The organism is Phragmitibacter flavus (genome assembly GCF_005780165.1).
GTDB lineage: Bacteria > Verrucomicrobiota > Verrucomicrobiia > Verrucomicrobiales > Verrucomicrobiaceae > Phragmitibacter > Phragmitibacter flavus.
In genome coordinates, this window is record NZ_VAUV01000001.1 from 1 (window position 1) to 57,671 (window position 57,671).

Here is a 57,671-nt window from a genome sequence, read left to right on the forward strand (position 1 = left end):
ACGGGCTCCTTGCATTCCGAGCCCGCCGAAGCAATGATGACCCCCTAACCACGGTGTCACACCTAATGAGTCAACGACACCCTCTTTCCTACACCTCCCCGGTGTCATTTACTTTTGAGGCAACAAGAGGCGGAAGTCGGCTTTTGCGTGATGGCCCGACAAGCGAGATGCAACATGATAAACGCAACGCAGGCGGCGGCTGCGATCAGGAGTTCGTTTAGATTGAGCGGAAAGATCATGAAGAAATTTTTGCCCTTGATAAGCGCCGCATAACTGGAAACGCAGAATGGCATCAGGAACAGCCGAAACACCGTCCAACCATCTGGTTTTGCTGTCTTGGAACTGGTGCTCAACAACAGCGCGGTGCCGATGATGCCGCTCATGCCGACCGAGGAAATCCACAAGGCCGGCGAGGGATCAAAATGCAGGGTAACGATGGCCACATACCAGCATAGGTAGCACCACAGCACCAGTTTGCCGGTTGAGAGATTTCCTAGGTATCGAAGCATCATTCAACAAAGCCAACCCGGATCTGAAAACAACCGGGAAAGCCATTTTCACCTGGAGGTTTTGGCGTTAAGATCCGTCATGCTGACGTTGTTCCGGAGATTTGTCCGTCTTGCACTGGTGGCACTTTCGACGGTCGTGATTTTCCTGCTGCTGGTGCAATGCCGGTTGATGTATTACCCGCGTCCCTATGGCGATGCCGATTTGAAACGCATGCAAAATCTTGGAGGGGAACGGATCGAAGTCATCACCGCACAAGGCAGGCAAACCGCGCATTACCTGCCGGCGGAGGGTTCGAATCGCGATGCTCCTGAGTTCCTGTGGTGGGTGTTTGGCGGCAATGGATCGTTGGCGCTGGATTATCTTGATCATGTGCGTGGTTGGGATCCTCGATTCGCTTTTGTGTTTGTCGACTACCCTGGTTACGGACTCTGCGAGGGCAACCCCAGTCCCAGTCGCATTGCGGACAGCATTGAGCAATTCAGCAAGCAGTTAACCCAACGGTTTCGTTGGACCGGAGAGGAGCGGCGTCAGCGAAGCGGGGTTCTCGGGCATTCGCTGGGTTGCGCGGCAGCCTTGATCGCCGCAGAAAAACAAAAGATGGATCGAGTGGTTTTGTGCGCACCTTTCACCTCCATGACGGACATGGGACGACAGCTTCTCGGCTGGCCTCTGTGCCATCTCAACCTGCATCGATACGACAATGGGGCGCGGCTAAAAAACCTCCCCGCCGATGCCCGCGTCATCGTTTTTCACGGAGTTCAGGATGAAGTCATCCCGGTGAAAATGAGTCAGCAGCTTGCCGCACAATTTCCTGATCTCATTCAACTCCACGAGATTCCCGAGGCCAGACACAATGATGTGGTCTTGCTGGCCAACGACAGGATCGGCCTGGCGATGCGTGGGATGGCTGCCTCGAAGACCCCTCTCAATTCCGCCGACGTCGAAGAACGATAGCTCCGGCACAAAGGAACAGCAGCATCGCACGCGAAGGCTCGGGCACCGCCTGCAAAAACTGGCTCGGCAAAAGGACGGTATCGGAGAAGCGAACTTCGTCGATGAGCAGTCCGTAATCGGCAGAGCTGGTCTTGCCGAAGATGATGGAGGCAAGCGCCTCTTCGAAAGGGCCGGTCAAGGTGCGGGCGCTGCTCGCCACGCCATCCAGATAAACCCGCACTTGATTTCCTTCCTTGGTCAATGCGATGTGGTGCCAGGAGGTGTCGCTATTCACCCGGATGCCGCCGGCACCGCCGCCATCGGCGTCCTGATACAGGTAGCCAGTCGTCACAGTCGCCACCTGGTTTTGATTGGGGTTGGGTGTCGGAGGGTCGGTGACAGGCACGACGATCGGAAGATCAAATCGTGCGCGCAAACGACCGAATGCCGTGCTGCCTACCGCGGGGTTGCCATCAAAATCAATCTGATAACCGCGACCCAATCCGCTGACCGAATCCCGATTGGTGAGGAAGGCATCGTAACTGGCCGGCTGACCGGTCACCTTGATGAACATTTCCCAGGTGAAATTTTCCTGGGAGAACAGCGCATTGTCGGGCACCACGATGGTTTTGGCCCCTGATCCGCTGGCGTTGTATGCGTGCGTATTGGCGGTGAAGGTTCCCGCTACCGGGTCAAAAATGGTCGGACCGGGCGTGTCCAAAGTCGAAAAGACACCGCCGCTGGCCGTGCCGCCCAAGAGGTTGGAGGAGGAGTCCAATGCATTGTTTTCCAGGCGCCAGTATCCAACGGTGGCCGACCAACCGCTGGTGGCAGTTCCCAACAGCAGGGTCAAAAGGGCGGTGGTGGTCCAGGAAAGAAGGGGAGAGGTTTTCATGGTTCGAAGCTCACGGGTGAAGGGTTGGCTGGTCGACATCAACCGAGTCGTAAGTGTAACTGACTTCCTTCTTTCATCGCAACCTGTAAATACCCTGACCATGCATTTAATGTGCTGCCAGCGATGGGGACGACGCGTATGTTCTCCTGAACCATGGCCATCCACACCCTTTCCACCACTCAAACTGTCAAAGGCGATCTGGAAACGATCTGGTCGTTTTTTTCTGATCCCCGCAATCTCTCGCGCATCACGCCGAAGGAAATGGGGTTCGAAATTCTCTCCGAACTTCCAGAGCGGATGTTTCCCGGCATGATGATCGAGTATCGCGTTCGCCCGCTGTTGGGAATCCCCATGACGTGGCTGACGGAGATCACCCATGTCGAGGAAGGCCGGTTCTTCGTCGATGAACAACGCGTTGGCCCCTATGCCATCTGGCATCATGAGCATCATTTTCGCGATCTCGGAAATGGCTTGGTAGAGATGAAGGACCGCGTCACCTATGTGCCGCCATTTGGCATTCTGGGCGAAATGGTCCATCCGATTCTGATCCGTCCGCAGCTTGAGAAGATCTTCGCTCACCGCGAGAAGACGGTGAATGAGATGTTTGGGAGTGCGGGAGGGCGATAACGCTATTTTTTCTTCAGCTCAGCGGCAGTCCACGGAGCAGAACGGGATTTGTGCTTTTCGCGGACTTTCGCCACAAAGGATGTGTCAATGGGCGAGGCGGTGTGCTCCCACTCGCGACGGATGTAGGTCACCACGGCGGCGATGTCCTCATCGCTCAAATGCATCAAAGGCGGCATGGCGAGATCAAAGGTTTGAGGTCCAACTTTGATCGGACCCGCAACGCCCTGCATGATGATTCGCGCCGGAATGTCGGGATTGCCGAGCACCCATTCGCTGTCCACCAAGGTCGGAGCAAGTCCATCAAGCCCCATGCCGTGTGCCTGATGGCAGGCCGCACAGTTAATGGTGTAAAGCATTTTTCCTTTCTCAAACTGCTCCTGCTGGGCGGCGGTCAATGGCACGATCTTCGGCGGCGGCGGCGCTCCGGGTTTGCCAGGCCAGGCAATGCGCTGGTCGATCGACGACAAAAACTTCTTGCCGCTCTTCTGTTTGGCGAAGGCCGCGCTCATCGACTTGATGCTGGCCGGTTCACCCTCAAACCAGATCAGTTTGATGAGCTTTTTGTCTTTTGGCAGCTCGGCGAGACCTTTCAAAAGCGCGATTTGTGCGGCTCCGGCCACCGGTTGACTGGACGCCAGCGTCAACAGTTCCTCAAACGGACCCGCCTTGTTCGCACTGGCCACCAGCTTGGCGAGTTCCTCCAAAACCGGACTGAGATTGGCGGCATTTTGATCAGTCTTGCGTTCGGCCAGCAACAGGGCAAAGGCGGCTTCGCGACCGCGCAATCCGCTCAAAGCACCTTCCCGTGCCAGCGGTTGTTTGCCCGCAGGACCCGCCATCAGATCCGCCAATGCCGCCAGTGCGTCGGGAAGAGGAATGGAGGTGAATTTGATCGCGAGCTGTGCCACGACCAGGGGCTCGGAATCATTTTTCATCGCTCTCAGATCGGACAGCAAATCAAAGCCCGACAACCTCACCGCCGCACTGCGCACATGCACATCGGGGTCTTTCAATCCCCGACGGAGCACTTCGGCATTCAGACTACCCAATCCTTCCAGGGTCCACAAAGCATGCAGCCGGGTCAACGGACTGCTCGTTGCGTCATTCAATAGATCCACCAATGCAGGCACGGCCTTGGTGTCACCGGATTCGACCAACAAACGCTGGGCCGTGTCACGCACCCAGCCGTTGTCGTGTTTCAACGCCGCCACCCGACCAGCGCTGTCAGCAGGAAGTTTGACCGCAGGTTGGCGTTTTGCCTCCCTCTCTTTGCCGTTGTCCGGGACGATCCTCCAGATGCGGCCCATGTCGATGGGTTGGGCAAGTTTGCGATCTTCAATGTTGGCGATCAAATAATGCGTCAGGAAGCCCGCATGCTGAATGATGCCGCGATACATGTCGACGATGTAGAGCGCACCATCCGGACCATCGGTGGCCTGAACCGGACGGAAGCGTTCGTCAGTGGAGGTAAGGAATTCGCGATTCTTCAACACATTCTCGCCGGTCAGAACTCCGCCCTTTTCCGCAATCTTGAATCGTTTCACCAGGTTGCCCGCAGGCTCAGGAATGAACGCATTGCCTTTCGCATCCGCCGGCAGCGCGTTGCCGCGATAGATCAAGGCCCCGCAAGTCGCCGTGCTGCTGCTCATCGTTCCATCGGCGCGCAAGATCGTGCCATAACCGCGGTTCACTCCCGGGGTTGGATGCGACGGCCACACGGTCTGATCCTTCACTACTTTTGCGTTGATGCTGGTGGCAGTGCGCAGTTGAGGATTGCGTGAAAGCGCATCGCCCTGAAGAAAATCCGCGCGCAGAAAATCAGAGTTGTAGTTGTAAAACAAGCGGCCCACATCGTCCTGGCAAAGGCCATACTGACCACGCCCAAGCCCGGCACCTTTCTGCCAGATGCCTCCGGTCAGCCGGAACTTCGTGTTGTATTTGGCGCTCCAGATCCAGTTGTCCATCGCCCACACTGGCGTGTTGGCCATGTGTTCATGCTGACCGTTAAACGTGCCGTAATCGCTCGCCACAATTTCCTTGGTGTCCGCCTTGCCGTCGCCATCCGTGTCCTTGCAGAAGAACAGATTCGGCGGTTCCGCCACCAAGGCCCCGCCATTGACCGCCATCACGGATCGCGGCATGACCAGGTTATCAAGAAACACCGTCGACTTGTCCATTTGTCCGTCGCCATCCGTGTCTTCCAATAGGCTGATGCGTCCGGTGGGCTGCGTTTCCGTGGAGCCCTGGATGTCATGCATGTAACCGCGCATCTCCACCACATAAAGCCGTCCTTGATCATCAAAGCTGATCGCCACCGGCGCTTCGATAAGAGGTTCCGCTGCCACCAACTCAATCCGATAACCTTCCTGGATCGCAAAGGTCTTCAAGGCTTCATCAGCCGACAAAGCTTTTGGCGCAGGCAGTTTGAATTTGATCTCAAAATCTGCAGGACCCGGATTTTTCTTTTGCTGAGCCATCAGGCCGGGAGCGATGGAGAAGGCGAGAGCGAGAACGGATAAAAAAAGTTTGGATGACATGTTCAGGTGAGAAAAAAGGGGACGTCAGGCGGATGCCTTGGTCGGCAGATACAGATACGTCAGCTTCATCACAAAACATGCGAACGAGAGCTTTCTATCGATGAGTCCGATGCTGGTCACAAGCCGCTTCCAGCGTGCCACCATCAGATTTTGGGCGCTGTTAAGTTAGGCTGAACACCTTGCAAATCAAGGACAAACAAGGTTGCACGGCCAGGCTCACGTTTAAGTAGCTTGATGTCCAATGGCCGATGACCGATCCTGATTTCTCCTCCGCCCACCGGGCATCTCCACTTCTGCGACCATCGTTATTCATCGCAACGTCAATCACCAACCCCGACCTTTACCCCAACGCCACCACCGCCATGTCCACAAACACCACCATCAACGCCTACGCCGCCACCTCCGCCAAGGGATCCCTCGAACCCTACAGCTTCGATCCCGGCCCGCTTGGTCCTGAAGAAGTCGAAATCGCCGTCTCCCACTGTGGCATCTGTCACTCCGACCTCTCCATGCTCGACAACGATTGGGGCATGTCGAACTTTCCCTTCGTCCCCGGCCATGAAGCCGTCGGCACCATCACCGCCCTCGGCGAACAAGCCAAGGGACTTAAAATCGGCCAGCGCGTCGGAGTCGGCTGGACCGCCTTCAGCTGCCTCAGCTGTCCCCAATGTCTGTCCGGTCAACATAACCTCTGCGCCAAAGGCCAGGGCACCATCGTTGGTCGCCACGGCGGATTCGCCGACAAACTCCGCGCCCAATGGCCCTGGGTGCGCCCCCTCCCTGAAGCCCTTGACCCCGCCTCCACCGGCCCCCTCCTCTGCGGCGGCATCACTGTCTTCGCCCCGCTTCTCGTCCATGGCATTCTCCCCACCTCACGTGTCGGCGTCATCGGCATCGGCGGACTCGGTCACATGGCCCTGCAATTCGCCAATAAATGGGGCTGCGAAGTCCACGCCTTCACCACCAGCGACAGCAAGGAGGAGGAGGCCAAAAAACTCGGAGCGAACTTTGTTCACAACACCAAACGCGACGGCGCGCTCGATCAACTTGCCGGCAGTCTCGACCTGATCATCTCCACCATCAATGTCCCTCTCGACGTCCCCGGCCTGCTCGGCACCCTCGCTCCCAACGGACGACTCCACGTTGTCGGTGCCGTCCTGGAACCCCTGCCCGTGCCCGCCTTCGGCCTGATCACCGGCCAAAAATCCATCTCCGGCTCCCCCACCGGAAGTCCCTCCGCCATCGACCAGATGCTCACCTTCAGCGCCCGTCACAACATCGCCCCGGTGACCGAAAGCTTCCCCATGTCGAAAGTCAACGACGCCCTCGAACACCTCCGCTCCGGCAAAGCCCGTTACCGCATCGTCCTCGAAAATGACCTCGCGTGAGTTATTCCATATGCTGCACGGGAGAATGGTGCAGCCGGAGATCCGTCAGCTCTTTTGAACGCTCGAAAAACCATGACTAGCTTAGCTTAAATTGTCAGTCAGTCGCAATTGCGCCTTTGCTTTTGCCATCAAAAATGCCACAAAGGAGCATCATTCCCAGGATGTTCACTTTGCTTCAGCAGTTCTTTATCAGGACGCTTTGCCTCCTGGCATGCGGACTAGTGTTTGCGATGTCAGGATCAGCACAGGCACAGGAAGCCAGCGGAATTTTGGATCGGGTCTCCCCTTCCGTCGTGGTAATCGAGTCCGCCGATGTGACTGGTTCTGGGGTGGTGATCTCGGAACAGGGGTTGATCCTCACCAGTCTTCCATTGGTGGCCTCGCGTATTGATTTCAAAGCATACGCAAACATTCGTAGGAACGGTGTGCTGGAAAAAGTGGAGCTGACCGGACTTGAACTGGTGAAAATCCATCCCAAGCTCGATCTCGCCCTTCTTCAGGCCAGGGTGCCGCAGGGAGCCAGCATGGTGCCTGCCCGCCTGCTTCCCGCGAGAGACATCATTCAACCGGGCACGCGATGTTATGTTGTCGGAACAGCTCCGGGGCCGGGGACCGGCGTGGACTCTTTGACGATTGGCGAGGGACTGGTCAGCGCAGGCGTGCGGGAAATCGAGGGCAGGGAGTATTTGCAAGTATCCGCACCCATTCATGCAAACAGCAGCGGCGCTCCAATTTTCCTGTCCTCGGGACAGGTAATTGGTATTGCTGCATGGAAGATGCAGGACAGTGAGGGAATCGCATTTGCCACGCCCACCCAAACGATGGCGTTGCAGGATTTTATCCCGCTGGCAAACTCCACGGGAGACGCAGTTCTGGCCGATCAGGCCTCCGCCATGGCCGAGCGGTTCATGCGAGACGCCGATTCCGTGAATGGAGATCAGCGGGTGGAGTCACTCATTCAGGCTATCCGTTTCTATCGCGTCATGCTGTCCGCGATGCTGAACAATCCCACCCCACTTCACAACATCGGCGTTGCTTATCATCGTTTGGGAGACAAGAGAATGGCCAAAAAATACTTCGAAGCGGCGGTCAAAATTGCTCCCGAGCATGGTCTGTCTCTGCATCTGCTTGGCATTTACCTGATGCAGGAGCAGCCCCCCAAAGAAGCCGAAGCAATGGAGCTCTGGTTTCGCGCAGTCACCAAAGACGAAAACAAAATTGGCGCGCGCGCCTGCGCAGAGGATTTGGCGATTGCATTTTTCAACCAGGGACGTATCCGGGCCGCCTCCTACATGCTGCGCTGGGCGGATTCCTTGCATGTCTCAGGCGTTGCTGCAGAAACACCGATCTCCAATGGGTTATGGTCGGATCTGGAAAAACTGCTTCCTGCGGATCAGTTTTCAAAAATTAAAAGTTTCAAAGGCCCTTTTTCCAAAGAGCAGCTCGCTGCAATCAAAGAGACCCCTTCCAACCTGGCGGCTGGCAAAGCGTCATCCTCCGTCACTCCCATGACCACATCGGAGTCAACCATGTCTTCCGCGCGGGAGATGGCAGAGGCTGCGGCACGTGCAGCTCAGGATCTCGCCAACGCCGCAGCAAAACCAACCATGCCAAAGACCAGCTCGGATGTGGACACACTGCAGAAAAAAATGGAGGAAGAAGCGCGCGCCGCCATCGCAAAATCGGCCCGTGAGGAACAAGGTCACATGGTAACTCAAAAGGAGTATCAACCCGTGGTCAATGCCCGGGACCGACAGGCTCTGGCCGAAGCCTTGACCAAACCCTTTCGTGCACTTGCAACAAGGAAGCCTGTTCCAGAAGGAGGCGTGACCATTCCGTTGCCGGAGAAACCCGCAACAGTGATCACTGCGAGTGCTGGCTGGCAACTGGTCATGCATTTTCCCAAGCTGGCAAAGCTTGGCATTTTCAATCTCGCCTCCCAGGAGTTCGATGGCTTCGTGGATGTTGACGAGGAGAAGATTCAATTCGCATCCGGCGGCTCGCATCTCGTGGTCTACTCCCCGTCCAATCGACAGATGGCCGTCTATGATCTACGCAGCCTTTCTCTGATCGGCTCAAAAGTCATCGTGCTCGACAAAGGCATTTGTCATCTTGAAATGGGATTGTTCAACGAAAACGAGGTGTTCGTTCTTTACTCCGGCGATCTGCCGCAGCAGCAGTTTGCTGGTAGGATGGGCTTTGTTCTTCCGGCCCTGGTCCGCCTGCCGGATCTAGCGGTTTTGCGCCCTTCCATGCGACTAACCGGGCGAGCCACCGGCAAAGCGATGATCTGGACCGAAAACATGCAACTTAGCGGCCAATTGGACGAGAGCGGCACGTCTTTCGTCATCCAGCCCATCGGCCACACCGGCTCGTTCAAAAGCTTCACTCGAGTGACAGGAAATCAGGTGGAACAGGACAGCTCCCCTTTCGGCGAAAGCATTGGTCCCCATGCCCAACCGGTGCTGGAAGGACGCTTGATCATCAGCAAAACCGCTGTTCTGAACATGGAACAGCCGGAAGACCTTCACCACCGATTGCGCGGATACAGGACGGCTGCTGGCAAACCACTGGATAGTTATTCCCGTTTTTTCACGCCGATCATCGGCTTCCCTGGCATGCTTGAGGTAACGCCACTGGAACCAAAAGATCCCACCGGCCGTAGATTCCAGATCTTGGGACTTCCGCGCCTCCACCTGCTGAAAGACATCCCTCTGCAGGCGAACGAAAGCGGCAGGCTTGTCGCGCCAGACCGTGACGACTTTCTTTTTGCGTCCGCTTATTCTGATCTGATTGCGTGGGTCGCCCCGCGCAACAATCAACTCACCCTCTTTACCCTTGGTCTTGCAGACAAAGATGGTCGATTAAAACAACTAGGAACTCCTGGGACAATTTTTCAGCATCAGTTGACCCTGTCAGAGGGAGTAAAGACCAAATTGGAATTCGGACCACCTGGACTGACAGTAACTGAGAGCGGGAAGATCGAGTGGCCTGTGCCTTCGGAGCAGGAAACTGGTCAGGTGCTTCACGCGACGTTTCGTCTGCTGCATGAGGACGGCTCTTTTGAGTATCTAAGTCAGGAGGTGGTCTTCCCATGAGGTTGTATGTCTTGCAATTGTTGGCGATCATCCTCTCGAGCGCTTTGCATCAACCCGTCAGCGCTCAGGCGCCTGCCGAACCGCATCCTCTGGCCATTGAAGCTGCTGCTGCCTATCGTCCGCTGCAAAAGGAGCTGCCTGCCGACGGAATCGAGATCCCTTTGCCTGGACCCGTGCAACGCGTTTTATTGGCCGATTCGGGTTGGAAACTGGTGCTGCATTTCGCCACCTTGGGACAGTTCGGTGTTTTCAACCTCGCCACCAATCAGTTCGACGGCTACATCGCCTCTCCCGATCCATATGCCCTCGTTGCAACGGGGGGCAAGTCGCTGGTCATCTACCAACCGGAACGTTTGCTGTTGGAGCATTATTCACTGGAAACTTTGAAGCTGCAAAAGTCCTCTGCCATCCAGATCCGCGGAAGATTGCGCTACATTGGCATGGGCCTGTTCCGTCCTGACCGCGTCTTTGGTCTTTATGAAGAGACACGAAAACCTGGAGCCGTTTTCACCATGGGACCACTTAATCCGCTATTGATCAGCCTCCCCACCATGGAGATGACATTTCCGGAACTAAGGGAGCCCTCAGGACGGCAGGCGAGCCGAATCACCGAGAAAGATCTGTTGGCCATGCAGGGCGTAATGGATGAGGCAGGAACCATCGGCGCGGTCAGTCATCCTGGCGAGAACAGAATTAACAGTCATATCTATCGTTTGAAAGACGATTATGTGGAACTGAACTTCTCCGGCCTGAAATCAAGAAATCCAAGGGTTCACGCCGAAAGTGATCGGGTGATTTATCAAAACCAGGTGGCACCAATCGGCGGTGAAAAAGATTTACTCATTCAACATCACGCGCTTCAAGCGGAAAGACACTGGATATTGGCACCCATCGCTGGCTTCTCAGGCCTGGTAGCCAGACAGCCAAGCCTGGATGCAGGAGCGGAAAATCCGCGTCCTGGCAGGGACATCGGCGGTGGGTTTAAAGTGCTGAAGTTACCCTCTTTGGATCACGTGAAAGACCTTCCGGTATCTGCGGATGTGATGAAGACCCTTTCTGAATTTCCCTCTTACTTCAACAGTGAAATGCTGGCCTCCGCTTACAGCGACCGCTTGATCTACTTGCAGCTACAGGAGAAGCGGATGCTGATCTTTCCACTTGGCCTTAGAAACACGAACTCGAACCCGATTGCGGACGAATCAGGGAAGGAGGGCAAAACATCCGATGAGTAATTTTTCAAAACGATGGGCTCTTGCCCCCAAGGCTTTCCCCTTGGTGTGGGCGCTTCTTTTCTTCTCTCTGCTCCAATCCAATCTTCATGCCCTGGATGCCACGGGGGTTTTCAAAAAAGTCAAGTCTTCGACCGTGCTGGTCGAGACCGCTCTAGGTCATGGTTCAGGTGTCGTGTTGTCGGCACAGGGATTGATCGTCACCAACTTGCACGTTGTGTCCCCGGACATCGACCTGCGGATCCATGCCGACGTCAGCCGTCATGGCAAGATTGTAGCAACGGAGATTACAGAAGTCGTGGTCCTCAAAGTTCATCCACAGTATGACCTGGCCATCCTTCAGGCAAAAGCTCCACAGGGAGCCAGCTTCATTCCCGCGACGATGGCTCCACGCGATCAAGCCGTGTCCAGCGGAGCCAGATGTTATGTGATCGGCAACCCCGCCGGACCCGGCGGCAAGGTGCTTGATCTTAGCATCACAGAAGGGTTGGTCAGCGCCACCTCACGAGAGGTAGAGAAGCTGGATTACCTTCAGATCTCCGCCCAGATCAACCCTGGCAATTCAGGTGGGCCCGTCTGCAATGATCAGGGTCAGGTCATCGGCATTGCGACTTTCAAGGCAATCAGGCTTGAGGGCGTAGGTTTCGCCATACCGAGCCGCAATCTGGTCATGCAAGACTTTGTCGATCAGGCAAAACGGCCAGTCAAAGAGGCCCTGGCTGGGCATGATTCCGAGTTGCCCGGTATTGATGGCGCTTCACCCATCATCTCCGCCGACACCATGCGCGAAGTAGAACAACAGGCCGATAAACATTTTCGTCCGCAATCCACCCCCGTTCCCGAAGAAGGCGTCATTGTTCCGATGCCGGCCGCGGTGGATGAGATGCTGGTAGCCAACGCCGGCTGGCAACTCGTCCTGCGTTTTGCATCCATCAACAGCATCGGCGTTTTTAATCTGGCCAATCAAAAGTTCGATGGCTTCATCGAATGCGCAGATCCCGACGCTCTCATCGCGACCGGAGGCCGGATGCTGGTGGTCTACCTGCCATCATCCCACCAGTTGGAAGTCTATGACCTTGAAACATTGGAGAAGACAGTCGAAAAGCCCGTCCAATTGGGGCAGGGCATGAAGGCTCTGCAAATGGGAGCATTGAATCCCTCACACCTCCTCGCATTGTATGCAACGCCTCCCGGTCGGGGCATGCTCGACAGCTCTCTGCAGCCAGCCATCATCACACTCCCAGATCTTGACGTGAGTGAACTTGAGTTTAAATCACGGCAGCTTGGCAAAAATGATTTCCCCCATGCGCCTGCATCCCAGAAGCGGTTCGTCGGCTGCATGGATGACTCAGGGACCCAGGTCGCCCTCAGCAATGATTCGAACTCCACCTGGCTTTTCCGCCTTCTGGTCGAAGGAGAAGATCGAGGCGTTTATGTAAGTCATCGTCCCATGAACAACTATCAGGGCAGCAGCACGCAACCTTATCTGCTGGACGAAGGCCGGATGCTGCTCGCATCAAAGAACCTGGTCGCCCTTCACCTGTTGGGCGACAGCCTGGACCTTGCCGGGCGTCCCACGTTAAGACCTGATGCGGTCCTCGCTCCTGTATGGGGTTTCAAAGCCATCGTCAATTTTACACGTGCCTTCACCTCCCCTGCTGTCCCTGAAATTGAGATCCTTTCCATTCCGCACCTCAAAAACCTGAACAAACGCACGGTGCCTGAAACATGGCAGGAAACGCTGAAACAAGTTAGTTCCTGGGGTGCTGGTGATGTCACCATCATGGCCAGCGCCAAAGCGGACTTGCTGGCTTGCTGGACGGCCGGAGATAAACGACTGCTGCTGGCTCCACTGAACCTGATCAATCACAATGCTCCTGGGTCTTTCGCCGAAGTCGGAGAAAAATTTGAGCGAACTTTGCGATTCCCGGAAGGCAGTTCTGCGGCGCTGGCCAGTGGCCCCGAGCAGATGACCATTGATGCCGCCAAGAAAATTCTGCAATGGCAGGTTCCGAGCGGGCTCGAACGACAGCAGACGGTGACAGCCCTTTTACTGATCACGCATCCAGACGGCCATACCGAATATCAACTGGAGCACATTCCTGTAAAATGACGCGCTCTTTTCAAACACCTGTCATGAGCATGCTGCCAGTTGCTGCTTTTACGGGTTTTCTGCTAATGCTTCACTCACAAGCCATGGCGGAACCTCCGCCTCACCCACTGAAGGCTCAGCAGATCTCTGTCCCACCTGAGGGATTTGAAACAGCCCTCCCGGACGCCGTAACGCGACTTCATCTGGCGGATAACGGCTGGCGTCTGGTGATGCAATTTGCCACGCTGGACAAAGTGGGTGTGTTCAATCTTGCCACCGCCACCTTCGACGGATTTATCGACCTGCCCGAACCACGCTCGCTGATTGCCACAGGGGGTAGTGTGATAGTGATATTCCGACCTGACAGCAGGGTGCTGGAGGTTTACGAAACTTCGTCCCTGCGCAAGATCAAATCCGCCAGACTAAACATTCGCGGCTCACTTCAAACCATGGCCATGGGGCTGAAAAATGCCCGGGAAATTACCGGGCTTTGTATGGCAGGATCGGGAATCGCAGGAACCACAAACGTCCAGCTAAGTCCTGTGGTCATCCAGCTGCCAACCTTGGAACTTAGCTATCCTGAACTGATAGATGAGAACCAACAGACCCATGATTTCATCCACACTTCCGCCTTCGAGCCTCTAGGTTTGAATATGGATGAGTCAGGGAAAGTCGCCGCCATCCAGACAGACAGACACAATACCTCGCATTTAACCCTGCTCCGCCATCTCCCGGGCGGGAAGATTCTCATCACCAAGGAACCTTATCAAGCGGACTTCCCTGAACCCATCCTGGGCGGACAAATCATCGTAACAAAAGGCCACCTCCTGCTTCAGCAACCAGACGGAGAATGGCTGTGGAAACGCCCGTCGGAAAGCTCGCCCGGCAACTATTCAAGGATATTCGGTTATTCTGCGGTGCTGGAGCGTTCAGATCGGGGGGTGAATCATGCGGGCTTTCGAGTGCTTGCCCTTCCCCACCTAACCACGCTAAAGTCCATCAAGCAGTCCCTGGAATCGATGCGTGCGTTCGCTACAGTGACCTCCGATGTGACTCTGACAGCGGCCTCGGCCTACAGTGACCGGTTTGCATGCATCGCCCCGGGAAAACGGTCCATGAGAATATGGGAACTAGGACTCAGAGAATCAGCATCCGATGGACATGCGATTCCTGGCATCCTCTTCAAACGCACACTTGCCCTACCCGCAGGAATGTCTGCCAAACTGGAAAGTGCCCCAAAGGGCATGAAACTTGACTCATCGAGCATGACTTTAGAATGGGAGCCTCCGCCAGACCTTGCGAAAGGCAAAGTCATCAAGGTCATCATCCTGCTGACCAAATCTGACGGCGGCAAAGAATACCATATTGAGGAAATTGTCGTGCCATAGCAGGTCATGTTGCTCTTTGGTTGTGTGAGTTAGTCAGGCAGTGTTGCGAAGCTTCCGCTCCGGCAAAGCCCGTTACCGCATCGTCCTCGAGAACGGCCTCGCCTAAAAACTTTTGGAGTGCGGCGATTCTCGCCGCTTTCCCGGTGCGTGAGTTGTCATAATTGTCCCAGCAGCACGCAAAACCCCCAACCCAAAAACCCCATGAAAGCCCTCATCATCGGAGCCACCGGAGCGACAGGAAAGGATCTTGTGCAGGTCCTCTTGCACGACCCAGACTACACCAAGGTTGTCACCTTTGTCCGCCGCCCCAGCGGGCAATCCCATCCCAAACTCACGGAAATCCTCACCCATTTCAACCACCTGTAGACGGTCGCCGACTCCATCCATGGCGACGTCTGGTTCTCCTGCCCAGGCACCACCCTCAAAGCCGCCGGCTCCAAGGAAAAGCAATGGCACATCGACCACGACATCCCTGCCAAGTTCGCCCAGATCGCCAAAACCAACGGCGTCCCCCGAGCCGTGATCGTCTCCGCCTACGGTGCATCCTCCACCAACAAAGTTTTCTACTCCAAACTCAAAGGCACCCTCGACGAAGCCATCATCAGTCTCGCCTTTGACACCACCCTCATCTTCCGCCCCGGCTTCCTCCTCTGTTAAGACACCGGTCGCCCCAGCGAACGCCTCATCGCCCAAGGCTTGGAGCTACTCAACCACCTCGCCATCCTAAAAAATTCCGCCCCCTCCCCTCCTGAGTCCTCGCTTCATGGAATTAACCGCCCAGATTTTATGCAGCGATCGAAAGTTTCGCTGGATTTTTTCCGGATTTCTAGGATGGCAAGCTCACCACACTTAAACTCCCGCCAATGAAACTAGCCGCCACTTTGCTGGCCCTCTCAACCGTCGCAATCGTCTCCAGCGCATCCTCTCAACAAATCGTCGAGACCGTCGACTTCGCCCCTCTTGAGGGCACCGCCTGGGGTTCCCGGGATTTAACCGTCCGTGTCAATTTTGGCGAGGGCATCGGCCTTGGCACCCTCACTTTCACCGGGATCAATGGCGGGTTTTTTGCCGTGCCCAATGCGGATTACAAAGGTGAAACTCTTGCCGGATATGATCTCGAGAATGGCAGTGTGCTCAACCGCACCGAAGAGGTAACCTTCTCCATTAGAAGCGACGCTCCTCCTCCAGTTGGAGAACTAATGGGCTTCAATCTCACCGTCACCTTGGACAGCGGTGTGTTCCCAACAGGATCCGTTTTCCTTACGCGCAGCCTCGATTGGACCCCAGATTTCCGGCAATACCTCGAATTGGATCAGGGCCTTGGCTCGCCCACCAACGCCAACCTACCGACGGACTTTGGAAACACCGTTTTCTCCCGTCCGTTGGTGGAGATTTCCCCTGGTTTGTTTTCTGTGACTGAGCTCGACACCTATTCCTTGGGGAAAGCCTTTCCCATCCTAGGCAATGGGTTCTCCGTGAATTTTTTGACCACCGCATCTTCCCGTGCCGGACTCGCCTTTTCCATCGCGGTAGCCCCGGTGGCCGCAGTCCCTGAGCCTTCCGCTGCACTGCTGGTCCTATCCGGCTTGGGCCTGTTGATTCTCGGACCCCGTCGCCGGCGCATTCCCTGAGACCATCCGTATCCATCGTTCGTCAGGCGTTTCAGTCCTGAAAAGAGACGACCCGCTGGATCACCAACGATGCCCTCGGACACCTCCGCTCCGGTAGAGTCCGGCAGAACTAGAGACCGTATCGTCTCGAAAACAGAATCGCGTGAACAGGTCACCCTCCTGGAGTTCGGCGACCTTGCCGCTCCCAAAAGCCAAGCCCATTCAAAACCCCATCCCCCTCTTCAATCTACCGACCGGTTTCTTAAAGCCTGCCCAGCAGCTCCGCTTTTTTCGCGCCGAACTCTTCTGGCGTCAGGATTCCCGCATCACGCAACTGGCCGAGTTTTTCGAGGAGGTTCACGATATCGGAAGAACCTGCCCCCGAATTCGTCGATGCTGCGTTTGGCTGAGAATAGGGTGCCGGCGTCGAGGGCGCAGCCGGAACCGGAGCCGCAAAGTTGTTCGACGCTTCCTGCTGCGGGAGAAGTCCGGGGCCGGAGACCAGTGGAAGACTCAGCGTGGAGATGGTGCCGAACTGGCTCGTAAAGGTCAATGAAGAACTGCCGCCCTGTTGTTGGCTGACGCCGGAGATATGGTGATTCAGCGTGTTGAAAATCGTGATCTGTCCGTCCCGCTCCACCACCAGTCGCTGCGCTTGTGGAAAAACGGCGTAGCGGATGTTGTTCTGTGCGCCGGTGCTTGATGGACTCCCCAAATCACCGGGCCACCAGTTGTTTCCACCGCGACCGTTACCACCGCCGTTCGGAGCAGGTTGAAACATCTGGTTGTTGGCCAATCCGTTGGAAAGTTCCCCGCAAAGGTTGTTCACGGTGTTCTTCAGTCCGTAGTTGGACATGTCGCCAACCATCGTCATCCCGCCGCGCATCCATTGGCCGCTGCCAAGTTCCGGAATGCTGAACTGCGCCATCGAACCCCCGCCATTGTTCACCGAGATCAACATGCTGACCGTCGAGTCAAAACTCAGGCCGTAGCGTTGGGAGATATCTTGGACAATGTTCTGTCCGGCAGGAGTCAGGGCTTGCATGATTTTTTGGTGTGGGCCCCCATAAAATTTTGAGGGCCGCCAGCATACCACGAGGAATCCCCACCACAATCGGTTTCGCCATCGGTGATCCCGACCCCTCTTCCCGCGCTGCCTGACATTAGACAGGGCATTACCTAAGGCGATCAAACTTCAACTCCATGCTTTACGCCACTTCCCGTGCGAGCAAAGCGCCCGCCCTTCCAACATTCCGCGCCAGGTCCGCCATTCGCAATCCAACCTCCACCAGTCTGGCAGTCACCCTTACAAGGAGCAGGGCTGTCCGGACACCGTCTCACCTTTGCGCCGGGACGGACGACGCAACAAAAGGATTGCGCCTCCCGCAAGCGCCAGCATTGCGCTGCCAGCTTCCGGCACCTGATTGAAGACGATGTTCGGAAAGCGCACGTCAAAATCGAGGGGATTAACGTTAAAGAGATCTGTCATACTGTTTCGAGTGGGGTCTCCAGGTGCCGTGAGTGATGGCGGCACATTGCCTCGAGAGTAGTAAAAGAGTCCGACCGTGCCGGTGTCCCCGATAGGCAAAAGAAAGTTACTGGCACCGGTCAGCAACATGCTGAACGAGCTGCCGCCCCAGTCATCAGCACTACCACCACCGGATTGGCTGCCTGTCAACTGAAGGTCGCCCGAAGTCACTTCCCATCCAGCAGCAGATGGAATGCTGGAATCCACCGTAAAGGTGTAATTCGGACTGATCAGGCCATTGCGGGCGCTGTCGCGAACATCGCCAAGAGCGATCTGTTCCGGTGTCAGAGCCAGCACGTCGCTGACTCTCAGAATCGAACCGTCAGGGGTCGCCCTCACCGGAAATGAGGTCGGTGTTGCGTGGTCAATGCTGATGAAGCCCATCGGGTTGGTCCCGGCAACATTCGAAATGGGGCTGTAAGTAAGAGTCAAATAAAAGGACGCACCCAAGGGACTTTCCGCCGGACTTCCCTGCAAATCGTATCGGATGGTCACCGTGCCGCCGAGCGAGTTGGTGTTGCTGGTATCGATGGAGGGTCGATTGGGGATGTAGGAGACCTGGGCGGAGAGGGGAAGCGCCGCGGCGAATAAACAGAGGCCGATCAGGGTTCTGAGAATGGAGGTTTTCATGAGGGGGAGGGTGTTAGGGAGCAATGAATGCCAGCGTCGGTAAAAGCTGAAGAATCACTAAAATCAATCATCATTATTTGAATCGTCCCAATCCAATGACGAATCGTCCGCATGCCGGCGGATTTCGTCAAAAGCCTGCCATAGAATCGACCCCGCTAACTCTCCCTTCGGACTATTCAGACGACAGCTCCTCCGCTATGCTCGCAGTCGAGCGCGGACACTTCTGTCCACTTTATGTCGGCCCACTCACTGCCAAAACCTGCATTCCTCAACGGCCAAAGTCCCCCCACCAACCGAACTCACGATATGCCCACCGCCACCGCCAAAGCCTACGCTGCCTCCAGCGCCACCTCGCCGCTCGCCTTCTCCAACATCCCGCGCCGCGAACCCACGGACCGCGATGTGGAATTGGAGATTCTCTATTGCGGTGTCTGCCATTCCGACCTCCACCAGGTGCGCAACGAATGGAGCGCCATGCCCACCGTGTATCCCTGTGTGCCCGGTCATGAGATCGTCGGTCGAGTGACCCAAGTCGGCTCCGCCGTCACGAAGCACCAGGTGGGCGATATTGTCGGTGTCGGATGCCTCGTGGACTCCGACCAAACATGCCCTTCTTGCGAGGCGAACCTCGAACAGTTTTGCCCGCATGCCGCCTTCACCTACAACTCCCCTGACAAACACGGCACCGCGCCCGTGACCTACGGCGGCTATTCCAGCAGCATCGTCGTGGACGAGCACTTCACGCTCAAGATTCCCACCAATCTCGAACTCGCCGGCGTCGCTCCGTTGCTCTGCGCAGGCATCACTAGTTACTCCCCCATCCGCCGCTGGGGCGACATCAAAGGCAAGAAAGTCGGTGTGGTCGGACTCGGCGGTCTCGGTCACATGGGCGTCAAATTCGCTCACGCCTTTGGTGCCCACACCGTCGTGCTCACCACCTCAGCCAGCAAAAAAGACGACGCCCTGCGACTCGGTGCCGATGAAGTCATCATCACCCGCGATGCCGACGAGATGCAAAAACACGCCTTCAGCTTCGACTTCATTCTCGACACCGTTTCCGCTGATCACGACATCAACGCCTATCTCAATCTGCTCAAAATCGACGGCACCCTCACCCTCGTCGGCGCCCCCGACAAACCGCTGCCCGTGGCCGCCTTCGGCCTTCTGTTTGGCCGCAAACAACTCGCCGGCTCTCTCATCGGCGGCATCGCCGAAACCCAGGAAATGCTCGACTTCTGCGGCGCCAATAATATCACCTCCGACGTGGAGGTCATCGCCATCCAGCAAATCAACGAAGCCTACGACCGCCTCGCCAAGTCCGACGTCAAATACCGTTTCTCCATCGACATGGCCTCGCTGAATAATCCTTCATGAACCCACCGGTTTAATCGCGGCGTCCGTGCCCGGTTCCCATTTGAGGCCCCAGTCGCGCAGGGCACGCAGGATGGGGCGCAGGGCGATGCCTTTGTCAGTCAGTTCGTAGGCAAAGCGTTTGCTGCCATCGGCCACAGGGATCTGGCGAATGACGTCAGCTCCAAGCAATCGCTCCAGCCGGTCACTGAGAATGTTGGTAGGGATGCCTTCAGGGGAACCGATGAAGTCCTTGAAGCGGTTGCGTCCGAGCACCAGATCGCGAATGACGAGCAGCGTCCATTTGTCGCCAAAAAGATCCAGCGCACAGGCCACCGGACAGGGAGAGCGGCGTGCGGATGTCGAAGAGGATTTGGACTTCATGGTATTCGGCATGGCCAATCAACACGCCTCGCCAACGCTTGCAATTCAAAAGTATTGTCACTTGCGAAAAACAAGTGTTCGGGAAGACTTGCCACTCATGAGCAAACTCATTGAACCCCGGCTTGCCCCACCAGGCGCAGGATTGCCAGCCGTTGAACTTTTCATTGGCAGACAGCTTTTTGTATTCAAAAGACTGTTCGGCAGTCGTGAATCTTTTGCGGCAATGTTCGAACAGGAGCGTGCCACCATCCGCCATCTGGTGAATGCCTGCGGGGAATCCAGGCGAGCCGAGCGTGTGCTGATCCGACGCCTGCGCGGGCTGGAAGATAGCAGCCGATTTTGGTCGGTGTGGATGACGCTTGACCATCTGCGCATCACCAACTCCGTGTTTGCGATGGTGATCACCTCGCTGGCCCGTGGCAAGGTGCCGCAAAGAAAGGCCAGCACGGCGGATGTAAAACCTGATCCCAACGTCACCGCAGCGATGGAAAGAGCCTACGAAGATTCCTGCGACCAACTGATTGCCAAGATTGCTGCGCTGCCGGATCTGAAAGAGACGGTTCGCTACGCCCACCCTTGGTTCGGACCGCTGGATGCCTACGGCTGGCAAGTGCTGTCGGCGACGCACATGGCGATTCATCGAGCGCAAATCGAACGGATCATCGCAGGTCTCAAAAAATAAAAATCTACGGAATGTCGATTCAACAACCTCTCGCCCGACAACTTGGTGTGCGACGATGATTCGGCGCGCATCCAACATCAACAAAAGATCAAAATCTAAAAACATCATCCCTATGGAATACATGCTCCTTTTTACCGAACCGGCGACAGAGCTTGCCAAGCGCAACGACCCGGCTGAAGCCCCCGCCTACTGGGGTGCCTGGTCGGCCTACTGCAACGCCCTGGCTGAGTCGGGCATCATGGTCAGCGGTGCCGGCCTCCAGCCGCCCGACACCGCCACCACGGTGCGCATTCGCGATGGCAAACGCACGCTGCACGACGGTCCTTATGCGGAAGCGAAGGAAATGCTCGGCGGTTTCTTCGTCATCAACGTGCCGGATCTCGATGCCGCGCTGGAATGGGCGGCGCGCAGTCCGTCTTCAAGCTACGGCTCCACCGAAGTGCGCCCCGTGCTTCCTCCGCCAGCCCCACCAACCCCCTAACCGCTGTCACGCTTGGACGCCCCTGCTGCGGAGTCGCTGGATGCCACGGTGCGCCGATCCTACGGAACACTGCTCGGCTACCTCGCGTCCCGCGCAGGCGGCGATCTTGCCGGGGCCGAAGATGCCCTGAGCGAAGCCCTGCTCGCCGCCGTGCAGCAATGGCCGGTGCAGGGCATCCCCGACAAACCCGAGGCCTGGCTGCTGGCCGTGGCAAGACGCCGACTCACCGATGATCAACGTCGCCATGCTGTGCGCGAACGATTTTCCGAAGCCATCCAGCACGCCCTCGAAAGCGCTGAACAATTGGCCGTGAATAGTGATGAATTTCCCGACGAGCGCTTGAAGCTGCTTTTTGTCTGCGCGCATCCTGCCATCGATGAAGCCATACGCACTCCGCTCATGCTGCAAACGGTGCTCGGTCTCGATGCACAGGACATTGCGTCCGCCTTTCTGGTTGCCCCTGCCGCGATGGCGCAGCGACTGGTGCGCGCCAAAGCCAAGATCAAGGCGGCGGCCATCCCTTTTGAAGTGCCGGAACGCCGCGATTGGGAGGAGCGCTTCAGCTTTGTGCTCGATGCCATCTACGCCGCTTTCACCTGCGGCTGGCAATCGTCATCGGATGATCCAACCGGTCGCGACATGGCACGTGAAGCCATCCGCCTAGGCGATGTGGCCGCCACGCTGGTGCCGGATGAGCCCGAAGCGCTCGGATTGCTGGCGCTCATGTTGCATTGTCACGCCCGACGATCCGCACGCGTGGATGGGGCAGGCCGCTATGTGCCGCTCGATCTACAAACCACTGCTTTATGGGATCAAGCGATGGTTGACCGCGCCGAGACCCTGCTCCGAACCGCCGCAGGCATGGGCCGCCCCGGACGATTCCAGATCGAAGCCGCCATCCAATCCGCCCATGCCCAGCGTCGTGTGACCGGTCGCGTGGAATGGCCCGTCGTCGCGGCCCTTTATCATTGGCTCATCACCTTCACTCCCGCGCTGGGTGCGCACATCGGCCATGCCATCGCGACCGCCCATGCAACGGTTCCCGCGCGAGGTTGGGAGTTACTGGAAACCTTGCCAAAGGAACGCCTCGCCAACCACCAACCCTACTGGGCCGCCCGCGCCCACCTGCTTGCCCAACTCGGTCGGACAAGGGAAGCCAACCAGGCCTTTGAACGCGCCATGGGTCTTTGCGACGATCCAACGGTGCGGGCTTATCTGCTGTCGCAAATGACCTGACTTGTTCTCATATTGACAGCCATATCACGGTCGAAGAATCAAGCGATTGAAAGCGCGTTTCAGCCAGGACCGGTTGTTCCAATGATCGACAGCTTCCCTCAGACGTTGGTTTTTCCGTTCGGCAGCCGCGTGTTTCTTCTCGAGATCAGCGATCTTTTTCTTGAGTTTTTTCTCCCTTTTTTGGAACTCGTGATGGTGGTGGTAAAACCAGCGAACCTGACGCGACAACGAATGGACGTCGAGCACCAGATCTTTGTGCCATCCAGAAAGTTGTTCCTGATAGGGACCGATGGCCTGAAGTGAATTCAGATATTCGGAAGAGACCCGGCTCACGCTTCCAGGCCGGCAACGATAGGCAAAAAGTGCCTTTGGGATCACATCCATTCGATACCCACCGAGGGCAAGCCGGGCGAGAAATTCCCAATCCTCTGATGCCAGACGGGCGCGGCTGAACCCTCCCAGACTTTGAAAAACCTCACGCTTCACGATAAAATTGGTGTCGCCAAAAACATTGTCCGTAATTCCTGCTTTGATGCATGGACCAATAGGCGTGTAAAGATACAGATAGTCTTCCGCGAGAAGGTGTTCAGCCGTGTCGAACGCCTCAAAGTAACACGACAGGCAGTCCAGTCCTGTTTTCTGAATGGCAGATAGGAACGTGGCGACCATGTCGGGTCGGGCGATGTTGTCGGCGTCCATGAACATCAGCAACGTGGTGTCCGCCAACTGCGCAGCGTGATTGCGCGCGCTGCCCTGTCCTTGGTTGATCTGTTCCACAAACCGCCAGCCGCGCTTCTTTTCATATCGCCCGGCGCACTCCCGAAAAGTTCGAAGCGCATCCGGCGAAGAAGAACCGTCGTCCACGGCAATGAGGGTGAAGCGGTCATCCGTCTGGCATTCCAACGAATCCAGCAGTTCACAAAAATGGTTTCCATCGTTGTGATGAGGAACGCAGATCGTGACCAATGGTGACTCAACGGAAGAGACGGCTGAGATAGTTTGATCAAACGACAAAGGTCGGAGATGTTCGGCAATCAACTCATCCCAAAGTCGGCCAACCTCATTGGGTAGGTAAGCCGATTTTGTCGCGCCACTGGGCGTTGAAAGCTTTTGCTCCAGCACTTCGGCCAACCGGGTAGGGACCGGATCAAACAGGCAGGTGGGATCGTCGATCATTTCCGGAATCCCGCCGGTGTTTGCGGCGATGATGCGCCGGCCTTGTTGCAGGCACTCAAGAACGGCCAATGGGTAGTTGTCCAACAACGACGGCGTCACGATGAGGGCCGCCGTTCTGGTCTGCAAAACCTTCTGACATTGAAAATGATCAAGGTCAGACAACACCTCAATCTCGAGAAACTTTTCGCTGAATTTCGAATCCGCTCGAAGGGCATCCACATAGTCCTCAGCGCTACCACTGGCAACCCGCCCATACTTGCCGAGGAAAGTCAGCTTGATGCCGCTGAAATCAAAATGCCGTCGCAACATGAATTCAAGAGCCTGGACAAAAAGCTCCAGACCTTTGCGAGTCTCCAACCGTCCGAAAAACATCAGTTCATTTGGCGTGAGAACAGGCACCTCAGTAAACGGCGCGGTCTGCATGGTATAAGGCAGCAACCTTTGTTGCGCAGGCAGCTTCCATCCGCGCTGAACCACGTAATCAAACATGTGCCGGGATGGACTGATGGCCACATCGGCATGTTCGACGGCATAACGTTCGGCATACTCGAGAAGATGGTGCTCGGGCGTGCAGGAGGGAAGAATATGGGAGCCTTCCTGCTGCCATTGGGTGCTGCTGTGAAGGGTGACGGTGATGGTCGCGCCAGCCAGGGTGTTCAGCGTTCGCCGTCTTTGCAGGGGGATGAATCCATTGGCCAGCCAGTCTTGAAAATGAATGAAATCGAAAGTTTCTGATTCAAGCACCTGGGAGACCTGCCAGGAGATTACTCCGAAGTCGACCAGTCCGATCATGGCCGGCGCGTCGACGGGACGTTTCGGCACACAGCGAAATTCGAATTGAAACTCCTCCAAAAAATAACTGGCCCAATGGCGTTCATCCTGACGCTCGAATGGACCCGTGAACAAGACCGTGACATGATGACCACGTGACACGAGATGACGCGCCAGATTCAGACAGGCCGTGCCGATCCCACCGTTTTTGATGGGCCCAGGGAAATCCGGTGTGACGATGCAATGGCGGAGGATTTTTTGCGACATGAGCAGTTAAGCAAAGACAATTCTGCGAGTGAAGAGAAAGCGAGGGCATCAAACCGGCTCAAGGCAGGTTGCGCTTTTGCAACACCACCCCGGTTTGGTAGGCGTGGCAGCCGGGAACAATATCCAGAACATGAAACCAGCGCTTCCACTGCCGTTTGATGTAGCTGCTGTGTTGAAAGACATTGCAGTTGTAGTCATGGTGGTCGGCAGCGCTTTCAAATACATGCCTCCCCTTCGGCAGCTCGAGGTGACGGGGATAAAGCCGGTTGAAATGATCATTGTGTTGCAACACCGCATGAACGTGGATGTTGGGAAGCAGGCTCCACGTGTGTTCGGTATGCGCCGTGAGGAAGGCGTGACCGGAGGGTTTCAGCACGCGGGCAATCTCTGCCAGCCAGCTCGTTTCATAGACATCAATGTGGGTGAAGACCGAGAAGGCCATCACCAGATCTTAACAGTTGTCCGGCAGCATCAGCTGCGGCTGGCTGGAAAGCTTGATCGGACGCAGCCGGGTGGGAAAGTGTTTGGAGACGTAGTCGATGTGATTGATGTTCAGATCGGCGAGCACGACGTTGCATTTTGGGTCGGCGTTGAGCCAGTGTCGCGCCACCCGTCCAGATGCCCCACCGAAATCCAGGATGCATTGGGCCTTTTTGCTGGCGGGGATCAGTCGCGTGACCATCAATTTGTCCTGCAAACCGCTCAGCCAGAAGCCGAGATGACATTCGCCATAATACCCTTCGCGATCTTCGGTGCAGGGAACAGGAATTTCGTCCTGCTGTAGAGCGTTCAGTGTTTCAGGCTGTTGCAACAGGCGATGAAGTTCTGGATGCTCCCTTTCCAGCATTTCTCTCTGGGCAGGGTCATTGGCAAGGTCCGCAACACGGATGACAGGCCCCAATTTTCTGCGGAGGTCAAAAGTAGATTTTAGCATCTTTGTTAGGATTGCTGGAATGAACCTGAGATCTTAAATATTGCCTCAGTTAATCTGACGAGCCGCTAGGAAATCGCAAAGCGAATCCACCCCGTTTTCTCAGGTGGCTGCGGCATTCGTCACATCCTCAGCAACCAGGCGTCCGATTACCCGCTTCTGGCGAACCCGGATAAACGCAGCGCTCACTGCGCCTTCCCACGCAAAAACTCCTTCAACTTATCCGGATTGCGATGCCCAAAAATCGCCACAATCCTGCCCTCGCGGACCTCAATCGAAATCGCAGACACGAGCACGCCTTCCACCAAAATCAATAGGCCGGGTGCGCCGTTGAAACGTGCTGACCGCATCTCGAATTTCTCCGTTTCCAACTGTTGAACGATGTGGATAAAGAATTTGGCAATGGCTCCACGATCTCGCAACACCTCAGGCACGGCGGTGTCTTTGCCATCCCATCGATACGATGTTCACTGCGGAGTTCTGCGACGACTTCACGTCCCCAACGCCCCTGCACAACCTCGGCAGCAGTTCTGGATCCAGTTCCTCAATGCCCGCAACGCCACGCGCGTAGTCATGAATGTCCCGCTGCTCCGCATCCAAGCCCTTGACCCCACGCAGCGCACCCTGGGTCACTTCATCAGACACACCCGCCTCAAGGGCCATCTTCATATTCAGTTCCGTGCACGGTCCGCAATCCTGCGCACGCATCGCCGCGATCTTGGCAATGAACAGCGCTTCAGTCGGCACGGCCTACTTGACACCAACCATCGGCATCGCCGCCTCACATGGGTATCAGTTCTTCCGAAAATTCGTCTCGCAGCGGTGTCGCCCAAGTGGTGCGAGACAATCTCGGTCCAGGTATTCCACACTTGATAGGCACAGTGGGAACGGTGCGCAAAATCATGGAGTGCGGGGCTTTGCACCGCTTTGGAGGGGATAGAATAGGAGCAGCTCACGACCTGTCGGAAATAGTAACGAAGCCAATCCAAAGCGGTGCTGAGCCCCGCACTCCAAAAAAACCCCAACACCGTTTGCACCCCATCACTCCTTCGGCTTGATCATGCTCACCGCTGCACGCAATGGGATGACCGCGAACTCTGGACGATAACTCAGTTCATAACCCACCTCATAGATCGCCTTCTCAAGCATGAACACTTCCAACAAACAATTCAGGTCGTCTCGATCCTCGGGCAGGAAAGATGCCTTGCCTGCTCTTTCCAGATAAGCCGCGACAAACTTCTGTTGCACCCAAGTGACCCATTGCGCCAGCCAGGGCGACAACATGGCCGCATCATCCGCGTCTTCGCGCCGCAACGCCTCTGCCGCTGCGTAATCAAACGACCTCAACATGCCCGCCACATCTTTCAACGGTGAACGCTTCAATCGTCTCTCACCCAATGACAGGCTCGGCTCGCCTTCGAAATCAATCACCACAAAATCGTTCCCGGTGTTCAGCACCTGACCAAGATGATAATCGCCATGAATGCGGATCTTGTCGGTAACCATAGGTTTGCTGCGCACTTCCGCCAGTTTGGCATACGCTTTGTCTTTCAAGCTTAACAGGGTCTCGACCAGTTCGCGCGACGATTCATCCATCAAATCTTTCTGGGCCGCCAGCTGACGGAACGCCTTTCCCGCCGCCGTTCGCATCCCCTGGTTCAACGAGCGCTGGTAATGCATGCTGAACGCCTCAGGCGCAAAGTCTTTGCGCGTCTCTCCCGCCTTCAGCAACGCCAGATGCATCTCCGCCGTGATCACCGCCAGCTGCTCCACTCGCATCGCGAAAAGCGGTCCAATCATCTCTTCCAACGACGCTCCCGACGGATCCGCGCGATTCTCCAGAACGCGATCACAAAAACCCGCCACCTCGTCCAGCACATAGGTCCAGCCGGGACCCTGATGCGGCGTGTATCGGCACAACATCGTCGCTGCACCCGAACCTTCCGCGTCCATCAGCTTCAGCGCGCCAAGATACTCAGGAACGTGTTCAAACTCACCGGTATCATGCAGCACGGACGTCATCTCCTGATCAGGATGAACCCCGCTCTCGAACTTGCGAAAGAACTTCATGAAAAACAAATCACCGTAGATGATGGACGTGTTTGATTGCTCCAAACTCACCACCCGTGATTGCTTCAACGCTTGTTCCAGCTGTTCCTTGTTCAAACCCCTGGCCGGCTCGCCCACCAACCGCGCCTCATTGCCGCCCACGCTGGTTGATCCGGCAATGTGTTGCAATAACTCAACACGGAACTCCGCCAGATAAAACGCGTCACACAACACCTCATCGCCTGCAAACTTGCCAATCACCGATTGCGGGTGCGCGGCTGACAACACCCTCGCCTCTTCGCCCTGCAACACCGCCAGCGGCAGCAAATATTTCTCGGCAAGACCTTCGAGGAACATCACTTCGACCACCAGCACCCTGACCGCAGGCGTCTCCACATCGATCTCCTGGCTTACAACAATATCTCTCACACGCCGCCCTTTCCCGCCAAACCATCGGCAGGTGGGCAAGTAAAGTGGAAGGATGCTCGTCTCGATCTCACGCACCAACGCTGGCGTCCATTTGGCACCTGCGCGCATGAGCGTCGGCTCCCAGGTCAACAGCCCCGATTGATAAGTGTTCGCTGGTTGCAGCTTGAACCAATAAAATCCATGCGGTCCCATCATTACCGACATCGGATTCTGATCAATGGCTGGCCAACGATGACGACCAAACATCTCCTCTGGCACCAGTCCCGCGAAGTCCATGAGGTTCAATTCCACATGCTGCGCAAACCGCGAAAGGTTCGCCACCACCAGGATCGTCTCGTCTTCATGCCGACGCACAAACGCCAGCACCTTGGCATTGTCCGGCTGGAGAAAAGTGATGTCGCCACGGGCAAACGCCGTCGATTGCGTGCGCACCCTCACCAACCTGCGCATCCACCAAAACAGCGAGGACAAATTGCTCTGCTGATTCTCCACATTGACCGCCTCATAATGGTATTCGGGATCAATGATCGTTGGCAGATAAAGCTTCTGCGGATTGCACTTCGAAAAGCCCGCATTGCGATCCGCGTTCCATTGCATCGGCGTGCGCACGCCATTGCGATCGCCCAGATAAAAATTGTCACCCATGCCAATCTCGTCGCCGTAGTAAATGATCGGAGTTCCCGGCATCGAAAACAGCAGCGAATTGATCAACTCAATCTTCCTGCGGTTGTTTCCGAGCAAAGGCGCAAGGCGTCGACGAATGCCCAAATTCAACCGCGCATTCGGCTCTTTCGCATATACGCGATACATGTAATCGCGCTCTTCATCCGTCACCATCTCCAGCGTCAACTCATCATGGTTGCGCAAAAACAACGCCCACTGACAGCCATCTGGAATCGCCGGTGTTTGATCGAGAATATCCGTGATCGGAAACCGGTCCTCCATCTGCAGCGACATGAACATGCGCGGCATCAACGGGAAATGGTAAGCCATGTGGCACTCGTTATCGTCACCAAAATAATCGACCGAATCCTCCGGCCATTGGTTTGCCTCCGCCAGCAACATGCGTCCCGGATATTTCTCATCCATATGTGCCCGCAACTTCTTCAGAAAGGCATGCGTCTCCGGCAGGTTTTCGCAATTGGTTCCCTCGCGCTCAAACAGATAAGGAATCGCATCCAAGCGCACACCATCCACGCCAAAGCCCAGCCAGAAATCGAACACCCGCATCACCTCCGCCTGAACCTCAGGATTTTCAAAATTTAGATCAGGCTGGTGTGAATAAAACCGGTGCCAGAAGTAAGCCTTCGCCACCGGATCCCATGTCCAATTGGAGGTCTCAAAATCCTGGAAAATGATGCGCGCTTCCTTGTATTTTTTTGGATTGTCCGTCCACACATAAAAATCGCGTTCTGGAGAACCCACCGGCGCACGGCGGGCACGCTGGAACCACTCACACTGATCCGAGGTATGATTGACGATCAACTCCGTGATCACCTTCATTCCGCGACGATGCGATTCGTCCAGCAACTCACGAATGTCTTCAATCGTGCCATACGAAGGATTCACCGAATAATAATCCGAGATGTCATACCCGTCATCGCGCAAAGGCGAAGGATAAAACGGCAAAATCCAGATCGCGGTAATTCCGAGATCCGCGAGATAATCCAGCCTTTGAATCAGACCGCGGATGTCGCCGACCCCGTCGCCATTGCTGTCCTGAAAACTTTTGATCGGCACTTCATAGATGACCGCATCTTTAAACCATTGAGGGGAATTCATGAATTATTGAAAAAGGTTGATGAAAGGGAATGCACGCAAACGCGACAAGTCCCGCGAAGAACAGGCGTGAAATGTTGTAGGCCACTAAGTCCCATAAAAGCAAACGTCATGATCGACAAACCAACAGGTTGTTCCGCAGGCGCGCCATGCCGCCATTCCTTTTCATCGAAACAACCTGCTCCCATGGATGTCTCCGAGTTCCCGCCAGCAACCCGTCCACTTATTCCTTGATCCATGAGCAAACAAAATCCCATCCGCTGCACCTACCGTCTCCAGCTGCACCAGGGCTTCACCTTCCAGCAGGCGCGTGAACTGGTGCCCTACTTAAAAAATCTTGGCGTGAGTCACGTGTATGCATCGCCCTTTTTTCGCGCCACACCCGGGAGTCAGCATGGTTACGACGTCTGCGATCATAACGAACTCAATCCTGAAATCGGCACCCATCAGGATCTTCGCGACTGGGTGGAGGAACTGCATCGCCACGGTTTAAAATTAATCGTCGATTTCGTCCCCAACCACATGGGCATCGCCGATCTCGGCAATTTCCGCTGGCGCGATCTGCTCGAAAACGGTCCCGCCTCACCCTATGCGCGTTATTTCGACATTGAATGGAGCCCCATCAAACCAGCACTGCAAAACAAGGTCCTGCTGCCCGTCCTCGGCGAGCAATATGGCGTCGTCCTGGAAAGCGGCGGACTGCAACTCCACTGCAACGAGGACGAAGGCACTTTCGCCATTCACATTCATGGTTTCGAACTGCCCGTCGCCATCCGCAGCACCATTCCTGTGCTCCGTCACGTCGCGTCCAAGATGACCGAAGTGCCCGATGAACTGCTCAGCATCATCTCCGCCATCGACCATCTGCCTCCGCGCACTGAAGCCACGCCCGAAACCATCGAAGAACGCACCCGCGAAAAAAACATCATCCGGTCGCGCTTCAAAAAACTCTGCATCGACCAGCCCGAAGTGCTCAGCGTGCTCAATGACGTCCTCGCAGAATGGAACGACAACACCAAGGAAGAAAGCCTCGATCGACTCGACCAGTTGATCTCCGAACAGCCCTATCGGCCCAGCTACTGGAAAGTCGCCGCCGAAGAAATCAACTACCGCCGCTTCTTCGACGTCAACAGCCTCGCCGCCATCCGGGTCGACCTGCCGGAGGTGTTTGAGAACACCCATCAACTGCTCTTCCAACTGTTCCGCGAAGGCCTGCTGGATGGCGTGCGCATTGATCACATCGATGGCCTCGCCCTGCCCGCTGCCTATCTCGACCAACTGCGCCAACGCATCACTGAGTGTATGCCCGGCGATGCCACCGATCCTGCATCGGCGGTAATTTATGTCGAGAAAATCCTTGGTCCGGAAGAAGCGCTGCCACAAGAGTGGCCGATCGACGGCACCACCGGATATGAATTTGGCAATCAGGGCATGAACGCCCTCCTTCATCCCGACTACGCCCCGGCGATGACCCGAACCTACGAGCGTTTCATTGATGAACGTCAGAGTTACAAACGGATCGTCTATGACAGCAAGTTGCTCATCATGCAACTGTCAATGGCCAGCGAGATCAACATGCTCGGCACCCTGCTCAGCCGGCTCGCGGAAAGCCATCGGCGCTCTCGCGACTTCACTCTCAACGCCCTCACCGCCGCCATTCGTGAAGTCGTTGCCGCCTTCCCCGTCTACCGCACCTATCTGGTGCGCGACGAACCTCCCGGCGAACGCGACATCAAAGTCATTCAGTTCGCCGTTTCACTGGCCCGCCGACGCAATCCCGCCCTGGAAAGGTCGGTGTTCGAGTTCCTGCGCTCGGTGCTTATCCTGAACCCCGATCAGAGCCCGCCATTGAACGAAGACATGCGCTGGGCATTCGTGCGGAAGTTTCAGCAATGCACCGGACCCATCACCGCCAAGGGCATTGAAGACACCACCTTCTATCGCTACAACCGCCTCATCGCATTGAACGAAGTCGGCGGCGAACCGGGCAACTTCGGCGACTCCGTGGAAACGTTTCACCATCACTGCATCCAACGCGCCAAAGACTGGCCCTCTTCCCTTCTCGCCACTTCAACGCACGATACCAAACGCTCCGAAGATGTTCGCGCCCGAATTCTCGCCCTCAGCGAACTCGCACCTGCGTGGTCCAAAGCCGTCAACTCTTGGCGGCGGCTGAACCAACGTCACAAGACTCTCGTCGATGGCGTGCCCGCGCCCGATGCCAATGAGGAGTATTACCTTTATCAAACACTGGTAGGCACCTGGCCATTGCATGAGATGAATGCAGATGAGCTTGCCGTTTACATAAAGCGCATTCAGGAACACCTGATGAAAGCCCTTCATGAGGCCAAGGTCAACAGCAGTTGGATCGACCCCAATGCCGATTGGGATCAAGCCGTCGAACAATTCATCGAGCGTATTCTATCGCCAAAAAAGAACGCCCGTTTTGTAACCTCGCTCAACGAGTTTGCCAATCGCGTCGCCCCCCTCGGTGCCATCAACTCGCTTTCGCAAACCGTGATCAAACTGACAGTTCCAGGTGTCCCGGATATCTATCAAGGCACCGAGCTTTGGGACTTCAGCCTGGTCGATCCCGACAATCGTCGTCCCGTGGATTTTGATGTTCGATCCAACGGACTCGCTGCCTTCAAACCCACTCCCGAATTACTCGATCAGTGGCGCGATGGTCAGATCAAACTCTTCACCATCCAACGCCTGTTGAGCCTTCGCGCAGAACATCCCGACTTGTTTGCCAACGGTGATCATGTGCCTCTCCACGTTTCCGATTCGATGGAGAACCACATCGTCACCTATCTGCGTCAGCACGGAAAGCAGAAGCTCTTGGTGATCGTGCCGCGGCTCACCTCCACACTCGGTTTCCCGGCCATCGGTTCATGTTGGAAGGATGCGACCCTTGACGTCCCCGGCGGTCAGTGGACCAATATCCTTACCGGTGCCACCCATCAAGCCGAAGCTTCGCTGCCACTCTCCGAACTGCTGGCGGATCTGCCGTTCGCCGTTCTTATCAATGTGGCCGGGTAGTCTAACTTAATCTTTGTGCCACCAACACCAACGCCGACTCCGCTTCTAGCGGAAGTCCGGTGGTGGGCACGAAGTCACCGATGACCAGTCCGCCGTTGCCACCGCCATAGTCTGGAGTCTCGCTGCTCCACCCAATTTTCCACTGCCAACCCGCCGGCGGTGCCAGCAACGGATCGGGTGCCGACAAAATTGAATCATTGCCTAGATTAACCAGCACCAGTCGATCACCCGTCACATCATCGCCGAAATAACGCAAGGCCATCGCCTTTGGACCAATCACCGCAGCGTCGAAACTACACCGTTGGCATTTGCCAATCAAAGGATCCGCATTGCGCAGGTGAATCAAATCGCGATGCAGTCGGTAGGTTGTTGCATGCTCATGCCTCTCCTCGTGATTTAGCTTGCAGGCCAGGAAGGTGTCGTGTTCCTGCGGCTGAAACGGGTAAGAACGCGCATGCTCTTCCGCGAATCGTGCGAACGGGTGCAGCAGTTTTTCCCGTCCCAGTGTGATCGCCTGCGCCAGGGCCGGATCATGATTCAGATCCGAAAAATACACAAACGGTGACGACGACGCAAACTCCTGTCCTTGAAACAGCATCGGCATGTTTGGACCCAGCAACAGCCACGCCGTCACCGCGCGCAATGCTCCCGGCGTGACCAATCCATGCAGACGTCGTCCCCAAGCCGGATTCGCGACCTGATCATGGTTCTGCAAAAACACCACGAAGTTCCACGGCTCGAGATCCAATGATGTGGTTCCTCGCGGCTGTCCCGACCATCGCGAACACTGTCCCTGATAAAGAAAACCCCACTTGCTTACCGAAATCAGCTCCTGTGCCGATCCATCGTAGTCCGCAAAAAACAGATCATTCCTTCCCGTCAGCGACACCATCGTGCTGTGATGAAAGTCGTCACTCCAAGACCCATCCAATCCAAAACCTCCACGATCAACCGCCCTCGCCAAATGCCCCTGCTGATGTTCATTTTCCGCGACCACCAAGATCTTCCGATCTCCTGCGGCGAACTTCGCCGCATGCGTCAATTCTTTAAGCAAATGTTCATCCGACTCATCAAAGATTTGGTGCACCGCGTCCAGCCTCAAGCCATCCAGATGATATTCACTGATCCAGTGCGCGGCATTTGAACAAAACAACTCACGAACCGGACCTGAACCTTGATCGTCAAAGTTGAGCGTATCTCCCCAATCGGAAACCTGAGCTTTGTGAAAATAGTCTTCGGAATATTGCGGCAGATAGTTTCCATCCGGTCCCAAGTGATTGTAAACCACATCAAGCATTACCCCCATGCCCAGCCGGTGGGCCTCATCCACAAATTCGCGAAAGTCATCCGGAGTGCCATACAAACGCGTAGGCGCAAACAGATTGACCCCATCGTAACCCCAGCCTCGCAATCCCGGGAATTCTGCTACCGGCATCACCTCAATCATCGAAACCCCCAGCTCCGCAAGCTCAGGCAAACGAAGCATGGCGGCATTCCAGGTGCCTTCCACCGTGTAAGTGCCGATGTGCATCTCGTAAATCACATCTCCCTTCAATGACTTGGCTGAAAAGTCTTGATCCGCCCATTCAAACGCGGCCGGATCCACCAACTGTGAAGGTCCGTGCGGACCAAAAGGTTGAAACCGTGAAGCCGGGTCCGGAAAACATCCACCATCCAGTCTCAATCGATAAAGCATGCCCGCCTCAGCCATCGGTGCCATGCCTGAAAAATATCCTTCGCCCTCTTCTTCAGCCGATAAGTCTACCATCCACTCATACCCCGCCTCGGCCCCCTCGCCCCCAAGCAGGACCTTCACTGTTGTGGAACGTGGAGCCCATACTCTGAAATGAAACCCTCCGCCCGGCATCACTTCAGCCCCAACGGGCAGCCGTCGGAAATGGTGTCCTGATTCCTTGTTCGCGTATTTCATCTCCACTCCTATCGGCTTTCTCCAACGTTGAGGATGGATGAATCTCCGTTACTTCAAAGTTCCTTCCACTCGAGTTACCACCAAGCATGCATCCAATCCCAGCCTGCCCACCGATGCATTGGTTACCCATGCGCGCCATCTGGAAAGGTTCCATCAGTTTCGGGCTAGTGAACATTCCCATCGCTTTGTTCCCCGCGACCAAAACCGAGGACATCAAGTTCCGCCTTTTGCGGGACAAGGACATGAGTCCTGTCAACTACAAGCGTGTAGCTGCCGCCGATGGCAAAGAGGTCCCTTGGGCGAATATCGTGAAAGGTTACGAGCACGAGAAAGGCAGCTTCGTGGTTCTCAAAGACGACGACTTCAAACGGGTGGACATCGAAGCCACTCAAACCGTGGACATCCTGTCATTTGTGCAACTCGGGGACGTCAATCCGGTGTTTTTCCACAAACCCTATTACATGGAGCCCCTCAAAGGTGCCGACAAGGCTTACGTGTTGCTTCGCGATGCGCTGCGCGACAGCGGCAAAATCGGCATCGCCAAAGTGGTGATCAAAACCCGACAACATCTGGCCGCCGTGAAACCGCAGGAAGAGGGTCTGATGTTGGAATTGATGCATTATGCCTCCGAGTTGCGTGACCTCGACGAGTTCCGGCAGCCGAAGGAAACGCAGCCCAGCAAACGCGAGTTGGACATGGCCAAGGCGCTCATCAAATCCATGAGTGACGAATGGAATCCTGAAGGTTATCAGAATGAATACCGCGATGCTCTGGAAGAGATGATCGAGGAGAAAATCGCTCGCGGATCAAAACCCGCGCCCAAAGCCAAGGCACGCAAGCAGCCCTCCAATGTCATCGACCTGGTGGCCGTATTGGAAGAAAGTTTGCGTGGCTCCAGCTCCGCATCAGCCAAGACGAAGAAGAAGACTCCCGCGAAAAAGGCGGCGAAAAAAACCACCGCGAAGAGAACCAAAAAACGTGCGCCTGCAAAAAAACGCAGCCGCACCAAGGCGGCTTAAACTAAACCGCCATGTCGCTCACCGAATACCGGCGCAAGCGCGATTTCAATCGCACCGCAGAGCCTGACGGTAGCGGAAAAGGTGGTTCGTCAAAAGCCCGCCACTTTGTCATTCAAAAACATGCAGCCTCCAGCCTGCACTTTGACTTCCGACTTCAACTTGGTGGCACCTTGGTATCTTGGGCAGTTCCCAAAGGCATGCCCATGAAGAAGGGCGAAAAAAGACTGGCCATCAAGGTGGAGGATCATCCGCTGTCCTACATCAATTTCGAGGGCATCATTCCCAAAGGAGAATATGGCGGCGGCACCGTTCAGGTATGGGAATACGGCACTTTCAAACCTCTGAGTCGTTCGCCGTTAAAGGAGCTGTCCGGCGGAAAACTTCATGTCATTCTCACAGGAACCAAGTTGAATGGAGAGTGGTATCTGGTCCGCCTGCGCGAAGAAAACCAATGGCTGATCATTCGCGGTGGTGAAGATCATCCCAAGCTCACCAAGGATCAAATTTCACAATCTGCTCTTAGTGGAAAAACGTTGCAGGAACTCGCCAAACCCTCCAGCAAAACCAAAACGAAGTCGCCACCAGCTGTTCCGGTGACATTCGAGTTTGTGGAACCCATGAAGGCGGTTTCCGTGAAGACACCTCCAACGGGTGACTGGATCTATGAGGTGAAGTTCGACGGCTTTCGAATTGGCGCTTACAAACACGGCGATGAGGTTCGTCTGCTGTCGCGCACCCAACATGACCTGACCGATCGCTTTATCGAAATCGCCGATGCCATCAGGGCACTAAAAGTCGATCAAGTCATCATCGACGGGGAACTGGTCGCCCTAGACGAACAGGGCCGGTCATCTTTCCAAAGCTTGCAGGCCTCCGAATTGGGCCGCGAACAACCGCAACTGCGTTTCTACGCTTTTGATCTTATCTCGCTCCATGGGAAATCGTTTATTCAACAGCCTTTGGAGAAACGGAAAAAGAAGCTCCAATCGCTCCTGCCCGCGCGCTCGTCCTTGTTGAGCTTCTCCACATCGCTGGGCTCCGATGCGGAACTGCTGCTCAAAAAAGCCAGCGAATTGGGATTCGAAGGCATCATCGGTAAGCGCGCCAAATCCATTTATGAGTCCGGACAGCGCAGTGGCGCATGGATCAAATTGAAACTGGTGTCCGAACAGGAGTTTGTTATTGGAGGTTACACCGAACCCTCGGGCACCCGTCAGCACTTCGGAGCCATTCTTGTGGGGGTCCATGAAAAGGGCAAACTGGTTTGCGCCGGCAAAGTCGGCACCGGCTTCAATTCCGCCAGCCTTCTTGACCTGTTTCGCCGCCTCTCCAAGTTATCGCGTCAGTCTTGTCCCTTCGTCAATCTCCCCGAAGAAACTCAAGGTCGTTATGGACAAGGCATCACCGCTTCGGTCATGAAGAAATGCCACTGGGTGCAACCCAAGCTCGTCTGTCAGGTCAAGTTCGCTGAATGGACCCGCGACGGCAAACTGCGCCATCCTGTCTATCTCGGATTGCGGGCGGACAAGCCCGCTAAAGAAGTCATCCGCGAACCCCATTCCCGATCTTAATCAGTCATGGCCGCACGCAAGTCCACCATTGAAGTCGAGAACAGGACCCTCGAAGTCTCCAATCTCGACAAAATCTATTATCCCAAGACCAAGTTCACCAAGGGGCAGATGATCGACTATTATGTGAAGATCGCGCCGGTGCTTCTTCCTCATTTAAAGTCGCGAGCCATCACTTTGAAGCGATATCCCGATGGAGTGGAAGGCGAATTTTTCTATGAAAAGCAGTGCCCCTCGCACGCTCCCAAATGGATCAAAACCACCAAGGTCAAAAAATCCGACGGCGAAGTCATCAATTACTGTGTGATTAACGATCTTCCTTCTCTAGTGTGGGCCGCCAACATCGGCAACCTCGAGCTGCATCCTTTTACGCATCGGACCACCGCACCCAAACGGCCAACGGCGTTGGTGTTTGATTTGGACCCCGGTCCTCCTGCCGACATCATTCAATGTGGTGAAGTGGCCGTTTTGATTCGCGACTTCTTCCTCGCGCTGGACCTCAAAAGCTTGGTGAAAACTTCCGGATCAAAGGGCTTGCAACTGGTGGTCCCACTGAACACCCCAACGAGTTATGAGAAGACCAAAGCTTTCGCGCACGCTCTGGCAGATACCTTGTCAAAACGCTTTCCTGACAAGATCGTTTCCCTCATGAAGAAAAGTCTTCGCAACGGTAAAGTGTTCATCGACTGGAGCCAGAACGACGATAAAAAAACCACGGTCTGCGTTTATTCCCTGCGCGCCAAAGGTCATCCTTCGGTCTCTGCTCCCATCACCTGGAACGAACTTGAAAAAGCTATCAAGTCTGGCACCTCCAAGCTTCTATCTTTCAGTCCCGATCAAACATTAAAACGAAGCGCCAAGGATGGAGATCTTTTTGAAGAAGTGCTCACCTTAAAGCAAACCCTTCCCAATCTCCATTCCTTGGCGCGAACGGCTTCGAATTAAGTTAGCTTAGGCAACCTCAGCGGCTTCAAGATTTACCACGGTCTCTGCAAGCTCCGTCAGCTTTTTGTCGGTTGCCCCCTCTTCATCGAGTGTCATCTGAAGTAGCTTCTCAGCATCTGTCTCTCCCAGTTGCCTGGCAAAGGTGCGGGCTGTTCCATAGGCAGCGATCTCATAGTGCTCGACGCGTTGCGCAGCCCCGATCAGCATGGCATCCATGATCTCTGGTGGGGCTTCCGCCTCCATCAACTCTGAGCCTTCCGCGATCAACCCTTCCATGGCTTTGCATTTTTCCACCCGGGAAAAGGTTTCGTCCAGGGACGTAAGAATTTTCTCCAGACGAGCGGCATGTTCCTGGGTCTCGGCAAGATGTTCCTTAAAACCCGCCACGAGTTTTTCGTTGTGGCTGGCTTTGGCCATTTTGGGCAGTGCTTTGATCAATTGTCTCTCCGCACTGAGCAGATCTTTCAGTTCGTGCACGAAGGCATCGTTCATGGTTTCAATTTTCATAGTCTTGATGGATCGCCATTCCATCCAGCCATGGACTCTGATCGTTTACCCCCCGAGTGCACCGTCGGGGCCGCGCCTGAGAGAAGCTTGGAATGCTTTTAGAAACTTTGAATAAAGCCCCGGCCCCTCTCATCGAAGCTCATGAACCGCCGCTGTGATGAGCAACCAGCCGGAACGAAATTTAACCGGCTCAACAGAAAATCTAACATGAAAACCAACCCCAACCTCAAATCATCCGTGCGCAAATGGTTCATCCCTTTGTTTGCCATCATTGCCGCCGTCACTTTCTCAAGCAGTGCTGAAGCCAGGGATCGGCATGATCACGACCGCGATCATGATCATGGCCGCGGCAATAAAGACCGTCGCGAACATCGTCACGGTCACGGACATGACCGCGATCACGGCCATCATCACCATGTGCAAACCCGCTCCTGCGACAGCCATCGCCATCACCACGCTCATATCTGGGAAGGCCGCCATCACCAGATGTATCGCTGCCAAGGCCACGATTAAGCCGATTGCCACCAGATTTTCCAGTCCATCAACCACTGCCCACTTCGGGCAGTGGTTTTTCGTTTTGCAAGCCGCTTCCATTGATGGTCCATGCAACTTGAGTTGTATGGCACGCAACCTGCTGGAGGTGCCCTTGATTCATCGACTCAAACAAAAACGCGCTTCCTGCAATCAACCACAACCTCAGGAGACCAACTATCCATGGAAGAAGATGCTGTTAAATTTTTGGGCACTTTCGTGTCTGAATCCTTTTATTACTGGGCCAGTGTAATCATGCTCATGATTCACGTTGGCTTCCTCGCCTACGAAGGAGGCGTTGCACGAACGAAAAACGTGCTCGCCACCATGACCAAAAACCTGCTCACCCTCTGCAGTGTGGGCATCTCGTTCTTCCTCTTTGGCTGGTGGGTCTACAATGCCTTTCCCCTGTTCCCATTCGGTCCGCTTCTCGGACCGTGGACGGATGCCGAAAGCCTTTCTGACTCAGGCAAAGCCGCCATGGGACTCGTCGAAGCCTCCTATCCATGGTCACCCGCCGTTGGTCCCAATCCCGGTGACCACCTTACCGGCGTTTTCGTGTTTGCCTTCGCGCTGTTTGCCATGACCACCGGTTCCATCATGTCAGGAGCCCTTATCGAACGCGCCAAAATGGGCGGCTACCTCATCCTCTCGGTCATCCTCGGCTCCGTCTGCTGGGTCATCGGTGGTGCCTGGGGCTGGAACCCCTACGGCTGGTTCTTCACCAAACTCGGCTACCATGACTTCGGTTGCTCGGCCGTCGTTCACGGCATCGCCGGATTCTTCACCCTTGGCGTGCTCATGGTGCTCGGACCGCGCATCGGAAAATACGTCAACGGCAAACCCGTCGCCATCCTCCCACACAACCTGCCCCTCACTCTCGTTGGTCTGATGTGCATCTTCGTTGGTTTCTTCGGTTTCCTCGCCGCCTGTGCGATCATGCTTCCCGGCCAGGCTGGGATCATCACCATCTACGGCACCCCCATGACCCTCTCCTCCATGGGCCTCAACACCCTCCTTGCCCTCGCCGCCGGAATCATCGGAGCCTACATCTCCTCAAAAGGTGATCCCTTCTTCACCATTTCCGGCGGACTGGCAGGCATCATCACGATCGGCGCCGGCATCGATCTCTATCAGCCCGCGCTCATCATTGTGCTCGCTTTTGCAGGCGCGTTCCTGATGCCTAAAATCGCCATGTTCATTGAGAAGAAAGGGGTCGATGACGTCGTCGGGGCCGTCGCCGTTCACGGTTTCTGCGGTTTCATCGGAGCGGTGTTACCCGGCATCTTTGCCGCTGGTTATGTGCAGGGTGAGGGCATCCCTCCAATCAGCTTCGTCGGGCAGCTCACCTGCGCCCTGGTCTGCTGTGTCATCCTCGGTTTCCTCCCCGGCCTCGGTTCCGCCTACGTGCTGCAAAAATTCGGCCTGCTGCGGGTATCGAAGGAAGAAGAAATCGAGGGCCTGGATCTCGCCGATTGCGGATACGGAGCCTACCCGGAAGCAGGTGTCAGTGGCATCACCATGAAGCCAGCACCCGATCCAGAAATCGTTGCCACCGCCCCTGCTACCAAGCTCGCCACGGAATCCGCCTAACTAGCTCATCGCAAAATCTCACCCTGTCACTTAGCTAACTTTAAATTCTCAAAACTTATGTCATTTCCCTTCAAAGACTTCGCCGAGTTCAGCGCCTCAGAAGGCCCCATTTATTCGTTTGCGCACATCCCCTGGGTCACCCCCGTGCTGCTCATCTTGTCCACCCTCTTGTTCATCTGGTTCATGATCGCCCCGTTCAAGATCAAGCACTGAACAAGGTCCGCTCCCCTTCATTCATCAATCATCATCAGTCAGGGTTGTTCCCGTTCCGTCCAAGTGGCGGAACGGGTTTTTTTGTGCCCGCCCCATCACTTACACACTCTTGTCGATGTCGTAGTAAGTGGAATAAATCGCCGTCACGCTCTCCACCGCTTCATCGAACGTCATGCGCTCATGCGCCTCCTGATACCTCGCGACCTCCATGCCCGGCACCGGCATCGATGGCCTGCCATCACTGATCCAGTCCGCCATGAACCTGCCGACGCCTCCCGACCCTGAAACCCCGTGCGCACAGAATCCACACGCCGCCCACAAGCCCTTCTTCTGCGGAAACGGACCCAACAAAAAATGCCCATCCGGCGTAAACGACTCAATTCCGTTCAACGTCCTCGACCACTTCATCGCCTTATCGCGCAACGCCGGCACCCGCACCTTTCCGTTGGTCAACAATGACTCAAAATGCTCGGCATCGAACACCTGCTCCGTCGGTTTCGCCACTCCTGCGCGAATGGATCGCGGATCAAACGCCCGCGGATCACGTTCATACCCGCCCAACACCAACTGCCTCCCTTTCTGCCTGAAATACACCAACCCATCCGGGTCGCGCAAGTTCGGCAATGGCCGATCCTCATCCAGCCACGGCAAGTCTTCCGACCACACCACCTGATGCTGCATCGGCACCACCGGCAAATAAACCCCTGCCAGCTCCGCCAACGGCCACGACCACACCCCCGTTGCCATCACGATCACCGGCGCAAACAGCCATTCGTCGTCATCACCCACCCTCACCGAACCTTCACCAAACGCCGTCACCCGACTCTGCGCCCGAAACTCCACTCCCGCTTCCAGCGCGCGTGTCCGAATCGCCAACGTCAACGCCACCGCATCCGCCGAGCCATCCTCTGGAACCCACAGTGCCCCCTGCACCGACTCCGCATCGAAATACGGAAACTTCTCCAGCGCCTGTTCCGTGCTCAACAACTCACACGCCAATCCCGCCTCATCCGCTTGCGCCTTCTGCTTCAAAATCTCCCGCCACCTCGCTTCACTCGCCGCCAGTCGCAAACTCCCCACCGCCTGATAACCCCCATCGCCATGCTCCGCATAAAATGCCACACTCTCACGCAACAACCGCATCAACGCCGGATCAGCCCGCAACTGCCCCACCAATCCCGGCGCGTGCGAAGTCGTGCCGCTGCAAATCGCCCCTTGCTCCAGCACCAGCACCCGACCCGCCCCACGCTGCTTCAAATGAAACGCCGTGCTCGTTCCACAAATTCCGCTGCCGATGATGATGACGTCAAAATGTGAATCATTCATAAAGTTATCTCTACCTTTTCCAACCAACTGTTAAATCGCGCATCTTCCGCATGGTGAAGAAACCGCCGCAAATGTTTGTTCCCATAACCCATAAAATCCTCCTCCAGATCCGAAATCCCCGCCTGCAAAAAACCCCACATCGACTCCCGCAAATCGGAACACAACCTCATCAAGTGCAGATGCGCGAGGTCGGCTTCCGTTGCCCCTTCTCCGCAATAAAGCTCCACCAGCTTCTCACAGGCAGCATCGTCAAACTCCAGATTCACCGCCAGATTCCCCAGATCGAAAAATCGGTCGCCCATCCCCGCATATTCCCAATCCAGCAACCACACCCAATCACCTTCCAAACCCCGTAGAAAATTCCCCGGCAACAAATCATTATGACAAGGTGCCAGCCCCATCCTCTCCACCCGCCCAAACAGCGCCGATTCGATCCTTTGTAAAACCTTCAGCGCCAGCTCCACTTCCTGCGGCAACTCCACACCGGCTCGAACACTTTTCGCCACATAATCCGCCACCACCTCACCCGTGATGAACCTTCCCCCCAGCCCCGGCGACTGATGAAAATTCCGCAGCGCCTCCACAATGCACTTCAAAGTTCCCCCCTCCACCGCCGTCTTCGGACATAAGGCAATCCCTTCACCAAACTCGCTCACCATCACTTTCACCTCCGGCCACCAAGCCACCACCGGCGCACCAAACCCCAACTCCGCCGCCCGCACCGCCGACGCATGTTCCACCGCACGATCAATTCCCAACTCCTCCGTCCTCACCCCCGCCTGCCGCGCCACCCAACGCCGCTCCCCATCCACCAAAATCAGATGATTTCGATTCGTAATCCCGCCCGCCAATGGCAACGCTTGCAGATCCGCCGCCACCCCAAGGTTCATCCTTTCGCGTATCATTTCGCAAACCATGACATGACCATTTCGCTGCAAAGGCCATGCCAAACAAAACTTTACCTCGTCAAGGTTCCGTCATCGACCCAATTTCGAGCATGGAATTTCTGCCTTGCCCCGGCATTAAAAGGGCATTCCGCAGCATTTTTTGTATTTTTTCCCGCTGCCACATGGGCACGGATCATTCCGGCCAATCTTGGGTGCTTCGTTGCGAATCGGCTGCGTAACGGACTCGAAAGCAGACGGAGCATAGGAAGGGGGCAAGACCGTTTCCTCGTCAAACAAACCAAAATCATTCCCGGCAGAATCCTTCCCAATCTCACGCTTAGGCTGGAAGTAGGGCCAGCCTTTCAATTCTTCGAGAACATCAATCTCTGCAAAGCGTTGCTCCCGACGATATCCCATCCAGGGATCGCGGCCCTCCATCGCAATCTCAATGTTGGACAGCCCGGCATAAGTCTCATCGCACAGACCCTCTGCGAACGCCTTGCGAACCTCCGGCAACAGACGAGTCATGCAGAGATCGCCACACAGATTCGTCAGCTCATTCCAAACATGATTCTCCTCCCGTTCCAGTCCCCCATGAAACAAATCGGCAAAAAATTGCTCCACCGACTCTTTCGACAAATGTCCCTGCTGAAGCAGTGCTGTCATGGCACTCAGCGCCACTGCACGGGCAAATTGATCCGCCTCACGATCCTTCACCAACAGCTTGAGCGGCTCCAAATCTCCAGAAAAAGTTGCCGCCATTGGCCTCGCGTTGTCGAAGACATCATCCGCAAACAAAAAATCCAAAACCACCTCATCCTTGCGACAAATCGAAACGATCAACTCATGCGCCTGCGCCTCACGAAACTCCCCCAAAAGCAGTATCGCAATCCCTGGGCAGATCCAGTCACCTTCCTCCATCATCACGGCAGCGTCTGTATCCCAACGCCTTAGCAAACCAAGCAGGTGGGGCGTTATGGTCTCGCGTTGTTCCCGCGCCGCAATGATCGCCTCCAACGGTGGTTCGTGTTCCTTGGCAGTTCTGAAAGCGTGTAAAATTTCCTCATCGGTCATGTGCTAGTCACCATTTGCCGCCGAACACAGAATTCAAGCACAACCTCAGCCACCATCCCCCACCGTGCCCAAAGAGGATGTCTCTTCCCCTCTCTCCAACAACGGCGACTCATCCTTCAACTCCACCCCGCTCAACTTCAGCTCCCGCGAAGCATTCAGCAGATAACACAACTTCACCGCTGCCGCCGCCAACGGCAATCCTTCCGGCCGGATGTTGGAAACGCAGTTGCGATCTGCATCCGATCTCCCCACTTTCGGCTCATAAGTAAAATAAGCCCCCAAACTGTCCGGCGACCCCAGCCCCGGTCTCTCGCCCAATAACATCAAACTCACCTTCGCATTTAGTATCTCCCCGATCTCATCCTGCACCGCCACCCGTCCATGTTTCACCACACAAATCGGCGCCAGCTTCCACCCATCGCGTCTCAACATCGGCAGCAAAATTTCCAACAACGGCACCGCCTGTTTCATCACCGCACTGGTCGACAATCCATCTGACAACACCAGCACCAGATCCGCCTCCTCATTCTCCCGCTCCTTCAACAACCTCGCGGAATCCTCATCCAACCTCCGGCCATAATCCGGCCTGCGCAGATAGATCGCCCGATCCTCCGCCCCGCTTTGCAGTAGCACCACCTCTTCCCCCAACGCTTCCAGTTCCGTCCCCAACACCTCTGGCTCAAACGGCGTCAACACGGCATCCCGCGCCCGCGCATGCGACAACCGAAAATCCAACAACGGCCCCGTCGGCACACTTCCTCCCACGCGACCCAGCGCAATGCGCGCCGCCGTGAACTCTTTCAAATGCGTCCACGCATCCTTCACCGCCACACCCCTTCCCCTGCCGCCAGCAACGCATGCCGCTCATTGATGTTCTCCAGCCGGTTGCCCCGATCCATGATCCGCATCCGCTCCAGCCATTCCTCAAACTCCGGCGCCGGTCTCAATCCCAAAGCCTGACGCGCAAAATGACTGTCATGAAACGACGTCGATTGATAATTCAGCATGATATCATCCGCCCCTGGAATCCCCATGATAAAAGTCACTCCCGCCACGCCCAGCAGCGCGATCAAGTTATCCATGTCATCCTGATCCGCCTCCGCATGATTGGTATAGCAAATGTCACATCCCATCGGCAAACCGAGTAACTTGCCACAAAAATGATCCTCCAATCCCGCGCGGATGATCTGCTTGCCATCATACAAATACTCCGGCCCGATGAAACCCACCACCGTGTTCACCAACAACGGCGCAAACTCCCGCGCCACTGCATACGCCCGCACCTCACACGTTTGTTGATCCATCCCATGATGCGCATTCGCCGAAAGACACGAACCCTGACCCGTCTCAAAATACATCACATTATCCCCCACCGTCCCGCGCTTCATCTCCAATCCCATCCCGTGCGCCTCCCTGATCAAATCCAGCGAGATCCCAAAACTCTTGTTCGCCATCTCCGTCCCTGCAATCGACTGAAAAATCAAATCCACCGGTTCCCCACGCTCCATGCATAGCATCGTGTTCGTCACATGCGTCAGCACACAGCTCTGCGTCGGAATCTCATACTCCGTGATCAACCTGTCCATCAACCTCATCAACGCCCCCGCCGCGCCCGGATTGTCCGTGGCCGGATTGATCCCGATCACCGCATCCCCACACCCGTAGAGTAAACCGTCCAGCATCGACGCCGCAATTCCCTTCACATCATCGGTCGGATGATTCGGTTGCAAGCGCACACTCAACCTCCCCGGCAATCCGATCGTGTTGCGAAACTTCGTCACCACCGAGCACTTCTTGGCCACCAGCATCAAGTCCTGATTGCTCATGATCTTGCTCACCGCCGCCACCATCTCCGGCGTCAAACCTGGCGACACCGCCGTCAACACCTCCGCCGTCGTCCCATACCCCAACAACCACTCGCGAAACTCCCCCACCGTCAGCCCCGCCACCGGCGCGAACGCCTTCCCGTCATGCCGATCCGCAATCAACCTTGTCACCTCATCCTCATCATACCCCACCAGCCACTCTTCCAAAAAAGTCGTCAACGGCACCTCCGCCAATCTCATCTGCGCCGCCACCCGCTCCGCCGCTGAAGCCGCCGCCACTCCCGCCAGCTCATCCCCCGACCGCAACGGCGTTGCTTTCGCCATCAGCGCTTTCAAATCAGGAAACGAATAGAAATCGCGTCCGAGCTGCAAGTGATACGCCATACCTCGTTTGGAAGCATGTTTCATTCCATGCAACCTCGATTGCGTCGTCAGGCCGCTCAACCCACCTCATTCTTCGCCAGCCAGTCGACCGTCACCGCCCGAAACGCTCCCGCCGCCGGATTGCTCTGCTGCGGACTCCACACCATCACCAAATCCGCCTCCAGCAACGGATGCAACGGTTTGAAAACCAGATCCGCACGACCGCTCAGCGTCTCCACCGTTTCCGGCACCACGCCCACCCCGGCCCCCGCTTCCACATACGTCAACACGGTGCCGATCACACTCGGCGTATGCGCAATCTTCGGCGAAAACCCCGCCTCATGACACCCGATCAGCATCTGATCATGCAACCCCACCCCCTCGCGCCGCGCCAAAACCACCAAGCTCTCTCCCCTCAACTGCTTCCATTCCAGCTTCTTCACTTTTGCCAGCGGATGATCCTTCAACAATACCGCACACATCGCCTCCTTGCGCAGCGGCAACGTCGACAACCCAATCCTCTCCCCGCCCGCCACCGGCCGCGTGATCCCAATATCCAGCCGATCCTTCGACACCATCTCCCACACCCGCTCCGGAGTCCGCTCCTCCAACTGCACCGTCACCTTCGGATGCAGCCGACCAAACTCCTTCAACAACCTCGCCAAAAACGACTTCGTTGGCGGCCCGATAAACCCCAACCGCAACTCCCCCTCCTGACCCCGCGCCGTGCGCTGCACCTTGCGCACCGCCTCTTCACACAACCCCAGCAGGAGCCCCGCCTCACGCAACATCACCGCCCCTGCCGCCGTCAACTTCACACTCCGCCGCGTCCTCAGCAGCAGTTGCGCCTCCAGCTCCGCCTCAAGTTCCATCACCGCCCGACTCAGTGCCGGCTGTGCCACCCGCAGCTTCTGCGCCGCCTTGGAGAAACTCAATTGCTCCGCCACCGCTTGGAAATATCGCAGGTGACGGAGATCCATAATCACTCAAAAATGCTTACTTCTTCTTCACCTGCACCGGCAGTTCCTTCCATCGCCCCTGCGTAAACTCCCGCGCCGTAAACACCCAAATCACCACCTTCTTGTTGGCCCAAAACTCTGGATTCGCCGCCGTTGCCCTTGCCAGATTGCGACGCGGACCATCGGCTCCACCCGCCTGCATCGAAAATTCCTCTACACTCAGCTTCAGCTTTTCCTGGAGATGATCAATGAACCCCGCCTGCGTCGCCAGCATATTGCCGCCCCGACGAAACACCTGCAAATGACTGTCACCGATCCCCACAATCGGTCCGCGCGGATCGCTATCCACCGTCCCCACCTGCCCCGGTTTCGCCGGATCCACCTTGCCCGCCCGCTGCATGGGCAATCCCTCTTTGGCCACCCCCGCCGCTGCGCCACTTGCCACCAAATCTCCCAAAAACTCTAGCTTCTCCTCGGGCAGCACGCCGAAACTCGGATTCGGCATTGTCAGCGCCTGATACTTTTTCGCCACCACATCCGCCACCAACTGCGCCGCATAAGGCGACCAATGGGAGTCCGTCGCACAATACAACTGCTTGTCCGGATTCTCCGCCAACTGCGCTTTGAAAAGCGTTTCCAGATCCAACACCTCCACCCCCGCCGCCTGCAACTTCCCATAAAATGGCACCAAGCTGGGCACCGTTGCCACATCCACTCCGGCATTCAACTTCTGCGGATACACCGCCGCTTTCGGAGGCACCGGCACCAGCAACAAATCCACGCCCAGCGCCTTCAAATCCGCCGCATACTTCGCAATCACCGGCAGCGGATCGGTCTTCTCCTTGTTCACCACCGCCAGATTCACCGTCGACAAATCGCCAATATCCAAATGCTCCAGCTCACGACGCAGGAACAGCCAGTTCGGATCCGCCCCCGGCACCGCCAGCGTCGTCGCCTGCGAATTCGCCAACACGTCCTTAACCACCACCGAAAAATCCTGACCCATCACCATCGAACTGGAACTGCCCGCTGCCAGCGCGAGCAAAGACAAAACCGAGCGTTTCAAAGCAGCATGCATGAATCAACCTAAAGGCCCTTCCTCAAACTCTCAAGACAGGAATTAAGAGGATTGCCATCGAGCCTACCTCATCTGTTTCAGCATCCGCGCCACATGCTTGTGCTCCCGTCGCGGATACAACACCCGCCAGCTTTCCCGCGGATCCCCCCAATGCAGAATCTGCAAATTCACCCGCCTCACCCCCCAGGCATTCATTTGTGACCGGTCCGGCTTGTAGAGATCAATCGTGTTGGTGCCCGACAACGCCCAGCCATAATCATCCACCTGATACAATTGCCCCGTCTCCATCACCCGAAACACCGTCCCCGCCGGCCAACGCGACCAGTCCGCCGCCGCACTGTTCATCTCCCCCGCCCGCAACGGCGTCCCCAAGGCCGAACGCCGACCATACTTCCAGTGATCCCGTTCACTGTGCGTGTAAGCCGTTGCCCGAACCTGTTGAAACGGAGCCCGTTGCATCGGCGGCTCAAACGGCGGCAACGACCGACCACATCCCGTCAGCCACCCTATCAAACAAAAACCCAAAACCAAGCGCCCCATCGACATTCCCCATCCTAACCCAACCACCCTCAACAACTCAAGCAACACCCTCGGGAAAGCTTGACCCACAAACCCTAAATCAGGTAAAATTCCTTCATGTTCCCCACCTTGCCCGATCTGCTCAGTCATGAACCCGTCGACTGGCAGGCCGTCCTCGACGCCACCATCGAAGACTTCGACTGCACCACCGGCACCCTGCACCGTCTTCATGCCGACACCCAGATGCTCCACCTCGTCGCCCAACGCGGCATCCCTGAGCAGATCATGCCCATGGTCCTCGTCATCCCCGTCGGCAAAGGCATCGCCGGGGTCGCCGCCGAAACCCGCCAGCCCGTCGAACTCTGCAACCTGCAAAAAGATCTCGGCGGAGTCGCCAAAGACGCCGCCCGCAAAACCAACGTCCAGGGCTCCCTCGCCGTTCCCGTTCAGGAAGGCCCCGATCTGTGCGGCACCCTCGGCATCGGCAAAATGACCCCCCACGATTTCACCGCCGCCGAAAAAGACCGCCTCATGTCCATCGCCACCGAGATGGCTCCCTACCTCGCGCTCGACTAAAGCCAGATAAAGTTCCGATTCACAAGTCGGTGGAAAAATGTTAACCTCACCACCAACATGAGTCCGGGCCGTCTACCCAATTTCACGTCGCTCACCGTAGGCTTCCTCGTCTCCACCTCGCCAATCATGGCCACCGCCGCTTCTCCTGCACCCCGCCCACTCGCCGAAGCCGCCCAAATCTCCCTCAAATCCCTCCCAAAAAACCAAGGCATCATCGTCACCGCCGAAACCGAAGGCGACCAACCCACCGTTACTTCCCTCGCTGGCACCTCTCCACCCAAAAACGTCCCGCCCGAAAAAATCCTCTTCGAAATCGGCTCCATCACCAAAGTCTTCACCGGACTGCTTCTCGCCCAAGCCGTTGCCGAAGGAAAGACCACCCTTGATACCTCTCTCAAACGCGTCTTTGGCATCAAACAGGAGTTCGCTGATCCACGCGTGGGAGAAATCACCCTCAAACAACTCGCCACCCACACCAGCGGCCTTCCCCGCCTTCCTGCCAATCTTGACGTCGGCGCCGATCCCAACAATCCCTACGCCCACTTTGATCGCACCCAACTCTGCGACGCCCTCAAAGCCGCCAAACTCCCCTCCGACGGCCCCTTCCCGATCGACTACTCCAACTTCGGCGTTGGCCTCCTCGGCGAAGTCCTCGCCTGCCTCTACGAAAAGACCTGGGCCGACCTCATCGCCGAAAAAATCACCGGCCCCCTCGGCATGAAGGACACCGTCACTCTCCCCGATAAATCCCAAAGAAAGCGCCTTGCCCCTCCCTACGACAACGACAAAAAAGCCCAGTCCTGGAATCTCAATGCCCTCGCCGGAGCCGGGGCGCTGCGCTCCACGACCGCCGACCTCACTCGCTTCGGACGCGCCTTGCTCCATCCCGACAAAACCCCCTTCCCCCAAGCCATCAAACTCCTCCTCCAACCCCACACCCCCAGCGGCGAAATCGGCCTCGGCATCTTCCTCGGCAAAATCGACGGACAACCCATCTACGAACACAGCGGCGGCACCGGCGGTTACCGCAGTCTTTTCCGTCTCCATCCCGACAGCAACCAACTACAGATCGTCCTCATCAACAACACCGCCATTGACGCCATGGAAGTCGTCAACGCCACCCGTCCCCAAATTGCGCGCAAAACCGACTCCACAAAAGTCCTCACCGAACAAGAACTCGATGCCTTCACCGGCATCTATCAGGACGGCCCGGCCGCCTTCACCATCATTCGACACAACGACCACCTCAAAGCCCGCCTCAGCGGTCAGACTTTTCTCAAAATCCATCCCCACGAAACCACCGATCGCTTCTTCTACAAAGCCGTCCCCGCCGAGCTGCAGTTTACCCGCGATCCTGCGACTCAGAAAATCACCACCCTCACCCTGTTCCAAAACGGTCGCGAAATGCCCTTCAAAAAATCCGAAGACCCCATTCCCACCATCAAATTCCGCACCGACAAAGAACTCGCCCCCTACACCGGCACCTACACCCTGCTTATCGGCGGCGAATTTCAAATTCAGGTGCTCCACAACACCCTACTCGCCAAACTCACCGGCCAAACCTTCCTCCCCGTTTTCGAAACCAAGGACGACTGGTTCGACTACGACATCATCAAAGCCTCCCTCCAGTTCGAACGCGATGCCGAAGGAAAAATCACCGCCCTCTACCTCCACCAAAACGGCCTCGTCCAACGCGCCGTCAAAAAGCCCTGACCAAAAAAAAGTAGAAGGCTCGTCCCGAGCCTTGCTCTTAATGCGCCGTTGAACCCAGCATGACCGGTCACCTGTAGGGTGAGTCAGGATCGATCAGCAGACCTCTTCTCTTCCGAGTTACGCCATCCGCATCTCTGCCACCTCTCGGTCCGAAAACACCCGGTCTCCCCAGATATTTTTAAGCCGTTCCGCAAAGTCAATCTTCGGCATGGGCTCCGCCGCCGCTCTCGCGGAAGGAATCAACGTAGCAAAGTGTTGCCCTCTCTTCCTGATTTCTACCGACTCTCCGTCGGAATCCAAGAAGCGATGAGACCGAAATTGTTCCTTGAATCCGAAACTTTGGCGGTTTTCATGAAGGAGAATAATCCACTTCGCAGAACTCCGCCAGCCTGCACTGCGCTTCACTGGAAAGTGTGGTCAACCTAGTCCCTATCTCCCACGACCTTCATGGGCGATCAAGATTAACTTGAGGGTGCGGCCTGCTTCGTGCCCTCGATTTCGTCGCTTGGTTTTGGGTCAGTGCCATACTCACTCAAGGACGGCGAAAGTGCCAGCCTCAGACTCGTGCATGGGTAACCGGCGTTCGATCCTTGGGAGGTGCGAACAATCACAAAGCCCTCGCTCTCATACAGGCTTCGAGCGCGAAAGTTATCTGCCAGAACGACTGTCCATGCATAGGGTCCAATGAGATTTACTGCAAATCGCAGTAGCGCCCGCCCGATGCCTCTCCGGTAGTAAGAGGGATCGACATACAACCATGAAAGGTAAGCACCGTCGATCCCCACAAAGCCGACAATCTCGTCGCCCCAAGTTGCGACAAACTTCTTTGAGCGCTGAAAACTGGGGGCATCTTCTTGATCATCTGCCAACGGAATGAAAGCGCGTGGATCGCATGACCCGGAGAGTTCGTCCGGCCTTGCTCTGTCATGCACTGAACAAACCGCAAACCAATCGGCAGGGTGGTAGTCACGAATGGCGAACCTGTCAGGCTGCGAGAGATTATTCATGTCATTGGACATTGTTTCATGATTGAACGCTTGCAACCAATCGAAGGCGAGAGGGAAGCACCGATGACAAGACAAGTGCCATCCGAGGCGTTGCCTACGCCCGTTTTGTTTGCACGATTGTTGTCTGCGTATTCTGCAAGCGGCTTTGGTGTGTAAAAATGAATGCTGATCTCTTCGATGTCGTCCTTGAAGAGGCCAATATTGAGCGGAATGCGCTGCCCTTGAAATACCAATATCCAAGGATGAAGACCCCAAAAGCGACTGCCGCAAACCAATTACGTTGATCCAACGCCAGCAATGCTCCGAAGACTATAAGGGCGAGACCGATCCACTTCATGCGCTGTAGTGCTGGGTGAAGGATGAGCACGTGCACCACTACCAATGGGAGCGCGCGTCAATCACGGGTTGGGGTTCTAATTAGTTGAAATCATTGAAACTGAACGGCCGGTAGTAGTTGCTCGATGCGGCTTGATGGGCCTCTTCATGAGTTTAAGCCTTCGAGGATCCGGTCTGGTTTGCCATCACGAGGAATAATCCATGTTACCTTGTAACTTCCTGCCCCTCCGCCCCCATAGCTGACAATCAAAAGTGTCCTGCCTGAGTCTGAAAGCCTTGCATTGGTGGTTCCCCATCGACCTTCATGCTTCGGGTCATTGAGCTGATCTTCGGACCACAAGAACAAATGGAAGCAATCTCGCCACAAATCCTCAGGTAATTCGATTTGCTTCCCGTCCCAGACAATCGAGAATGATTCAAGCTCATGACCAGGAATCCCCATATCAGTTCCGAGCGCCTCCCTTCCATTTACACGTAAAGGATGTGGACTATTGGGCGTAGCAGGCTTCCAGACTCCATCAGATTCGTATTCAACCTTATTCTTTGTCCAGTCGAACTTGCGCATCTTGATCTTGATTTGGATCTTGGTGGTCTTGTCCTCAATCGTCTCAGTATAGATCATGGGGAAGTCGCGGTATTCATCCGGCACATTTTCTGCGAAGGATGCCGCAGCTAATACGAAAGCGAGAAGCGATGCGTAGAGGCAGTTCATTTTGTTTGCCTATCGTATAGGCCACTGACGGCGGGGATGGAAGCCCGAATTCGAAGAAGGACGTTACCCGCCGTTGGATGAGCCGGCTTGTTGTGCTTCTTGGATTCTGCGGTTGATTGCCACAAGCCGCCGAAGATGAACCTCAGGCGATGAGCGATCACAATGATTGGGCAGGATGCCGACCAAATCAAGCTCAAGGGCCGTAGCCACGCTGTTGGGGATGTCTGCCCCGGAGCTATTGAAAATTGTGGGTGGCAAGTGTGAGAAACATCCGTAGCTCGCGAACAAGTCCGAACAGAAGAGCAACCTGCGGCGCTCGCAATAGAATCCTGAATGCCCTGCTGTGTGTCCAGGCAGGTGAATCACTGTCAAGCCATGCCAAATGTCCAAAAAATCCCCGTCGTCGAGAAAGCGTGTCGGAGTGAACTTCCGAAATCCAAGGAGTGGTCTCCCAATCCCTTCAAGGCATCCAGTAATCTTCGCTGCACCATGATACGACGGGCAACCTTCGTAGTGCGATGCGTCTTGTCGTGGGGCTGCAATCCACGCTCCGGTCTCTTCTGCAATCCTTCCGATATTCAGAATGTGATCAAGGTGGCCATGCGTAACGATGATCCCGACGATGCGCTCGCTATCCCATCTTCGCTTAATCAATGAGTGCCGCAAAAGGTGGCGACCTCCGATGAATCCCCCGTCGATGAGGTAGAGTCCTTTCGAGTCACGCAAGACGTAAAAGTTCACACCGAGTGAGCGAACTTGTAAAAGGTCTTCTTGCATTTCATTTCTTGCACAACGTATAGGCCATCCACGGCGGGGAGGGAAGCGCGAATTGAAACAAGAGCGTTACCCGTCGTTGGTTGGCACGTCTTGTTCTCCGATGGGTTCTAATGTCGGGCTGGCAATCACTTCGATCAAGAATCCACAATCAGCGGATAGCGCCGCTAGATCACACGGGATTCGCAGTCCATGCACTTCGTCAACGCTCGCTGCCAAGTGTAGGGTGTAATCAGATCCACCCGCTGAAAGAGACCTCAGCAGGGAGCGCTCTGCTGCTAGAGCGTCGACAATCTCTCTAAAACTCTCGGGAAGCTCGAAAACCCAGAGGCCAAGATCAGCTCTCACTAGTTCGAAGCACCTCTGTGCAAGATCGTCTTTTCTCGTGCACCTCAGGAGTGCATGCGTGATGATGGCTTCGCTCATACATTTTTAGGCGAAGTGACTCGCGCCACGGGCAGCCGTAGCGTCGACCGCCTTGTTCGGCTCATGGTTCATTTTGGTATATTCAACTCATTTCCCTCTTTTGTGCCAACGATGATAGACCGGACCCGATCGCGTGGGACAATATATGACGCATTCTTGCGATTCAGTAGCTTGACTATCACCCAGTCATTTCGCACTTCCACATAGACGTCCTCTTTGGCCATCGTTGATGTGCCAGGAAGCCCCTTCTCAAAACGGGTAAATCCGGAGACCAAATCATTCTGATTGAGGTAGTAGAAATACTCAACCCGTCCTGAGAATAGAAGTTTCGCATTCTGCTCTCCACATCCTGTGAGCAACACGAGTGAGATCGAAAAGATGAGTAGCTGTTTCATATGTTTTCTGCCGAATGTCGAATCCTCCTACGCCTGATCGGAGGCGACGCTTCGACTGCGGATTGAGGTTGTATTGATCATGAGGGCTGGAACTGGCAGCGAGTCAGGCGTTGGGAGTGACGTCTTGTTCGCGTTGTCTTGGGTCAAGCTCGACGCCAAGGCTGTATCTACCGGAGTCTTCAAAAGGCTTTAACTTGAGGCAATCGACAAAAGCATGTTCCAGTAACCTTGCGAGCGCCTCAGGTTCGATCGGGGCAACATTGAGTGACCTCAGTTGACCATCAAGCAGAGACTCCAGATTGATTTCCACCATCTGTTGGAGCTGGTCGAAATCGAGATCGGCGTTGTCGAAGGTAAGAAACCCACCGTCGATGTGCGCATCCTCAATGCGATACGAATCGAGTCGCCCACCTTGTCCTTGCCATGAGACGAGGAGTCTTGTGTTAGAGTATTTGCTGCGGTGAACAGTGATACCGTCCACCAGTGCTTCAATCAAGGAGCGGTCAGTGGAATCCGGGTGCTCCGCGAGAGGCTCCGGCGGAATCTGTTTCTTGCTCGAGAATGGCCACATAATTCTGTGCAGAACGTCGAGGCCTGGCACCCGCTACCGGGAGCGCCCCTCCGCCTCAAGTTGAGGTTTGTCGCTACCCTCCGACTTCGACTTGGGGCGGGTAGCGGGTTGTCCAGTGCCCCCTAGTTCGGTCCTCTTTTCTTGCGGCAAGACCTGCGGCTTTGGTCTGAACTGATTCACTGGGAAGGGTATCCAATCGACTTCCCGAAGGCTCTCCTCCAGATCATCCGGTATGCGCATCCCACGGAGCCTAAGGCGCAATTGCTTCTCCCTGACACGAGCCAATTTCGTGACAAACTGGCTACGTTCGCTGAGCAAAGTGCCGAGAGCCCAATCGAGATGATGATCACGGTTCTGATCGCCTAGATGATGGAGGTGACAGCGTCCAATCTTGGCTTGAAGTTGGGATTCGCCGATCCAGTAGAAACTCTCGTAACGTGTTAGCGTCTCTTGGTATGAGAGTCCACATCCCTTGCAGTAGATGGAAACGCAGCTCCGGAAGCGGCTTTGGCGCTGCCAAAACGGCCGACTGGAGTCGATAGCCTCGCTAAACTGCTGATTGAATGTGCTCACAAATTTGTGACCGAACGTATAGGCCATCCACGGCGGGGAGGAAAGCCCGAATTCAAAGATGGATGTTACCCGCCGTTGGATGCGCCGACTTGTTCTGCTTCTTGTTTGGACGGTGGCGGCCAAAGAACTGTCTTGGATCTCGCAAATGGCTCCGCCACCACGGACGGCTTCCAAGCATCTAGGTTCGGGAACCTTGCGAGGACTGTCTCTGCCGCTGTCATGACGCTCCGAAATCCATCATCATCTTCGCTGACGTCAAATGGTTTGCCTGACTCGGTGTAGAAACTGATTCGAACCTGATCGAATGAGAACAGATCGATCTTGTATGCGACGACCCGCGATACGTCGCTCCATCGGAACCTTTGCTCGGTGGCATCCTTCAATCGATGGACAACGACCTCCTCAGCAGTTGCGATGAGCCGATTCTCCTTAAGATTGCTGCTTATGCTCATCGTATTTCTTGGCAGAACGTCTAGCTCATCCACGGCGGGGATGGAAGCCCGAATTCAAACAGGAGCGTTACCCGCCGTTGGATGGAGCGGCTTGTTCGCCTTCGGTTTGCTTTTCTTGGGGGGGTGTCTTCTCGCCCTTGGCTAGAATGAATGTCTCTTGGTGCTTGAGTGATCTGACCTGGAGAACGGCACTGCCATCCTCCTTAATCGTGATGATGGTCTTCCAAGTTGGGTGATCTGACCAAATCCTGTATGTCAGGGTGTTCTCTGTGACCTCAGTAATTGTGATTCCCTTGCTCTTGATGACCTCGCCCCCTTGCTTCGTCCAGACCTGTTGTATTGCCCCACTTTCGTGGCGGCGAAACGCTATCTCTTGTGGGGACGCGAACTTTCCTTGCGGGCTTTCTTCTCCGAGTGATGTGTAATCGACCTCACCCTCTCGAAGCAATCTGAAGTAGTGGCGCTTCACGCTCCACGTTCCCTGAAACCTAGCGTCGGGCACATCCGTCGCGGATTGGGCACGTCCAGTCACCTGCAGCAACGCCAAGCACAGCAAACATATGAGGATGAGGCGTCGGTGCAACAGATTCATTTTAATGGCGAACGTCTAGCTCATCCACGGCGGGGAAGGAAGCCCGAATTCAAACTGGAGCGCTGCCCGCCGTTGGATGGAGCGTCTTGTTGGCTTTGTCTTCATTCTGGCTTGTCTCCGTGAAAATGCTCCCAAGCTGCACCTTCAAGCTCTCCGCCTGTCAG

The 57,671-nt window shown here is 55.8% G+C and carries 53 protein-coding genes (1 of these 53 running past the window's edge); 22 read left to right on the plus strand and 31 right to left on the minus strand.

What is annotated here, in order from left to right:
• Window positions 1-104 precede the first annotated feature (104 nt).
• Window positions 105-443: a hypothetical protein gene (locus FEM03_RS00005; protein WP_206170773.1), complete on the minus strand. Its 339-nt coding sequence runs from the start codon at window positions 441-443 to the stop codon at window positions 105-107.
• A gap of 145 nt (window positions 444-588) precedes the next feature.
• Here FEM03_RS00005 and FEM03_RS00010 point away from each other — a divergent pair, with 145 nt between their 5' ends.
• Window positions 589-1,464, plus strand: a complete 876-nt coding sequence (locus FEM03_RS00010; RefSeq protein ID WP_138084124.1) for an alpha/beta hydrolase — start codon at window positions 589-591, stop codon at window positions 1,462-1,464.
• Here the strand turns inward: FEM03_RS00010 and FEM03_RS00015 are convergent.
• Entirely contained in the window at window positions 1,436-2,338 is a 903-nt protein-coding gene (locus FEM03_RS00015; protein ID WP_166442502.1) for a LamG-like jellyroll fold domain-containing protein, read from the minus strand. The two genes, FEM03_RS00010 and FEM03_RS00015, sit on opposite strands and share 29 nt — an antisense overlap.
• A 153-nt stretch (window positions 2,339-2,491) precedes the next feature.
• Between FEM03_RS00015 and FEM03_RS00020 the strand changes: the two genes are divergently transcribed.
• On the plus strand, window positions 2,492-2,965 hold the full coding sequence (locus FEM03_RS00020) for an SRPBCC family protein (RefSeq protein ID WP_138084125.1): 474 nt from the start codon (window positions 2,492-2,494) through the stop codon (window positions 2,963-2,965).
• A 2-nt stretch (window positions 2,966-2,967) separates the two neighbouring features.
• Here FEM03_RS00020 and FEM03_RS00025 read toward each other — a convergent pair whose 3' ends face one another.
• Window positions 2,968-5,502, minus strand: a complete 2,535-nt coding sequence (locus FEM03_RS00025) for a PVC-type heme-binding CxxCH protein (RefSeq protein WP_138084126.1) — start codon at window positions 5,500-5,502, stop codon at window positions 2,968-2,970.
• A gap of 362 nt (window positions 5,503-5,864) precedes the next feature.
• Between FEM03_RS00025 and ahr the strand changes: the two genes are divergently transcribed.
• The 8 genes from ahr (at window position 5,865) to FEM03_RS00060 (ending at window position 16,328) form a co-directional block, all read left to right on the plus strand.
• Window positions 5,865-6,890 carry an NADPH-dependent aldehyde reductase Ahr gene (gene ahr / locus FEM03_RS00030; RefSeq protein WP_138084127.1) on the plus strand — a complete coding sequence of 342 codons (1,026 nt, stop codon included), beginning with the start codon at window positions 5,865-5,867 and terminating at the stop codon, window positions 6,888-6,890.
• Between the two features lie 161 nt (window positions 6,891-7,051).
• On the plus strand, window positions 7,052-9,988 hold the full coding sequence (locus FEM03_RS00035; protein WP_166442503.1) for a tetratricopeptide repeat-containing S1 family peptidase: 2,937 nt from the start codon (window positions 7,052-7,054) through the stop codon (window positions 9,986-9,988).
• Entirely contained in the window at window positions 9,985-11,220 is a 1,236-nt protein-coding gene (locus FEM03_RS00040) for a hypothetical protein (protein ID WP_138084129.1), read from the plus strand. Before FEM03_RS00035 ends, FEM03_RS00040 begins: the two co-directional genes overlap by 4 nt.
• On the plus strand, window positions 11,213-13,330 hold the full coding sequence (locus FEM03_RS00045) for a S1C family serine protease (protein ID WP_138084130.1): 2,118 nt from the start codon (window positions 11,213-11,215) through the stop codon (window positions 13,328-13,330). Before FEM03_RS00040 ends, FEM03_RS00045 begins: the two co-directional genes overlap by 8 nt.
• A 23-nt stretch (window positions 13,331-13,353) precedes the next feature.
• Complete coding sequence (locus FEM03_RS00050; RefSeq protein WP_138084131.1) at window positions 13,354-14,697, plus strand: hypothetical protein; 1,344 nt, start codon at window positions 13,354-13,356, stop codon at window positions 14,695-14,697.
• A 201-nt stretch (window positions 14,698-14,898) separates the two neighbouring features.
• Window positions 14,899-15,063, plus strand: coding sequence for a Rossmann-fold NAD(P)-binding domain-containing protein (locus tag FEM03_RS24625; RefSeq protein WP_206170774.1), 165 nt, complete (start codon window positions 14,899-14,901; stop codon window positions 15,061-15,063).
• Window positions 15,064-15,216: 153 nt separating this feature from the next.
• Window positions 15,217-15,354, plus strand: coding sequence for a Rossmann-fold NAD(P)-binding domain-containing protein (locus FEM03_RS24630; protein WP_206170775.1), 138 nt, complete (start codon window positions 15,217-15,219; stop codon window positions 15,352-15,354).
• A 206-nt stretch (window positions 15,355-15,560) separates the two neighbouring features.
• A complete protein-coding gene (locus FEM03_RS00060; protein WP_138084132.1) occupies window positions 15,561-16,328 on the plus strand; it encodes a hypothetical protein in 768 nt (255 codons plus the stop codon).
• Window positions 16,329-16,569: 241 nt separating this feature from the next.
• Here the strand turns inward: FEM03_RS00060 and FEM03_RS00065 are convergent, their stop codons facing one another.
• Together FEM03_RS00065 and FEM03_RS00070 are read right to left on the minus strand one after the other, a co-directional pair.
• Window positions 16,570-17,352, minus strand: coding sequence for an SHOCT domain-containing protein (locus FEM03_RS00065; RefSeq protein WP_138084133.1), 783 nt, complete (start codon window positions 17,350-17,352; stop codon window positions 16,570-16,572).
• Between the two features lie 261 nt (window positions 17,353-17,613).
• The gene (locus FEM03_RS00070; protein ID WP_138084134.1) at window positions 17,614-18,465 is read right to left on the minus strand and encodes a hypothetical protein; all 852 of its coding nucleotides are present in this window, start codon (window positions 18,463-18,465) and stop codon (window positions 17,614-17,616) included.
• Window positions 18,466-18,771: 306 nt separating this feature from the next.
• On the opposite strand from FEM03_RS00070, the gene FEM03_RS00075 reads away from it, so the two are divergent.
• A complete protein-coding gene (locus FEM03_RS00075; RefSeq protein WP_138084135.1) occupies window positions 18,772-19,839 on the plus strand; it encodes an NAD(P)-dependent alcohol dehydrogenase in 1,068 nt (355 codons plus the stop codon).
• On the opposite strand, the gene FEM03_RS00080 is transcribed toward FEM03_RS00075, so the two are convergent.
• A complete protein-coding gene (locus FEM03_RS00080; protein WP_138084136.1) occupies window positions 19,834-20,199 on the minus strand; it encodes a winged helix-turn-helix transcriptional regulator in 366 nt (121 codons plus the stop codon). The two genes, FEM03_RS00075 and FEM03_RS00080, sit on opposite strands and share 6 nt — an antisense overlap.
• A gap of 10 nt (window positions 20,200-20,209) precedes the next feature.
• Between FEM03_RS00080 and FEM03_RS00085 the strand changes: the two genes are divergently transcribed.
• The 3 genes from FEM03_RS00085 (at window position 20,210) to FEM03_RS00095 (ending at window position 22,598) form a co-directional block, all read left to right on the plus strand.
• Window positions 20,210-20,881: a DinB family protein gene (locus tag FEM03_RS00085; RefSeq protein WP_166442504.1), complete on the plus strand. Its 672-nt coding sequence runs from the start codon at window positions 20,210-20,212 to the stop codon at window positions 20,879-20,881.
• Window positions 20,882-20,993: 112 nt separating this feature from the next.
• Entirely contained in the window at window positions 20,994-21,362 is a 369-nt protein-coding gene (locus FEM03_RS00090; RefSeq protein ID WP_138084138.1) for a YciI family protein, read from the plus strand.
• A gap of 12 nt (window positions 21,363-21,374) precedes the next feature.
• Window positions 21,375-22,598 carry an RNA polymerase sigma factor gene (locus FEM03_RS00095; RefSeq protein ID WP_138084139.1) on the plus strand — a complete coding sequence of 408 codons (1,224 nt, stop codon included), beginning with the start codon at window positions 21,375-21,377 and terminating at the stop codon, window positions 22,596-22,598.
• Window positions 22,599-22,622: 24 nt separating this feature from the next.
• Here the strand turns inward: FEM03_RS00095 and FEM03_RS00100 are convergent, their stop codons facing one another.
• The 6 genes from FEM03_RS00100 to treS all read right to left on the minus strand — a co-directional run bounded on the left by FEM03_RS00100 (window position 22,623) and on the right by treS (window position 30,003).
• Window positions 22,623-24,812, minus strand: a complete 2,190-nt coding sequence (locus FEM03_RS00100) for a glycosyltransferase (RefSeq protein WP_138084140.1) — start codon at window positions 24,810-24,812, stop codon at window positions 22,623-22,625.
• A gap of 58 nt (window positions 24,813-24,870) precedes the next feature.
• On the minus strand, window positions 24,871-25,254 hold the full coding sequence (locus FEM03_RS00105; RefSeq protein ID WP_138084141.1) for a hypothetical protein: 384 nt from the start codon (window positions 25,252-25,254) through the stop codon (window positions 24,871-24,873).
• 9 nt (window positions 25,255-25,263) lie between these two features.
• Window positions 25,264-25,623, minus strand: coding sequence for a hypothetical protein (locus FEM03_RS00110; protein WP_138084142.1), 360 nt, complete (start codon window positions 25,621-25,623; stop codon window positions 25,264-25,266).
• A gap of 305 nt (window positions 25,624-25,928) precedes the next feature.
• Complete coding sequence (locus FEM03_RS00115) at window positions 25,929-26,177, minus strand: sigma-70 family RNA polymerase sigma factor family protein (protein WP_138084143.1); 249 nt, start codon at window positions 26,175-26,177, stop codon at window positions 25,929-25,931.
• On the minus strand, window positions 26,170-26,490 hold the full coding sequence (locus tag FEM03_RS00120) for a hypothetical protein (RefSeq protein ID WP_138084144.1): 321 nt from the start codon (window positions 26,488-26,490) through the stop codon (window positions 26,170-26,172). Before FEM03_RS00120 ends, FEM03_RS00115 begins: the two co-directional genes overlap by 8 nt.
• A 294-nt stretch (window positions 26,491-26,784) precedes the next feature.
• Window positions 26,785-30,003, minus strand: coding sequence for a maltose alpha-D-glucosyltransferase (treS, locus tag FEM03_RS00125; RefSeq protein ID WP_138084145.1), 3,219 nt, complete (start codon window positions 30,001-30,003; stop codon window positions 26,785-26,787).
• A 234-nt stretch (window positions 30,004-30,237) separates the two neighbouring features.
• Here treS and treY point away from each other — a divergent pair, with 234 nt between their 5' ends.
• Window positions 30,238-33,042, plus strand: coding sequence for a malto-oligosyltrehalose synthase (gene treY / locus FEM03_RS00130; protein ID WP_138084146.1), 2,805 nt, complete (start codon window positions 30,238-30,240; stop codon window positions 33,040-33,042).
• Window position 33,043: 1 nt separating this feature from the next.
• Here the strand turns inward: treY and treZ are convergent, their stop codons facing one another.
• Entirely contained in the window at window positions 33,044-34,972 is a 1,929-nt protein-coding gene (gene treZ, locus FEM03_RS00135; RefSeq protein WP_138084147.1) for a malto-oligosyltrehalose trehalohydrolase, read from the minus strand.
• Between the two features lie 128 nt (window positions 34,973-35,100).
• Between treZ and ku the strand changes: the two genes are divergently transcribed.
• The 3 genes from ku to ligD (FEM03_RS00150) are packed head-to-tail and all read left to right on the plus strand — an operon-like array spanning window position 35,101 to window position 38,504.
• A complete protein-coding gene (gene ku, locus FEM03_RS00140) occupies window positions 35,101-35,991 on the plus strand; it encodes a non-homologous end joining protein Ku (RefSeq protein WP_138084148.1) in 891 nt (296 codons plus the stop codon).
• An 11-nt stretch (window positions 35,992-36,002) separates the two neighbouring features.
• Window positions 36,003-37,562, plus strand: coding sequence for a non-homologous end-joining DNA ligase (ligD, locus tag FEM03_RS00145; protein WP_138084149.1), 1,560 nt, complete (start codon window positions 36,003-36,005; stop codon window positions 37,560-37,562).
• Window positions 37,563-37,568: 6 nt separating this feature from the next.
• Window positions 37,569-38,504 (plus strand): non-homologous end-joining DNA ligase, encoded by a 936-nt coding sequence (gene ligD, locus FEM03_RS00150; RefSeq protein WP_138084150.1) that lies wholly within the window; start codon window positions 37,569-37,571, stop codon window positions 38,502-38,504.
• Between the two features lie 6 nt (window positions 38,505-38,510).
• Here ligD (FEM03_RS00150) and FEM03_RS00155 read toward each other — a convergent pair whose 3' ends face one another.
• Both FEM03_RS00155 and FEM03_RS00160 read right to left on the minus strand, forming a co-directional pair.
• Entirely contained in the window at window positions 38,511-39,011 is a 501-nt protein-coding gene (locus FEM03_RS00155) for a YciE/YciF ferroxidase family protein (RefSeq protein ID WP_138084151.1), read from the minus strand.
• 288 nt (window positions 39,012-39,299) lie between these two features.
• Complete coding sequence (locus tag FEM03_RS00160) at window positions 39,300-39,605, minus strand: hypothetical protein (RefSeq protein ID WP_138084152.1); 306 nt, start codon at window positions 39,603-39,605, stop codon at window positions 39,300-39,302.
• Window positions 39,606-39,725: 120 nt separating this feature from the next.
• On the opposite strand from FEM03_RS00160, the gene FEM03_RS00165 reads away from it, so the two are divergent.
• Complete coding sequence (locus FEM03_RS00165; protein WP_138084153.1) at window positions 39,726-41,135, plus strand: ammonium transporter; 1,410 nt, start codon at window positions 39,726-39,728, stop codon at window positions 41,133-41,135.
• Between the two features lie 57 nt (window positions 41,136-41,192).
• Window positions 41,193-41,348, plus strand: coding sequence for a hypothetical protein (locus FEM03_RS24210; protein ID WP_166442505.1), 156 nt, complete (start codon window positions 41,193-41,195; stop codon window positions 41,346-41,348).
• A gap of 99 nt (window positions 41,349-41,447) precedes the next feature.
• Here FEM03_RS24210 and FEM03_RS00170 read toward each other — a convergent pair whose 3' ends face one another.
• From FEM03_RS00170 to FEM03_RS00205, 8 genes are all read right to left on the minus strand, one after another.
• The gene (locus tag FEM03_RS00170; RefSeq protein ID WP_138084154.1) at window positions 41,448-42,674 is read right to left on the minus strand and encodes an NAD(P)/FAD-dependent oxidoreductase; all 1,227 of its coding nucleotides are present in this window, start codon (window positions 42,672-42,674) and stop codon (window positions 41,448-41,450) included.
• Complete coding sequence (locus FEM03_RS00175; protein ID WP_166442506.1) at window positions 42,671-43,564, minus strand: choline kinase family protein; 894 nt, start codon at window positions 43,562-43,564, stop codon at window positions 42,671-42,673. The genes FEM03_RS00170 and FEM03_RS00175 overlap by 4 nt, the downstream gene beginning before the upstream one ends.
• Before the next feature lie 132 nt (window positions 43,565-43,696).
• A complete protein-coding gene (locus FEM03_RS24900; RefSeq protein ID WP_276609637.1) occupies window positions 43,697-44,635 on the minus strand; it encodes a DUF1186 domain-containing protein in 939 nt (312 codons plus the stop codon).
• 45 nt (window positions 44,636-44,680) lie between these two features.
• Window positions 44,681-45,466, minus strand: coding sequence for an ethanolamine ammonia-lyase subunit EutC (eutC, locus tag FEM03_RS00185; RefSeq protein ID WP_138084156.1), 786 nt, complete (start codon window positions 45,464-45,466; stop codon window positions 44,681-44,683).
• Window positions 45,457-46,845, minus strand: coding sequence for an ethanolamine ammonia-lyase subunit EutB (locus FEM03_RS00190; protein ID WP_138084483.1), 1,389 nt, complete (start codon window positions 46,843-46,845; stop codon window positions 45,457-45,459). Before FEM03_RS00190 ends, eutC begins: the two co-directional genes overlap by 10 nt.
• Before the next feature lie 56 nt (window positions 46,846-46,901).
• Window positions 46,902-47,804 carry a LysR substrate-binding domain-containing protein gene (locus FEM03_RS00195; protein WP_138084157.1) on the minus strand — a complete coding sequence of 301 codons (903 nt, stop codon included), beginning with the start codon at window positions 47,802-47,804 and terminating at the stop codon, window positions 46,902-46,904.
• 16 nt (window positions 47,805-47,820) lie between these two features.
• Window positions 47,821-48,861: an alginate O-acetyltransferase AlgX-related protein gene (locus tag FEM03_RS00200; protein WP_138084158.1), complete on the minus strand. Its 1,041-nt coding sequence runs from the start codon at window positions 48,859-48,861 to the stop codon at window positions 47,821-47,823.
• A gap of 63 nt (window positions 48,862-48,924) precedes the next feature.
• Window positions 48,925-49,407 carry a 3D domain-containing protein gene (locus FEM03_RS00205; RefSeq protein ID WP_138084159.1) on the minus strand — a complete coding sequence of 161 codons (483 nt, stop codon included), beginning with the start codon at window positions 49,405-49,407 and terminating at the stop codon, window positions 48,925-48,927.
• 90 nt (window positions 49,408-49,497) lie between these two features.
• On the opposite strand from FEM03_RS00205, the gene FEM03_RS00210 reads away from it, so the two are divergent.
• Window positions 49,498-49,956: a GAF domain-containing protein gene (locus FEM03_RS00210; protein ID WP_138084160.1), complete on the plus strand. Its 459-nt coding sequence runs from the start codon at window positions 49,498-49,500 to the stop codon at window positions 49,954-49,956.
• A gap of 57 nt (window positions 49,957-50,013) precedes the next feature.
• Window positions 50,014-51,669 (plus strand): serine hydrolase, encoded by a 1,656-nt coding sequence (locus FEM03_RS00215; protein ID WP_138084161.1) that lies wholly within the window; start codon window positions 50,014-50,016, stop codon window positions 51,667-51,669.
• A 461-nt stretch (window positions 51,670-52,130) separates the two neighbouring features.
• Here FEM03_RS00215 and FEM03_RS00220 read toward each other — a convergent pair whose 3' ends face one another.
• From FEM03_RS00220 to FEM03_RS00255, 8 genes are all read right to left on the minus strand, one after another.
• Window positions 52,131-52,676: a GNAT family N-acetyltransferase gene (locus FEM03_RS00220; protein WP_138084162.1), complete on the minus strand. Its 546-nt coding sequence runs from the start codon at window positions 52,674-52,676 to the stop codon at window positions 52,131-52,133.
• Window positions 52,677-53,157: 481 nt separating this feature from the next.
• Window positions 53,158-53,724 (minus strand): hypothetical protein, encoded by a 567-nt coding sequence (locus FEM03_RS00225; RefSeq protein WP_138084163.1) that lies wholly within the window; start codon window positions 53,722-53,724, stop codon window positions 53,158-53,160.
• Between the two features lie 63 nt (window positions 53,725-53,787).
• A complete protein-coding gene (locus FEM03_RS25865) occupies window positions 53,788-54,501 on the minus strand; it encodes an MBL fold metallo-hydrolase (protein WP_138084164.1) in 714 nt (237 codons plus the stop codon).
• Between the two features lie 491 nt (window positions 54,502-54,992).
• The gene (locus FEM03_RS00235; protein WP_138084165.1) at window positions 54,993-55,319 is read right to left on the minus strand and encodes a hypothetical protein; all 327 of its coding nucleotides are present in this window, start codon (window positions 55,317-55,319) and stop codon (window positions 54,993-54,995) included.
• A 103-nt stretch (window positions 55,320-55,422) separates the two neighbouring features.
• On the minus strand, window positions 55,423-55,815 hold the full coding sequence (locus tag FEM03_RS00240; RefSeq protein WP_138084166.1) for a hypothetical protein: 393 nt from the start codon (window positions 55,813-55,815) through the stop codon (window positions 55,423-55,425).
• A 713-nt stretch (window positions 55,816-56,528) separates the two neighbouring features.
• On the minus strand, window positions 56,529-56,915 hold the full coding sequence (locus FEM03_RS00245; protein ID WP_166442507.1) for a hypothetical protein: 387 nt from the start codon (window positions 56,913-56,915) through the stop codon (window positions 56,529-56,531).
• Window positions 56,916-56,982: 67 nt separating this feature from the next.
• On the minus strand, window positions 56,983-57,384 hold the full coding sequence (locus FEM03_RS00250) for a hypothetical protein (protein WP_166442508.1): 402 nt from the start codon (window positions 57,382-57,384) through the stop codon (window positions 56,983-56,985).
• A 224-nt stretch (window positions 57,385-57,608) separates the two neighbouring features.
• Window positions 57,609-57,671, minus strand: partial view of a hypothetical protein gene (locus FEM03_RS00255; RefSeq protein ID WP_138084484.1) — the final stretch only. Its footprint extends 264 nt past the window's final position; 63 of the gene's 327 nt are visible here — the last part of the coding sequence; its start codon lies off the right edge, out of view; its stop codon occupies window positions 57,609-57,611.

What these genes read in the sequence shown, in the direction of transcription:
- FEM03_RS00070 (WP_138084134.1), bottom strand. Translation starts at nt 18,465, where the DNA reads ATGAAAACCTCCATTCTCAGAACCCTGATCGGCCTCTGTTTATTCGCC.
- FEM03_RS00080 (WP_138084136.1), bottom strand. Translation starts at nt 20,199, where the DNA reads ATGAAGTCCAAATCCTCTTCGACATCCGCACGCCGCTCTCCCTGTCCG.
- FEM03_RS25865 (WP_138084164.1), bottom strand. Translation starts at nt 54,501, where the DNA reads ATGCAAGAAGACCTTTTACAAGTTCGCTCACTCGGTGTGAACTTTTAC.
- FEM03_RS24625 (WP_206170774.1), top strand. Translation starts at nt 14,899, where the DNA reads ATGAAAGCCCTCATCATCGGAGCCACCGGAGCGACAGGAAAGGATCTT.
- FEM03_RS00075 (WP_138084135.1), top strand. Translation starts at nt 18,772, where the DNA reads ATGCCCACCGCCACCGCCAAAGCCTACGCTGCCTCCAGCGCCACCTCG.
- ligD (WP_138084150.1), top strand. Translation starts at nt 37,569, where the DNA reads ATGGCCGCACGCAAGTCCACCATTGAAGTCGAGAACAGGACCCTCGAA.
- FEM03_RS00045 (WP_138084130.1), top strand. Translation starts at nt 11,213, where the DNA reads ATGAGTAATTTTTCAAAACGATGGGCTCTTGCCCCCAAGGCTTTCCCC.
- FEM03_RS00015 (WP_166442502.1), bottom strand. Translation starts at nt 2,338, where the DNA reads ATGAAAACCTCTCCCCTTCTTTCCTGGACCACCACCGCCCTTTTGACC.
- FEM03_RS00245 (WP_166442507.1), bottom strand. Translation starts at nt 56,915, where the DNA reads ATGAGCATAAGCAGCAATCTTAAGGAGAATCGGCTCATCGCAACTGCT.
- FEM03_RS00195 (WP_138084157.1), bottom strand. Translation starts at nt 47,804, where the DNA reads ATGGATCTCCGTCACCTGCGATATTTCCAAGCGGTGGCGGAGCAATTG.
- FEM03_RS00170 (WP_138084154.1), bottom strand. Translation starts at nt 42,674, where the DNA reads ATGAATGATTCACATTTTGACGTCATCATCATCGGCAGCGGAATTTGT.
- FEM03_RS00205 (WP_138084159.1), bottom strand. Translation starts at nt 49,407, where the DNA reads ATGTCGATGGGGCGCTTGGTTTTGGGTTTTTGTTTGATAGGGTGGCTG.
- treY (WP_138084146.1), top strand. Translation starts at nt 30,238, where the DNA reads ATGAGCAAACAAAATCCCATCCGCTGCACCTACCGTCTCCAGCTGCAC.
- FEM03_RS00160 (WP_138084152.1), bottom strand. Translation starts at nt 39,605, where the DNA reads ATGGAAGCGGCTTGCAAAACGAAAAACCACTGCCCGAAGTGGGCAGTG.
- FEM03_RS24900 (WP_276609637.1), bottom strand. Translation starts at nt 44,635, where the DNA reads ATGACCGATGAGGAAATTTTACACGCTTTCAGAACTGCCAAGGAACAC.
- FEM03_RS00025 (WP_138084126.1), bottom strand. Translation starts at nt 5,502, where the DNA reads ATGTCATCCAAACTTTTTTTATCCGTTCTCGCTCTCGCCTTCTCCATC.
- FEM03_RS00010 (WP_138084124.1), top strand. Translation starts at nt 589, where the DNA reads ATGCTGACGTTGTTCCGGAGATTTGTCCGTCTTGCACTGGTGGCACTT.
- FEM03_RS00040 (WP_138084129.1), top strand. Translation starts at nt 9,985, where the DNA reads ATGAGGTTGTATGTCTTGCAATTGTTGGCGATCATCCTCTCGAGCGCT.
- FEM03_RS00210 (WP_138084160.1), top strand. Translation starts at nt 49,498, where the DNA reads ATGTTCCCCACCTTGCCCGATCTGCTCAGTCATGAACCCGTCGACTGG.
- FEM03_RS00090 (WP_138084138.1), top strand. Translation starts at nt 20,994, where the DNA reads ATGGAATACATGCTCCTTTTTACCGAACCGGCGACAGAGCTTGCCAAG.
- FEM03_RS00035 (WP_166442503.1), top strand. Translation starts at nt 7,052, where the DNA reads ATGTTCACTTTGCTTCAGCAGTTCTTTATCAGGACGCTTTGCCTCCTG.
- FEM03_RS00165 (WP_138084153.1), top strand. Translation starts at nt 39,726, where the DNA reads ATGGAAGAAGATGCTGTTAAATTTTTGGGCACTTTCGTGTCTGAATCC.
- FEM03_RS00235 (WP_138084165.1), bottom strand. Translation starts at nt 55,319, where the DNA reads ATGAAACAGCTACTCATCTTTTCGATCTCACTCGTGTTGCTCACAGGA.
- ahr (WP_138084127.1), top strand. Translation starts at nt 5,865, where the DNA reads ATGTCCACAAACACCACCATCAACGCCTACGCCGCCACCTCCGCCAAG.
- FEM03_RS00085 (WP_166442504.1), top strand. Translation starts at nt 20,210, where the DNA reads ATGGCCAATCAACACGCCTCGCCAACGCTTGCAATTCAAAAGTATTGT.
- FEM03_RS00020 (WP_138084125.1), top strand. Translation starts at nt 2,492, where the DNA reads ATGGCCATCCACACCCTTTCCACCACTCAAACTGTCAAAGGCGATCTG.
- FEM03_RS00065 (WP_138084133.1), bottom strand. Translation starts at nt 17,352, where the DNA reads ATGCAAGCCCTGACTCCTGCCGGACAGAACATTGTCCAAGATATCTCC.
- ligD (WP_138084149.1), top strand. Translation starts at nt 36,003, where the DNA reads ATGTCGCTCACCGAATACCGGCGCAAGCGCGATTTCAATCGCACCGCA.
- FEM03_RS00200 (WP_138084158.1), bottom strand. Translation starts at nt 48,861, where the DNA reads ATGCATGCTGCTTTGAAACGCTCGGTTTTGTCTTTGCTCGCGCTGGCA.
- FEM03_RS00215 (WP_138084161.1), top strand. Translation starts at nt 50,014, where the DNA reads ATGAGTCCGGGCCGTCTACCCAATTTCACGTCGCTCACCGTAGGCTTC.
- treZ (WP_138084147.1), bottom strand. Translation starts at nt 34,972, where the DNA reads ATGAAATACGCGAACAAGGAATCAGGACACCATTTCCGACGGCTGCCC.
- FEM03_RS00190 (WP_138084483.1), bottom strand. Translation starts at nt 46,845, where the DNA reads ATGGCGTATCACTTGCAGCTCGGACGCGATTTCTATTCGTTTCCTGAT.
- treS (WP_138084145.1), bottom strand. Translation starts at nt 30,003, where the DNA reads ATGAATTCCCCTCAATGGTTTAAAGATGCGGTCATCTATGAAGTGCCG.
- FEM03_RS00155 (WP_138084151.1), bottom strand. Translation starts at nt 39,011, where the DNA reads ATGAAAATTGAAACCATGAACGATGCCTTCGTGCACGAACTGAAAGAT.
- FEM03_RS24210 (WP_166442505.1), top strand. Translation starts at nt 41,193, where the DNA reads ATGTCATTTCCCTTCAAAGACTTCGCCGAGTTCAGCGCCTCAGAAGGC.
- FEM03_RS00225 (WP_138084163.1), bottom strand. Translation starts at nt 53,724, where the DNA reads ATGAACTGCCTCTACGCATCGCTTCTCGCTTTCGTATTAGCTGCGGCA.
- FEM03_RS00105 (WP_138084141.1), bottom strand. Translation starts at nt 25,254, where the DNA reads ATGGCCTTCTCGGTCTTCACCCACATTGATGTCTATGAAACGAGCTGG.
- FEM03_RS00100 (WP_138084140.1), bottom strand. Translation starts at nt 24,812, where the DNA reads ATGTCGCAAAAAATCCTCCGCCATTGCATCGTCACACCGGATTTCCCT.
- FEM03_RS00220 (WP_138084162.1), bottom strand. Translation starts at nt 52,676, where the DNA reads ATGAATAATCTCTCGCAGCCTGACAGGTTCGCCATTCGTGACTACCAC.
- FEM03_RS00060 (WP_138084132.1), top strand. Translation starts at nt 15,561, where the DNA reads ATGAAACTAGCCGCCACTTTGCTGGCCCTCTCAACCGTCGCAATCGTC.
- FEM03_RS00175 (WP_166442506.1), bottom strand. Translation starts at nt 43,564, where the DNA reads ATGAACCTTGGGGTGGCGGCGGATCTGCAAGCGTTGCCATTGGCGGGC.
- ku (WP_138084148.1), top strand. Translation starts at nt 35,101, where the DNA reads ATGCGCGCCATCTGGAAAGGTTCCATCAGTTTCGGGCTAGTGAACATT.
- FEM03_RS00050 (WP_138084131.1), top strand. Translation starts at nt 13,354, where the DNA reads ATGAGCATGCTGCCAGTTGCTGCTTTTACGGGTTTTCTGCTAATGCTT.